The 49,657-nt window shown below is 55.9% G+C and carries 44 protein-coding genes (1 of these 44 only partly in view); 20 read left to right on the top strand and 24 right to left on the bottom strand.

Annotated features, from left to right (window positions below):
- The 3 genes from BFG58_RS24395 to BFG58_RS22670 all read left to right on the top strand — a co-directional run.
- Positions 1-851: the 3' portion of a YadA-like family protein gene (locus BFG58_RS24395; RefSeq protein ID WP_254665216.1), read on the top strand. Its footprint begins 265 nt before the window's first position; 851 of the gene's 1,116 nt are visible here — the last part of the coding sequence; its start codon lies off the left edge, out of view; the stop codon is at positions 849-851.
- Between the two features lie 603 nt (positions 852-1,454).
- On the top strand, positions 1,455-1,808 hold the full coding sequence (locus tag BFG58_RS22665) for a hypothetical protein (RefSeq protein WP_069720628.1): 354 nt from the start codon (positions 1,455-1,457) through the stop codon (positions 1,806-1,808).
- Between the two features lie 231 nt (positions 1,809-2,039).
- Positions 2,040-2,291 carry a hypothetical protein gene (locus BFG58_RS22670; protein WP_139125341.1) on the top strand — a complete coding sequence of 84 codons (252 nt, stop codon included), beginning with the start codon at positions 2,040-2,042 and terminating at the stop codon, positions 2,289-2,291.
- Between the two features lie 74 nt (positions 2,292-2,365).
- Here BFG58_RS22670 and BFG58_RS22675 read toward each other — a convergent pair whose 3' ends face one another.
- Together BFG58_RS22675 and BFG58_RS22680 are read right to left on the bottom strand one after the other, a co-directional pair.
- Entirely contained in the window at positions 2,366-3,799 is a 1,434-nt protein-coding gene (locus tag BFG58_RS22675) for a glycoside hydrolase family 32 protein (RefSeq protein WP_069720630.1), read from the bottom strand.
- 15 nt (positions 3,800-3,814) lie between these two features.
- On the bottom strand, positions 3,815-5,056 hold the full coding sequence (locus tag BFG58_RS22680) for an MFS transporter (protein ID WP_069720631.1): 1,242 nt from the start codon (positions 5,054-5,056) through the stop codon (positions 3,815-3,817).
- A 238-nt stretch (positions 5,057-5,294) separates the two neighbouring features.
- Between BFG58_RS22680 and BFG58_RS22685 the strand changes: the two genes are divergently transcribed.
- The 3 genes from BFG58_RS22685 (at position 5,295) to BFG58_RS22695 (ending at position 9,497) form a co-directional block, all read left to right on the top strand.
- Positions 5,295-6,302, top strand: a complete 1,008-nt coding sequence (locus tag BFG58_RS22685; RefSeq protein ID WP_069720632.1) for a LacI family DNA-binding transcriptional regulator — start codon at positions 5,295-5,297, stop codon at positions 6,300-6,302.
- Positions 6,303-6,635: 333 nt separating this feature from the next.
- Positions 6,636-8,012: a diaminobutyrate--2-oxoglutarate transaminase gene (locus tag BFG58_RS22690; RefSeq protein WP_014884533.1), complete on the top strand. Its 1,377-nt coding sequence runs from the start codon at positions 6,636-6,638 to the stop codon at positions 8,010-8,012.
- An 18-nt stretch (positions 8,013-8,030) separates the two neighbouring features.
- On the top strand, positions 8,031-9,497 hold the full coding sequence (locus tag BFG58_RS22695) for an aspartate aminotransferase family protein (protein WP_069720633.1): 1,467 nt from the start codon (positions 8,031-8,033) through the stop codon (positions 9,495-9,497).
- Positions 9,498-9,533: 36 nt separating this feature from the next.
- Here the strand turns inward: BFG58_RS22695 and BFG58_RS22700 are convergent, their stop codons facing one another.
- The 3 genes from BFG58_RS22700 to BFG58_RS22710 all read right to left on the bottom strand — a co-directional run bounded on the left by BFG58_RS22700 (position 9,534) and on the right by BFG58_RS22710 (position 13,581).
- Positions 9,534-10,049: a protein disulfide oxidoreductase gene (locus tag BFG58_RS22700; protein WP_069720634.1), complete on the bottom strand. Its 516-nt coding sequence runs from the start codon at positions 10,047-10,049 to the stop codon at positions 9,534-9,536.
- A 76-nt stretch (positions 10,050-10,125) separates the two neighbouring features.
- Entirely contained in the window at positions 10,126-12,306 is a 2,181-nt protein-coding gene (locus tag BFG58_RS22705; protein WP_069720635.1) for a polysaccharide biosynthesis tyrosine autokinase, read from the bottom strand.
- A 135-nt stretch (positions 12,307-12,441) separates the two neighbouring features.
- Positions 12,442-13,581: a polysaccharide export protein gene (locus BFG58_RS22710; protein ID WP_069720636.1), complete on the bottom strand. Its 1,140-nt coding sequence runs from the start codon at positions 13,579-13,581 to the stop codon at positions 12,442-12,444.
- Positions 13,582-14,069: 488 nt separating this feature from the next.
- Here BFG58_RS22710 and BFG58_RS22715 point away from each other — a divergent pair, with 488 nt between their 5' ends.
- Positions 14,070-14,402 carry an RcnB family protein gene (locus BFG58_RS22715; protein WP_008500887.1) on the top strand — a complete coding sequence of 111 codons (333 nt, stop codon included), beginning with the start codon at positions 14,070-14,072 and terminating at the stop codon, positions 14,400-14,402.
- Positions 14,353-14,832: a GNAT family N-acetyltransferase gene (locus tag BFG58_RS22720; RefSeq protein ID WP_045908655.1), complete on the top strand. Its 480-nt coding sequence runs from the start codon at positions 14,353-14,355 to the stop codon at positions 14,830-14,832. The genes BFG58_RS22715 and BFG58_RS22720 overlap by 50 nt, the downstream gene beginning before the upstream one ends.
- Before the next feature lie 95 nt (positions 14,833-14,927).
- Here the strand turns inward: BFG58_RS22720 and apbC are convergent, their stop codons facing one another.
- On the bottom strand, positions 14,928-16,037 hold the full coding sequence (apbC, locus tag BFG58_RS22725) for an iron-sulfur cluster carrier protein ApbC (RefSeq protein WP_045908656.1): 1,110 nt from the start codon (positions 16,035-16,037) through the stop codon (positions 14,928-14,930).
- A gap of 137 nt (positions 16,038-16,174) precedes the next feature.
- Here apbC and metG point away from each other — a divergent pair, with 137 nt between their 5' ends.
- Positions 16,175-18,208, top strand: coding sequence for a methionine--tRNA ligase (gene metG / locus BFG58_RS22730; RefSeq protein WP_069720637.1), 2,034 nt, complete (start codon positions 16,175-16,177; stop codon positions 18,206-18,208).
- A 110-nt stretch (positions 18,209-18,318) separates the two neighbouring features.
- Here the strand turns inward: metG and BFG58_RS22735 are convergent, their stop codons facing one another.
- From BFG58_RS22735 to BFG58_RS22745, 3 genes are read right to left on the bottom strand one after another with little or no spacing between them, the layout of a single operon-like run.
- The gene (locus BFG58_RS22735; RefSeq protein WP_008500891.1) at positions 18,319-18,789 is read right to left on the bottom strand and encodes a DUF1456 family protein; all 471 of its coding nucleotides are present in this window, start codon (positions 18,787-18,789) and stop codon (positions 18,319-18,321) included.
- A 46-nt stretch (positions 18,790-18,835) separates the two neighbouring features.
- Positions 18,836-19,555: a two-component system response regulator BtsR gene (gene btsR, locus BFG58_RS22740; RefSeq protein WP_024908144.1), complete on the bottom strand. Its 720-nt coding sequence runs from the start codon at positions 19,553-19,555 to the stop codon at positions 18,836-18,838.
- Positions 19,549-21,234 carry a sensor histidine kinase gene (locus tag BFG58_RS22745; RefSeq protein ID WP_069720638.1) on the bottom strand — a complete coding sequence of 562 codons (1,686 nt, stop codon included), beginning with the start codon at positions 21,232-21,234 and terminating at the stop codon, positions 19,549-19,551. Before BFG58_RS22745 ends, btsR begins: the two co-directional genes overlap by 7 nt.
- A 217-nt stretch (positions 21,235-21,451) precedes the next feature.
- On the opposite strand from BFG58_RS22745, the gene mlrA reads away from it, so the two are divergent.
- Entirely contained in the window at positions 21,452-22,192 is a 741-nt protein-coding gene (mlrA, locus tag BFG58_RS22750; RefSeq protein WP_048224086.1) for an HTH-type transcriptional regulator MlrA, read from the top strand.
- Positions 22,193-22,261: 69 nt separating this feature from the next.
- Positions 22,262-22,375: a protein YohO gene (locus tag BFG58_RS23655; protein WP_008500895.1), complete on the top strand. Its 114-nt coding sequence runs from the start codon at positions 22,262-22,264 to the stop codon at positions 22,373-22,375.
- Here BFG58_RS23655 and BFG58_RS22755 read toward each other — a convergent pair.
- The 5 genes from BFG58_RS22755 to bglX form a co-directional block, all read right to left on the bottom strand.
- Positions 22,350-23,087 carry an ABC transporter permease gene (locus tag BFG58_RS22755; RefSeq protein ID WP_048028250.1) on the bottom strand — a complete coding sequence of 246 codons (738 nt, stop codon included), beginning with the start codon at positions 23,085-23,087 and terminating at the stop codon, positions 22,350-22,352. The genes BFG58_RS23655 and BFG58_RS22755 overlap by 26 nt on opposite strands.
- The gene (locus BFG58_RS22760; protein WP_069720639.1) at positions 23,071-24,021 is read right to left on the bottom strand and encodes an ABC transporter ATP-binding protein; all 951 of its coding nucleotides are present in this window, start codon (positions 24,019-24,021) and stop codon (positions 23,071-23,073) included. The genes BFG58_RS22755 and BFG58_RS22760 overlap by 17 nt, the downstream gene beginning before the upstream one ends.
- Positions 24,014-25,171 carry an ABC transporter permease gene (locus BFG58_RS22765; RefSeq protein ID WP_069720640.1) on the bottom strand — a complete coding sequence of 386 codons (1,158 nt, stop codon included), beginning with the start codon at positions 25,169-25,171 and terminating at the stop codon, positions 24,014-24,016. The genes BFG58_RS22760 and BFG58_RS22765 overlap by 8 nt, the downstream gene beginning before the upstream one ends.
- Before the next feature lie 12 nt (positions 25,172-25,183).
- Positions 25,184-26,101: an ABC transporter substrate-binding protein gene (locus BFG58_RS22770; RefSeq protein ID WP_021241490.1), complete on the bottom strand. Its 918-nt coding sequence runs from the start codon at positions 26,099-26,101 to the stop codon at positions 25,184-25,186.
- A gap of 147 nt (positions 26,102-26,248) precedes the next feature.
- Positions 26,249-28,546, bottom strand: coding sequence for a beta-glucosidase BglX (bglX, locus tag BFG58_RS22775; RefSeq protein WP_048028242.1), 2,298 nt, complete (start codon positions 28,544-28,546; stop codon positions 26,249-26,251).
- A 189-nt stretch (positions 28,547-28,735) separates the two neighbouring features.
- On the opposite strand from bglX, the gene dld reads away from it, so the two are divergent.
- Both dld and BFG58_RS22785 read left to right on the top strand, forming a co-directional pair.
- Entirely contained in the window at positions 28,736-30,484 is a 1,749-nt protein-coding gene (gene dld, locus BFG58_RS22780) for a D-lactate dehydrogenase (RefSeq protein WP_045908665.1), read from the top strand.
- Positions 30,485-30,596: 112 nt separating this feature from the next.
- Complete coding sequence (locus BFG58_RS22785; protein ID WP_045908666.1) at positions 30,597-31,151, top strand: GNAT family N-acetyltransferase; 555 nt, start codon at positions 30,597-30,599, stop codon at positions 31,149-31,151.
- Between the two features lie 96 nt (positions 31,152-31,247).
- On the opposite strand, the gene pbpG is transcribed toward BFG58_RS22785, so the two are convergent.
- Together pbpG and BFG58_RS22795 are read right to left on the bottom strand one after the other, a co-directional pair.
- Positions 31,248-32,171, bottom strand: a complete 924-nt coding sequence (pbpG, locus tag BFG58_RS22790; protein WP_045908667.1) for a D-alanyl-D-alanine endopeptidase — start codon at positions 32,169-32,171, stop codon at positions 31,248-31,250.
- Between the two features lie 167 nt (positions 32,172-32,338).
- Entirely contained in the window at positions 32,339-32,926 is a 588-nt protein-coding gene (locus BFG58_RS22795) for a Yip1 family protein (RefSeq protein WP_023312454.1), read from the bottom strand.
- A gap of 157 nt (positions 32,927-33,083) precedes the next feature.
- Here BFG58_RS22795 and BFG58_RS22800 point away from each other — a divergent pair, with 157 nt between their 5' ends.
- Positions 33,084-33,656: a DedA family protein gene (locus tag BFG58_RS22800; protein ID WP_008500905.1), complete on the top strand. Its 573-nt coding sequence runs from the start codon at positions 33,084-33,086 to the stop codon at positions 33,654-33,656.
- A 431-nt stretch (positions 33,657-34,087) separates the two neighbouring features.
- On the opposite strand, the gene BFG58_RS22805 is transcribed toward BFG58_RS22800, so the two are convergent.
- The 8 genes from BFG58_RS22805 to BFG58_RS22840 form a co-directional block, all read right to left on the bottom strand.
- Positions 34,088-34,852: an SDR family oxidoreductase gene (locus tag BFG58_RS22805; protein ID WP_023615867.1), complete on the bottom strand. Its 765-nt coding sequence runs from the start codon at positions 34,850-34,852 to the stop codon at positions 34,088-34,090.
- A 50-nt stretch (positions 34,853-34,902) separates the two neighbouring features.
- The gene (mdtQ, locus tag BFG58_RS22810) at positions 34,903-36,321 is read right to left on the bottom strand and encodes a multidrug resistance outer membrane protein MdtQ (protein WP_069720641.1); all 1,419 of its coding nucleotides are present in this window, start codon (positions 36,319-36,321) and stop codon (positions 34,903-34,905) included.
- 201 nt (positions 36,322-36,522) lie between these two features.
- The gene (locus BFG58_RS22815) at positions 36,523-37,917 is read right to left on the bottom strand and encodes a glycoside hydrolase family 1 protein (RefSeq protein WP_045908670.1); all 1,395 of its coding nucleotides are present in this window, start codon (positions 37,915-37,917) and stop codon (positions 36,523-36,525) included.
- Between the two features lie 12 nt (positions 37,918-37,929).
- On the bottom strand, positions 37,930-39,783 hold the full coding sequence (bglF, locus tag BFG58_RS22820) for a PTS beta-glucoside transporter subunit IIABC (RefSeq protein WP_069720642.1): 1,854 nt from the start codon (positions 39,781-39,783) through the stop codon (positions 37,930-37,932).
- 138 nt (positions 39,784-39,921) lie between these two features.
- Positions 39,922-40,755 carry a BglG family transcription antiterminator LicT gene (licT, locus tag BFG58_RS22825; protein ID WP_023616723.1) on the bottom strand — a complete coding sequence of 278 codons (834 nt, stop codon included), beginning with the start codon at positions 40,753-40,755 and terminating at the stop codon, positions 39,922-39,924.
- A gap of 166 nt (positions 40,756-40,921) precedes the next feature.
- On the bottom strand, positions 40,922-42,211 hold the full coding sequence (locus BFG58_RS22830; RefSeq protein ID WP_254665217.1) for a carbohydrate porin: 1,290 nt from the start codon (positions 42,209-42,211) through the stop codon (positions 40,922-40,924).
- A gap of 359 nt (positions 42,212-42,570) precedes the next feature.
- Positions 42,571-43,503, bottom strand: a complete 933-nt coding sequence (gene dusC, locus BFG58_RS22835) for a tRNA dihydrouridine(16) synthase DusC (RefSeq protein ID WP_069720644.1) — start codon at positions 43,501-43,503, stop codon at positions 42,571-42,573.
- A 41-nt stretch (positions 43,504-43,544) separates the two neighbouring features.
- A complete protein-coding gene (locus BFG58_RS22840) occupies positions 43,545-44,342 on the bottom strand; it encodes a helix-turn-helix domain-containing protein (RefSeq protein ID WP_069720645.1) in 798 nt (265 codons plus the stop codon).
- 59 nt (positions 44,343-44,401) lie between these two features.
- On the opposite strand from BFG58_RS22840, the gene BFG58_RS22845 reads away from it, so the two are divergent.
- The 6 genes from BFG58_RS22845 to BFG58_RS22870 form a co-directional block, all read left to right on the top strand.
- Positions 44,402-45,112 carry a type 1 glutamine amidotransferase gene (locus tag BFG58_RS22845; RefSeq protein WP_069720646.1) on the top strand — a complete coding sequence of 237 codons (711 nt, stop codon included), beginning with the start codon at positions 44,402-44,404 and terminating at the stop codon, positions 45,110-45,112.
- 184 nt (positions 45,113-45,296) lie between these two features.
- Entirely contained in the window at positions 45,297-45,692 is a 396-nt protein-coding gene (locus tag BFG58_RS22850; protein WP_014884558.1) for a CidA/LrgA family protein, read from the top strand.
- Positions 45,689-46,384: a CidB/LrgB family autolysis modulator gene (locus BFG58_RS22855; protein WP_069720647.1), complete on the top strand. Its 696-nt coding sequence runs from the start codon at positions 45,689-45,691 to the stop codon at positions 46,382-46,384. The genes BFG58_RS22850 and BFG58_RS22855 overlap by 4 nt, the downstream gene beginning before the upstream one ends.
- 129 nt (positions 46,385-46,513) lie before the next feature.
- Entirely contained in the window at positions 46,514-47,398 is an 885-nt protein-coding gene (gene cdd, locus BFG58_RS22860; RefSeq protein WP_046091540.1) for a cytidine deaminase, read from the top strand.
- Positions 47,399-47,525: 127 nt separating this feature from the next.
- Complete coding sequence (gene sanA, locus BFG58_RS22865; RefSeq protein ID WP_008500918.1) at positions 47,526-48,242, top strand: outer membrane permeability protein SanA; 717 nt, start codon at positions 47,526-47,528, stop codon at positions 48,240-48,242.
- Between the two features lie 124 nt (positions 48,243-48,366).
- The coding region (locus tag BFG58_RS22870) for a glutamine synthetase family protein (protein ID WP_069720650.1) at positions 48,367-49,657 on the top strand (1,291 nt) is incomplete at its 3' end.

Consider the following 49,657-nt stretch of genomic DNA (forward strand, 5'->3'; position numbering starts at 1 on the left):
CAGATATTCAGGATCTGACTAATAATACAATTTTAGCGCCTAATCCAATTCAGCCTAAGCCGTATGCTGTACCCTCTAAACCACAGGCTACACCAACAAAACAACCACAGGCGATCCCACAACCTCAACAGTTGATTCCTCAGCCGTTACCACAGCCAACTAAACAGCCTCAAGCTATACCACCTCAACATTTGGTTATGAATGTACCGTTGAAGCAGTTCCCACAGACAAATACGCCTGTCAACTCGCCATTGGTAGCGGTTCAAACGTTCCCTACTACAACGATTACTAATACCCCTGTAACCGCTCCTGCGGGTGTTGTAGTGATTAATGGTGTTGATGGTAAAGATGGTAAGAACGGGTCTAGCATTGCAGGTAAACGTGGCGCTATGGGTGCTACCGGGGCTGTAGGTGCTGCTGGTAAAAATGGTTTGAATGGGAGTAATGGCGCTAACGGTGTTACAACCATCATCACTAAGCATGAAGTAGATCAGATTACTAAAAATAACGTAGCGGCTAACCGTTCAGCAATCAATGCTAACCGCTCTGCTATCAATGCAATGAATCAGCAAATTAACAGCCAATTCAAGAGCCTCAAAAGTGAAGTTGACGACAACAAAAAACAGGCTAACGCTGGTATTAGTGGTGCAATGGCAATGGCTGGCTTGCCTCAAGTGCAAGTCAATAAGAAAGTTATGTTTAGCGCTGGCGCAGCCACGTATGAAGGAGAAAGCGCCCTTGCTGTAGGCGCAAGCGTGAATTTCAATGATAATGTCATCGCTAAAGTAAGCTTCTCAGATGATACCGCTAATAACATGGGTGCTTCTGTTGGCGTTGGGATCGGCTTTTAAGTAAACGATAAAGCTCTTCGAATGTACTCAATATACATCCCCCTTTAAAGGTGTTTCTACAAGCTGTTGCATTAAAGGATCTAACGGCGAATTGAAAACCGTTAACCTAACTAACTATGTGTTTGACAGTTTTAAATTTATCTCGTTTATTTATCAAATATGGGGCCAACCCAACAATAAAGGAGTATTAATATACACCATGATTCATTGATACTTTTGTATAGTGAAGGAGTTAAATTTCCTGAGAAAGAATTATCAGAATGGTTCCTTAGGATAAAATAGTGATGATAGCCATGATTAAAGTAATTATATGCTCTGCATTAGTATCGTTAGCTTTAGTAGCTACTGGCGTATTTATAGGTATTACTTACAACCGTACCATATTAAACATAGCTTATAGCTGTGATAATAGCTAAACAGTCATTAATATGGGTTATGCACGTTCCTGCCTACCGAGTGTTTATATAAAGCGGATTGTTCCTTCTAATGTTTTTCTTAAACAGGAGGCAGGGATAGGACTATTATTTTGGCGATGCATTGTTACTACAATGCTACTTATATCCTTATTGTTGCAGTGATATACGAAAGGCAGAATTTAGAATTATGAAAAAACTATTATTAGCTGTTCTGGTTATTGCATCTCTTCCTGCTCATGCTATTAATGCGCACTATCGGGAGCAATTAGAGCGCTCTGGATGTACTCAAGTAACTGATGGCCATGGTTGCGATATTCACAAAACCAAAGTACAAAACAAAAAAGCAATTACGAGCCAACAAGATCGGATAGATTTAGAAGCTGATGCTTATAGTGTGGTTGATAAACCTATCTCTGATGCTGCTGAAACCCTCCTTTCGAAAGGCTGGAAGCCTAATAACGGCGTATGGAAGAAACAAGGCTACACTCTCAAGCTGAAATTAAAAGGTGAGAGTGTTATTGATTTTGTTCTAACTCATTAAGGTTAAGATGCCCCCTTACGTTTGCCCTATTTTTGGTACAGTGCATTAATCTAAAACTAGCCCCTTTCATTAGGGGGCTATATAGCAGCCATTGAGAGATAGCTTGATGCAAGCCATATAGTTATACGGTTAACACAAAGTGTAAGTGAGACCCGTGTTGTAAGTCTTTAGTGTATTGCTAGAGCTGCCCTTAACAGATGGGCGTTTTTTTTAATCATTCTTGAGGATTATATGATGGATGATGCAAATGAAGCAGTAAAAGAAGGGTTCGCTAAAATAGTGGGTGCGGGTTCTCCTGTACTTGCTATCGCTTCTTTAGGTGCTGTAGAAGGTCTTAGCGCTGCGGGTATCACGTCGGGGCTTGCTGCATTAGGACTCGGCTTTGGGATGGTTGGCGGTGTTGTAGCCGTGGGTGTAATCGGCTATGGCGCATATCATGGGGCTAAGTGGGTAGCGGATCAGGTTGAAGACTTGATAAAATAAATCAGGCGACTGCGGTCGCCTTTTTTGTTTGCCGGATTCTCTCCATGCAAAAGTCAGGAATGCCATAAGCCCTTTTATTCTAACTGCCACGCCCCGCCATGAATAAGCGACGCTCCCCCCGCCCAGGCAAATAACGCCAGCTCGCGGCAGTCGGTATCCGGATAGATACGGCTGCTGAGGCACGCTTCACCCTCGTTAACAAACACCTCCACGGAAGAGCAGTCAAAGAACAGGCGCAGGCTGAGCGCGTCGTTCAGGTTAAGCGCAACGCTTCGGGTGCCGCACAGGCCATACTGTGGATAGTGTCGTTCCAGCACCAGGCGCTGCATCTGCGCATCAACATAGAGGCGTAGCCCGTCGCCGAGACGAATGCCGTATTGCTCCGCGCTGCTGTTCGCGCAATCCCATTGCAGAATGACCTCCATCGCATCGCAGTGTTCCACTAGCGTCATCTGCTGGTTATTAAGCGTACTTATCGGCCAGGGGAACCACGCCCCGCGCAGGGTTTCAACTTCTCTGGCCGGCCGCATTTGCAGATGGTTATCCGCACTCAGGGTCAGCTCGCGAGGTAAGGAGAGCATGCCCGCCCAGCCATCCTCCTGTTCCGGCAGCGGGGATTCCCACATGTCCAGCCAGCCGATGACGATGCGTCGGCCATCCGGCGTCAGGAAACTTTGCGGCGCATAGAAATCATGCCCGTAATCCATCTCCACAAATTCACCTTCACGCACAAAGGGCTGACCAGGCTGCCATTCACCTACCAGATAGCCGCTCTGGAAAAGATTGCGATGTTTAAAGCCGTCTGCGGTGAGTCCCTGAGGCGAAAACATCAGCACGCGTTTCCCACCGAGAGTGAAGAAGTCCGGGCATTCCCACATATAACCCATCTCTTTTTCAGCCACCGCGAGCACGCCCCTGTCCTGCCACTCGCGCAAATCGGCAGACCGGTACGCACGCACCTGGCCCGTATCACCCTCCCGCGCGCCAACGACCATGTACCACCACTCCCCTTCACGCCATACTTTCGGATCGCGGAAGTGATGCAGTCCAGGTGGTGTGTCAATGACGGTCCCGTGCCGTACAAAGTGGATGCCGTCACGGCTGGTTGCCAGGCACTGAACCTGGTAGAGATAAGCCTCATCGCCGGGATCGCCGTGGAACTTGTGGCCGGTGTAGATCAGCGCCAGCGTGTCGCCATCCACCACCGCTGAGCCGGAAAAACAGCCGTCCTTGTCGTCTGGTCCTTCCGGTGCCAGCGCAACCGGGAGGTGCTCCCAGTGAACTAAATCTTTGCTGCGCGCATGGCCCCAGTGCATCGGACCCCATTGGGTCGAATACGGATGGTGCTGATAAAAGGCGTGATACCAGCCGTCAAACCAGACCAGGCCATTCGGGTCGTTCATCCAGCCAGCACGCGCAGCGAGGTGGTAACGGGGATACCAGCGCAGGTTAAGCCCTTCGCGTCTGGACTGAATTTCCTGTTCTGCTTTCGTAATGGAATACGTCATTTCTCTACTCTTTGATCAGATGGTGGAAGGTTGCGGCATGAGCGGGTCAGAAGAGGACTTACCCGAGCGCAACAGGAAGATGGAGATAAACGTGGTGCTGAAGACCAGTAGCCCCATGATGAGATAGGACTGGGCAAAGCCGTATTTCTCATAGCTGTAACCTGCCAGCGGCGACAGCACCGAGGCAATCACTGAGCTTGTACAGGCAAAGCCCACCAGATAGAGGGTGGAAGAGAGTCGCTTATCAAAATGCAGGCTGTTGTATTTGAAGATGGAGACCAGCAAAACGGGCAGCTCAACCGCGTGCAATAGCTTGGTAATGGAGATCAATACCGGCCCCTCAACCAGACCCGATGCCACCATACGCATCGCCATCACCATTCCGGCGAAAATCAGGCCGTTTTTCGCACCGAGGCGATTCACCAGCCACGGGGCGCAAAACATGCCCGCCGCCTCCAGGAAAACCTGGAAGGAGTTGAGATAGCCATACATGGCGTTTCCTTCCTGCAGCGTCGGGAACTGTGAGGAGAAATAGACCGGGAACTGCTGGTCGTAGACGCCATAAATACAGGTGCCGATAACAAAAAATACCAGCGCCCAGAAGCGCGGCAGCGTCAGCAGGCGCAATGCATCCTCCAGTGTGACCTTACCGCCGGATACCGCCTCCTGCATGGCGTGTGGCGCGGAAGAGACCCGGAGGCGTGCCAGCAACACAAAAAACACCAGCCCGGCGCAGCTCGCCACCGCGAAGTTCAGCTTCGGATTAATGTTGAACAGGAGTCCTGCAAAAAAGGTTGCCACCGCCCAGCCCAGCGATCCCCACATCCTCGCCTTGCCAAACTCAAACTGGCTCTGGCGGGCCACGCGCTCGGTATAGGACTCCAGGACCCCTATTCCGCCGTTAAACGTCAGCCCGATATAAACCCCGCCGAAAATACTGCCGAGTAACACGTTAATTTGCAGCAGATAACCAAACAGCAGGAAGGCCGGACCGGAAAGAATGAGCAGGCTGGTCAGAAACCAGAGCAGGTTTTTTCGCAGGCCGAGCTTGTCCTGAATGAAGCCGTAGCAGATTTGCGCGCACAGCGCGGAGACGGACAGCACGGCATAGATGACGCCCGTATCCCCTGCCTTTAACCCCACCTCCTGATGGAGCCAGATAGAGAGCAACGAGCCGGAAGATGACCATGTGACAAAAAAGAAAAAGAGTAGTGCGCTTAATAAAGGGTAGCTGTGAGAGTGATGCGTTTTCATCATGACATTCTCATGTTGGAGTAATGACGCAATGGTAACGTTAACATTTATTCTTTCTCATGCTGTTTGGTAAAAATTTAAGATGTTAATCACGAAAGTTAACGTTAACATTAAGAGAGTGAGATCTCGATCAAATATTCATCACTGAGGTAAACCTGACCTGGCCTGTGCATCAGCCTTCCTTTTACATCAGCGACTTAGTTGTATACCCTTTCACACAGAGCATTAACGGAGTAAGAAAATGGCTTCCCTGAAGGACGTCGCAAAGCTGGCTAACGTATCGCTGATGACGGTCTCCCGTGCGCTGAACAGCCCGGAGCGCCTTAAGCCGGAAACGCTGGCACGCGTTCAGCTGGCTATCGAGCAAACCAGCTACGTGCCCGATCTTTCCGCCAAGAAAATTCGCGGCGCGCATGCCTCGCCTAAAACCATAGGCGTACTGGCGCTCGATACGGTGACGACGCCTTTCTCGGTGGAGATCACGCTGTCGATTGAAGAGACGGCCAGAATGCACGGCTGGAACAGCTTCGTGATGAATATGTTTACCGATGACAACCCGGATGCCATTGTCGACCTTCTCCTTTCTCATCGGCCTGACGGAATTATCTACACCACCATGGGGTTACGTCAGGTTCCTCTCCCGGCCAAATTACTCACCCTTCCCTGCGTGCTGGCCAACTGCGAAAGTGACGGCGAAAAGGTCGCCAGCTATATTCCCGATGATGAACAGGGGCAATATACCGCCGTGCGGGCGTTACTCGCGGAGGGTTATCGACGCCCTCTCTGCCTGCATTTGCCTGAGGGGCATCTGGCCACCACCCGACGTCGTCAGGGGCTGGAACGTGCATGCCGTGAAGCGGGGCTCGATCCGGACGGCCTGGCGCACAGCTATATGGCACTCGGCGATGAGCACTATCGTGACATTCCGTCAGTATTGCTGGCGCACATGCAGAATGGTATTCCCCGGTTCGACGCGGTTATCTGCGGCAACGATCGTATCGCGTTTATGGTCTATCAGACGCTACTGGCGCAAGGGCTTCGCATACCGGAAGATGTCGCCGTTATCGGCTATGACAATATGGTGGGCATTGGGGAGTTGTTCCTGCCGCCTCTCTCGACGGTTCAACTGCCGCACTATGAAATTGGTCGCCTGAGCGCCCTGCATATTATTAACGGTGAAGAACATCAGGAAACCACGCGCGTAGAAAGTCCTTTTTTACCGCGTGATTCCGTTGCGCATGCAACGTAACCGCCGTTTTTTGCCCAGGACGAAGAAACAGGAAGCGTCACCCTCCTTTTATGCCGTTCGATGGCACGATTTGTCACACTCTTTTCTGTGACTTTACACACCAAGTAAACGGCCTGTAACGCGCTGTTTTTATTTGGCATAAAATGCAATTTTCATTTTAAAAATGGGGATATTTCCTCGTTACAGCCCCGTGTCACAAAACAGTAAACAAATTAACCATTGAGCCCCGTGGCAAAAGGCTCTATATTGGCGGCGTTTTTTTCAGGCCCCCATCTGTTTTTTAACTTTTTATTCAATCGTGGCTCATAACGAAGCGGCGGTTGTAGGAGTGATATGATGACGGATAAAGTCCGTATTGACACCGTAGATGCCCACAAAAGCAACGAAACCTATCTGGCCCGTCAGGCCGAGTTTGAATCTAACGTCAGGAGTTATCCGCGCAAACTGCCTTTAGCCATCACTAAAGCAGAAGGCGTGTGGATCACCGATGCAGATAATAAAGAATACCTTGACTGTTTAGCAGGCGCTGGGACCCTTGCGCTTGGCCATAACCATCCTGATGTGCTGAAAAGCATCCAAAATGTCATTACCAGCGGCTTGCCGTTACATACTCTGGATCTGACGACGCCTCTGAAAGACGCGTTTTCCGAATACCTGCTCTCTCTGCTGCCTGGTCAGGGCAAAGAGTACTGCCTGCAGTTCACCGGTCCATCCGGCGCTGACGCCGTTGAAGCGGCGCTGAAGCTGGCGAAAAAAGTGACCGGCCGTAGCGGTATCATCAGCTTCTCTGGTGGTTACCACGGCATGACCCACGGCGCACTGTCCGTGACCGGCAACCTGTCTCCGAAAGAAGCGGTTGACGGTATGATGCCAGAAGTCCAGTTCATGCCTTACCCGCACGAATACCGCTGCCCGCTGGGTATCGGTGGTGAAGCGGGCGTGAAAGCGCTGACTTACTACTTCGATAACCTGATCAACGACGTTGAAAGCGGCGTGCGTAAGCCTGCTGCGGTGATCCTGGAAGCGGTTCAGGGCGAAGGCGGCGTGAACCCGGCTCCGGCTGAGTGGCTGCAGCGCATCCGTAAAGTGACTCAGGAACACGGCATTCTGCTGATCCTCGACGAAGTTCAGGCTGGCTTTGCCCGTACCGGTAAATTCTTCGCCTTCGAACACGCTGGCATTGAGCCAGACATCATCGTGATGTCTAAAGCAGTGGGTGGCGGTCTGCCGCTGGCCGTACTCGGTATCAAAAAGCAGTTCGATGCATGGGCACCAGGTCACCACACCGGTACCTTCCGCGGCAACCAGCTGGCGATGGCAACCGGTCTGACAACGCTGAAAATCCTGAAAGACCAGAACATCGCAGGCAAAGTGGCTGCACAGGGCGAATGGCTGAAAGGCCAGCTGAAAGAGATGGCGAAGCGCTACCCAGTGATTGGTCACGTTCGCGGTCTGGGCATGATGATCGGTATTGAGATCGTTAAGCCACACGAAGCGGCTGACCACATGGGCTGCTTCCCGGGCGACGGCGAGCTGTCTGCACTGATTCAGAAGAAGTGCTTCGAAGCCGGTCTGATTCTGGAGCGCGGTGGTCGTAACGGTATCGTTCTGCGTCTGCTGCCTTCACTGCTGATCAGCGATGAAGAGCTGAAGATCTTCCTGGATAAATTCGAGCAGGCACTGCTTGCTGCGGGCGTTCGCCCGGCGTAACCGGAGTTGTTGATTACGATGTCTGATTCAAACCCAATTTTGTTCTCCTCTGCGCAGAGCATTGAAGCTTACCAGCAGGCGATTGAACAAAGCACTCAGGCTGTGATGCAGTGGCTGAAACAGCCTGAGATGTACCAGGGCAAAACGGTCGCGGAACTGCGCGACCGTATTAAGCTGGATTTCAACCCGAAAGGGCTGGGCAACGAAGCGGCGATTGAACGCGCCGTCGAGTTCTTCCTGAAAGACAGCCTGTCCGTTCATCACCCGCAGTGTGTGGCGCACCTGCACTGCCCAAGCCTGGTTGTAAGCCAGGCGGCGGAAGTGCTGATCAACGCCACTAACCAGAGTATGGACTCCTGGGATCAAAGCCCGTCCGCAACCATCATTGAGATCAAACTGATCGAGTGGCTGCGTACCCGCGTGGGTTATCAGGCTGGCGACGCCGGTGTCTTCACCAGCGGCGGAACCCAGAGCAACCTGATGGGCCTGATGCTGGCGCGCGATGCGTTCTTTGCGCGTCAGGGTCACTCTGTTCAGCAGAACGGCCTGGTAGGCGATCTGCGTAAGATCCGCGTACTGTGCTCCGAAAACGCGCACTTCTCCGTGCAGAAAAACATGGCGCTGATGGGCCTGGGCTACCAGTCCGTGGTGCAGGTGAAAACGGACGAATTCTCCCGCATGGATCTGACCGATCTGGCGGCGAAAATTGAGCAGTGCAATGCGAACGGCGAGCAGATTCTGGCGATCGTCGCGACGGCAGGTACCACCGATGCCGGTGCTATCGACCCGCTGCGTGCGATTGCAGAGCTGGCGGCGAAGCAGAACATCTGGGTACATGTTGATGCAGCCTGGGGCGGCGCGCTGCTGATGTCTGAGCAGTATCGTCACTACCTGGACGGCATTGAGCTGGTGGATTCCGTGACACTGGACTTCCACAAGCAGTTCTTCCAGACCATCAGCTGCGGCGCGTTCCTGCTGAAAGAAGCGCGCCACTATGAGCTGATGCGCTATCAGGCGGCTTACCTGAACTCTGAGTTCGACGAAGAAGCCGGCGTGCCTAACCTGGTCTCCAAATCTCTGCAGACCACCCGTCGTTTCGACGCACTGAAGCTGTGGATGAGCCTGGAAGCGCTGGGTCAGGAGCAATACGCGGCGATCATCGATCACGGCGTGACCCTGGCACAGCAGGTTGCGGCCTACGTGAAATCGCAGCCTGCGCTGGAACTGGTTATGCAGCCGCAGCTGGCAAGCGTGCTGTTCCGCTTCCGCGGACAGGTGCAGACGGATGACGCAGGTATCGCCCTGCTGAACCAGAAAATTGGTGACGCACTGCTGGAATCCGGCCGTGCAAACGTCGGTGTGACCGAGCATAACGGCGTGACCTGCCTGAAGCTGACGCTGCTGAACCCAACCGTAACGCTGGAAGATATTAAAATCCTGCTGTCTCTGGTTGAGCGTACCGCGCAGGAAGTTCTGGCCAAGTAATACAAAACCCCTCTTCCGCCGGGAGAGGGGTTATTTTTATACGCCTGCCCACCACATCCTTAATTTTAATCCCCAGTAGCTCGTCCAGCCCGTTGTGGTACTGACCACGTTCCCCTTCGACACAACCACCAGCGTTGGCGTGACGCTCACCTGCCACTGCTGCGACAAAGCACCGTTTGCATCGTTAATGACCGGCATTTTCAGCTGTTTCTTATCAACCCAGCGCTCAAGCTTTGCGTTGTCACCGGAACGCATGGCGATACTCACCACGTTTCCGCCCTCTTCTGCCAGTTGATTAACCGCAGGCGTCGTGTAGCGGCAAATGCTGCACCAGGTCGCCCAGACGTAGATCAGCAGCGGACGATCCTGGCTGAGCGCCGCAATATCGTGAACGTTGCCGTCGATACTCGTCATCGGCGTTGCACTAAAACTGGCGGGGAGTGTCGGTTTTCGGTATTGATCCACACCCCACACCAAGGCCAGCGTCAGCAGAACGAGTATTATCCCTTCCCGCGCCCAGCGGCGCAGTCGATTGATTTTGCGGTTATCCATTGTGACCTCATGTTTTAATGGAGGTCATCTTAACGGGCAATACGCCATCACGCTGTAAAGAAGTGTCGCGCCAGGGTTACTCCGGGCTATAACCGTAGTCGTAATAGCTGTACCCCGAGTTGTAATAGAGCGCGGCAGATTTCACTATGTCATTGAGGATCGTGCCACTCACCTGCACGCCCATCCGTTCCATACGCTTAAGGCTGGTCTCGATCTCTTTAACGCTGGTTTTACCAAAGCGGGCGACCAGCAGCGTGGTGGCGGCTGCTCTGGCTATCAGCAAAGCATCCGTGACGGCAAGCACAGGCGGAGTGTCGATAATCACCATGTCATATCGCTTTTCAATCTGCGACATTATCCCCTGAAGGCATTCACTCATGAGCAGATCGACGGGATGGGCAGGTTGAGGTCCGCAGGTCAGTACATCAAAACCGCCTTTTTCGAAGCGTTGAACCGCCTCCTGCCACTCGACCGTTCCGTCGAGCACGCTGGACAACCCCCGCTGATTATTGAGCCTGAACACGTTGTGGACATAACCCTTGCGCATATCCGCATCAATAAACAGCACCCGCTGTCCGGCCTGCGCCAGAATCGACGCCAGCGAAGAACTGACCAGCGTCTTTCCGCAGTCCTGCGTGGGGCCAGACACCACGACAATCCGGTTTGTGGCATCCATCATGGTAAAATGCAAACTGGTGCGCAGCCCGCGTATCGCCTCGACAAACGAATCAGCCGGACGATCGATGGGCAGAAAAGGCACGTTGGCTATCTTGTGCTTCCAGTGGGAAGTAAACAGGTTTCTCCTGCGCAGGTGCGTTTTTTTCCATAACCATGCCGAGCGCGGAAGCGTTACCAGCAGCGGCATTCCGAGCTCATCCAGTTGTTCTGACGACGTAATGCCCCGCTTAAAGGCTGAACGCACTAAAACCGTTCCGGCAGAAAGTATCAACCCCATCAGCATACCAAACACGATAATGAGTGCTATGCGCGGTTCAACCGGAGTAGGCTGCGTCATGGCCGGGTCAATGATCCGCACGTTCCCGATCGCGCTGGAGCGCGAGATGCTCAGCTCTTGCTGACGCGTCAGCAACTGCATGTACACGGTACGCCCGGATTCAACGTCACGACTCAAACGTAATATTTCCTGCTGCGTGGAAGGCATGGATGACACGCGGCTATTCAGGCGTGCGCGCTCCCGTTCAAGGGTTTGTTTCTTCTCCCGTAAAGCACGGTAGGTCGGATGATCTTTTTTGAACAGCTGAGAGACTTCTGCTTCGCGAAATATAAGCTCGTTAAGCTGATTTTCCACGTTAACCACCTGATCAAGCACCGACTTTGCCTCAAGAGATAAATCGACCGAATCGCGCTGCTCTCGGTAAGCATTCAGTCGTGCCTCGGCTTCATTCAGTTCGAGACTGATTTTAGGTAACTGATCCTGTAAGAACGCGAGGCTGCGGGAATCTTTAGCCTCCTGGCGCGCAATGTTCTGGCTGAGAAAATGTTCAGCAATCGAATTAAGTATTGTGGCGGTCTTGTCGGGATCGTCGCCCGTTAGCGTTAAGGCGATCATACCGCTCTGTTTCGCCGACTCGGCAATCGTAAGTCTGCTCTGAAGGGCGTTGATCGCGTCAAGCCTGGTCACGGTGTTGAGGGTAAATTGCGTTCCCGGTACCGCACTGAGGGATGTCACCAGAAGCGATACGCCCTCTTTAACCAGCGCTTTTCCGACAACGCCCTCTGCTTCAAGTGTTTTCCCCTCAAGACGATATCGCCCCTGCTCCTGAACGGTGAGTAAAAGCGTTTGTGGCTCACCTTCCACAAGAGGAATATTCAGCGAGCCAATCGTGATTTCCGCCGGTTTGCGGCCCTGCACGTGCTGCCAAAGCGCCCCGATAACGGGGAACATGCGCTGGCTAACCTCGTAGGTCAACCCTAATTGATCAACGGTCTCGCCGAGGACCATCCGTGACTTGAGGAGTAAAAGTTCTGGGGCGACATCGGGTGAAAGATCGGGCCTGAACGACGTCAGGTTCTTGAGCAGCGCGTTGCCCTGCTTCGCTTCGACCTGCACCAGGGCATCAGCCTGATAAACTGGCGTGGCGCTGAATGCGTAGATCCCCGCACACACCGTAAACAGAAGTGTTACACACGCGATCGTTACCCGGTGATCGAACATCTCAGCAAGCAGCTGAATAAGATCCATTTCGTTATTCTGCGGCGTCGCAGCACGATATTTGTCTGATTGAGAAGACGACATTACGGCTTCATTCCTTGTTAACTTAAACGGCAGGCCCATTCCTGACGGGCTTTTCCTGATTGCCCGAAAATGACCGCTCACCAATCGGTGAGCTGCACATATTGCCGGTGCAGACCACTAAGATTGAAGGGAACATTACTGCGGCCACGCTCTGATGTTACGAACGGTTTCGGTCAGGTCATGTACGCCGCTGATGGTGGGTACCAGTTGGGAGATCACGCGATTCCAGCGTGATAGCGGTGCCGTGGTGACATAGACAATGTCATACGGCTCAAGCTGAAATTCCGTACCCAGCACCATGGCTGACGCATCTTCCGCATTCAGCTGATAGATATTGGCGATTTTGTCGGTGTCGCCTTTTTTCGATGCCTGCCGAATAACAAAAATGCCGGTTGCATCGGCCATATTTTGGTTAAGCCCCCCGGCATTCCCCAGGGCCTCGGCCAGCGTCATGCCGCTACGATCCATCTTAAGCGTGCTCTGTTTAATCACTTCCCCCATCACGAACACCTTCAGCGCGTCGTTCCGGGGCACAAACAGGATATCGCCAGGATAAAGCAGCTTATTTTGGGTCAAATCGCCATGCTGCATCAGAGCATAGAGGGAAAGGTGCGCGTCCTGTCCATTATGTGTGAGCACGACGTTCCGCCAGTCGGCATCCGCCGAGAGTCCACCCGCAGCGTTAACCGCGTCCATCACCGTCAACGGAATATTGGTTATCGGTTGTTGCCCTGATTTTTCTACCTCACCGGTGACGTAGGCTTTTTGTGAACGGAAGGCGGCAACGCTGACGTCCACCTGCGGGCTCTCAATAACGTTATCCAGTCGAGCCGTAATCTCGTCGCGTACCTGTGAAACCGTTTTTCCTGCTACCCGCAGTTTACCGACATAGGGATAAAAGAGCGTGCCGTCGGCGTTAACCCAGTTGCCGGCATCGCTCGCGCTACGATATTGTCCTGCCGGCGTCGTTAATTCAGGGTGATCCCAGACGGTGACCGTCAGGATGTCACCCGTACCAATACGGTATTCCCAGCGTTTGATCTGCTCATCCAGATTAGGATTTGCCTGAGATTTCGACACGGGCGGACGCAGTTTTTCAATCAATTCCGGCGTCAGGGGAAAAATTTCCACGCGCTTTTCGAGCTGATAATTTGCCTCTTCCGGCGAAATAACGTTCTTCCCGGACACAGTTAAGTCCTGGCCTGGTGAAAACATACACCCCGTTAACTGAGTCATACTCAGAAATAAGAGCGAAAATGCAGTTGTACTTTTCATTAATATAAATATTTCTTTTCAACGTTGCGTTTATCGTCAAGCCTGTAAAAAGACTTAAGCTAACATCATGAAATTTAATTGATTACTCTTTCTAGGGGTGAAATTACTGGCATTATAAAACGCACTTCACCCGCTTTCTAAAAAGCAGAGCCTTTGCCTGGTCTTGTTAAAAAAATGGCGGTAAGCACGCTGCACTCGAAGGCGATATTAAATGCTCTTCAGGCGGAAAGCATTCGCATCGTTTTCTAACTTTGATATGAAAAGTTATTTTCAGAATTAATAAATGAAATGATAAATATTAAAAATGTAAGACACTGGCAATATTCCCGACACTGATAAACATCACGCAATTGGGCTACACAAAACCGTCCACTTTTGTTACATTTTTTTTCAAACATACCCTGCGTTGATACTTAAAATGGACTGTCTGCTTCGCTTTGCACGACCCGCAGACGAAAAGTATCTGTAACGATATCACTGGAGAAAAAATGGCTAAGCGTAAACTGCTGCTTCTGGGTGTATTACTGTCTCTGGCGGGATCTGCATTCTCTGCCCCGCAAACGGCCGCTGCACCCTCCGGCATCAAGGCCTATGAAGAACAAGAGTTCATCGCTGACTTCACGAAATTCAAGATTGGCGACACGGCGCCGGCGCAGTATCAAACGCCGGAGTACACCATCAAACAGTACCAGCTGCGTAATCTGCCGGCGCCGGATGCCGGAACCCACTGGACCTACATGGGCGAGAATTACGTGTTGATTGGCGATGCGGATGGCAAAATCTACAAAGCCTATAATGGAGATATTTTCTATCACCGCTAATACCATCCTGATCCGCCCCTGGCAGGAAAGCGATCGCCCTTTCCTGCGCACGCTCTTCCTCCACGCCCGGCGTGAAGCCTGGCCATGGCTGGACAGTTCAGACTGGCAGCTTGAAGACTTTGACGCGGCCACCCGTGACGAAGTGATTTGGGTTGCCACGCAGAACGGCCATCGACTGGGTTTTGCTTCCGTCTGGACGAACGATAATTTTCTGCACAACCTCTTTGTTGACCCGCAGTATCAAAGCCACGGCGTCGGGAAAATGCTCCTGGAACAGGTGCAGAAGACGTTTACCAGTACGGGTTCGCTTAAGTGTCTGGTGAAGAATGCGCGGGCTGTCGCGTTTTACCAGCGGCACGGCTGGCACATTGAGGCGACGGGGGATTCTCCGGAGGGAGAGTATTATTTGATGCACTATCGGTTGGGTTAAAGTCGGGTGGCGGCTTCGCCTTACCCGACCTACGTGATAGTGCCAGTTGTAGGCCGGGTAAGCGAAGCGCCACCCGGCAATTCAACGCGAAGGCGTTACACCGCGCGGAACGCGATTTCGCCCGGGATCACTTCGCCCTGCCAGTAAAGCTGCGCCGCAACGCGACCCGCCAGCTGACGATACATCTCTGCAAATTCGCTGTCCGGACGGCTGACCACCGTCGGCTTACCGCTATCCAGATCTTCGCGCAGGGTAATGTGCAGCGGCATCTGTCCCAGCAGTTGGGTGTGATACTTCGCGGCCAGTTTTTCTGCGCCACCCGTACCAAAGATAGGTTCGTGATGACCGCAGTTGCTGCAGATGTGCATGCTCATGTTCTCCACGATACCGAGCACCGGCACTTCCACCTTCTCGAACATCACGATGCCTTTTTTGGCGTCGATCAGCGCGATATCCTGCGGCGTGGTCACCACAACGGCTCCCGTCACCGGAATGTTTTGCGCCAGCGTGAGCTGAATATCACCGGTGCCCGGCGGCATGTCCAGAACCAGATAATCCAGATCCGGCCACATCGTCTCCTGCAGCATCTGCAGCAGCGCTTTGCTGGCCATCGGGCCGCGCCAGACCATGGCGTTATCGTCAGTCACCAGGTAACCGATGGAGTTGGTCGCCAGACCGTGCGCCATGATTGGCGCCATGTGGGTGCCGTCCGGTGAGGTTGGACGCTGGTTTTCCGCGCCCAGCATATTTGGAATAGACGGACCGTAGATGTCGGCATCCAGAATACCGACCTTTGCCCCTTCCGCTGCCAGCGCCAGCGCCAGGTTTACGGCGGTAGAGGATTTTCCCACCCCGCCTTTGCCCGAGCTCACGGCAATGATGTTTTTCACGCCGTTCACGCCAGGCTGGTTTTTCACGCGTTTCAGCGTGGCAATGCTGTGGCTCAGCTTCCAGTCGATCGCCTTCGCGCCGGTCATGCGCAGCAGCTCAGAGCTGGTCTGCTCTTTCAGCGCGTCAAAGGCGCTGGTCCAGACGAACGGCATCTGCAGCTCAATGTGCAGCGTATCATCCAGCCAGGCAACGTGGTGTAACGCTTTCAGCGTAGTGAGATTATGCTTCAGGGTTGGATGCTGAAAGTTAGCCAGCGTCCCGGCGACCATTGCTCGTAAGGCTTCCGGTGATTTGGCCTGGGATTGAGAACTCATCCCGACTCCTTTGTTCTTGTGAATAAGACCTTAGATGAACAAGTTTACCTGAAAGGCCGTGGTTTGTGCTTACTTAATAATGCCCCTTTTGGTAATATCAAAAACCCTTTTCACAGTTAAAAGAAGTAATGCCTACTATGACTCAAGTCGCGAAGAAAATTCTGGTAACGTGCGCACTGCCGTACGCCAACGGCTCAATCCACCTCGGCCACATGCTGGAGCATATCCAGGCTGATGTCTGGGTCCGTTACCAGCGAATGCGCGGCCACGAGGTTAACTTCATCTGTGCGGACGATGCCCACGGCACGCCGATCATGCTGAAAGCGCAGCAGCTGGGGATCTCCCCGGAGCAGATGATTGCCGAAATGAGTCAGGAGCATCAGACCGATTTTGCTGGCTTTGACATCAGCTATGACAACTATCACTCCACGCACAGCGACGAAAACCGCGAGCTGTCGGAGCTGATCTACACCCGTCTGAAAGAGAACGGTTTTATTAAAAACCGCACCATCTCTCAGCTGTACGATCCGGAAAAAGGCATGTTCCTGCCGGACCGCTTCGTCAAAGGCACCTGTCCGAAATGTAAATCCCCGGATCAGTACGGCGATAACTGCGAAGTGTGCGGCGCAACCTACAGCCCGACCGAGCTTATCGAGCCGAAATCCGTGGTTTCCGGCGCCACGCCTGTGATGCGTGACTCCGAGCACTTCTTCTTCGACCTGCCGTCCTTCAGCGAAATGCTGCAGGCGTGGACCCGCAGCGGCGCGCTGCAGGAGCAGGTGGCGAACAAGATGCAGGAGTGGTTCGAATCCGGCCTGCAGCAGTGGGATATCTCCCGCGATGCGCCGTACTTCGGCTTCGAAATCCCGAACGCACCGGGTAAATACTTCTACGTCTGGCTGGACGCGCCAATCGGCTACATGGGCTCCTTCAAAAACCTGTGCGACAAGCGTGGCGATACCGTGAGCTTCGACGAATACTGGAAGAAAGATTCCACGGCAGAGCTGTACCACTTCATCGGTAAAGACATCGTTTACTTCCACAGCCTGTTCTGGCCGGCCATGCTGGAAGGCAGCAACTTCCGCAAGCCAACCAACCTGTTTGTTCACGGCTACGTGACGGTGAACGGCGCCAAGATGTCCAAGTCCCGCGGGACGTTCATCAAGGCCAGCACCTGGCTGAACCACTTCGACGCGGACAGCCTGCGCTACTACTACACCGCGAAGCTCTCTTCCCGCATCGACGATATCGACCTGAACCTGGAAGATTTCGTGCAGCGCGTGAATGCGGACATCGTCAACAAGGTGGTGAACCTGGCGTCACGTAACGCGGGCTTCATCGCCAAGCGTTTTGATGGCGTGCTTTCTGCCGAACTGGCCGATCCTGAGCTGTATAAAACCTTCACTGATGCCGCCGCTGCGGTTGGCGAAGCCTGGGAAAGCCGTGAATTCGGTAAAGCGATTCGCGAAGTCATGGCGCTGGCCGATGTTGCCAACCGCTATGTGGACGAGCAGGCCCCGTGGGTGGTCGCGAAACAGGAAGGCCGTGACGCCGACCTGCAGGCGATCTGCACCATGGGTCTGAACATGTTCCGCGTGCTGATGACCTGGCTGAAGCCGGTTCTGCCACAGCTGGCAGCCCGTGCTGAAGCGTTCCTGAACACGGAACTGACCTGGGATGCTATCCAGCAGCCGCTGCTCGGCCACAAGGTCAACACCTTCAAAGCGCTGTACAACCGCATCGAGATGAAGCAGGTTGAAGCCCTGGTGGAAGCCTCTAAAGAAGAGGTGAAGGCAGCAGCGGCACCGGTCACCGGCCCGCTGGCAGACGACCCGATTCAGGAAACCATTACCTTCGATGATTTCGCCAAAGTCGACCTGCGCGTGGCGCTGATCGAAAACGCGGAGTTCGTGGAAGGCTCTGACAAGCTGCTGCGCCTGACGCTGGATCTGGGCGGCGAGAAGCGCAACGTCTTCTCCGGGATCCGCTCTGCTTACCCGGATCCGCAGGTGCTGATCGGCCGTCAGACCGTGATGGTCGCCAACCTGGCGCCGCGTAAAATGCGCTTCGGCATCTCTGAGGGGATGGTGATGGCTGCAGGCCCTGGCGGGAAAGATATCTTCCTGTTAAGCCCTGACGAAGGCGCGAAGCCGGGTCAGCAGGTGAAATAACAAAAAAGCCGGAGATTATCTCCGGCTTTTTTTTGCCCGGCGGCGCTACGCTTGCACGGGCCTACGGGTTTTGTAGGCCGGGTAAGGCGAAGCCGCCACCCGGCTAAACATCACGCCTTCGGGTGATGCACCCGGTGGGTCAGCCCGCGCAGGAAATTACGCAGGAACTGGTCACCGCACTCGCGGTAGTTTTTATGATCCGGCGCGCGCATCATGGCGGTCACTTCCGGCACGGATACGCGAAATTTTTGCTCGGTCATGATCGCCACGATATCGTCCGTTTTCAGCGAGAACGCGATACGCAGCTTTTTCAGCACCGTGTTGTTGTTCACCCGACGCTCCAGCGCCAGCTCTGGTGCGGCCGGATCTTTGCCACGCTTATCGTAAATCAGGCCGTTCAGGAAACCCGACAGAATGATGTCAGGGCAGCGGACAAAGCCCTCTTCGTCTTCTTTGGTCATCCACGTGTCAAAACTCGCAGACGTGGATTCCATATCAGACAGCGCAAGAATGCGCACCATGTCGTTATTGTTCGCTTTCAGGGTGTAGCGCAGGCTACGAAGAATATCGTTACTTAGCATAGAGCCTTCGAATGTCGATGATGCAATGGCGCGCAGTGTACCAGCTTTACAGCCCAATCGCCTCTTTCAAACTCTTCAGGTAGCGACGGCTGACGGGTACCGTTTGTCCGGCACGCAGCACCAGCTCGGCCTGGCCGTTATCTTCCAGGCGGATCTCCTTCAGATGCGCCATATTCACCAGGTACTGACGGTGACAGCGAATCAGCGGCGTGCGGCTCTCCAGCGTGCGCAGGGTCAGCTCGGTAAACCCTTCGTTCCCTTCCGCGCTGGTGACAAACACCCCGCTCAGACGGCTGCTGACAAAGGCCACATCATCCATCTGCAGAAGATAAATCCGGCTGTGCCCGGTGCAGGGGATAAACTTCAGCGGCTGCTGGTTTTCCGGCAGCAGCGTGACGTCCTGGACCGTGCGCTCCTGGCGTAAACGGGTGAGCGTTTTTTCAAGGCGCTTCTCTTCAATCGGCTTGAGCAGATAGTCAAACGCGTGCTCCTCAAAGGCCTTAACGGCATATTCATCAAACGCCGTCAGAAAGACGATGTAGGGACGATGTTCCGGATCGAGCATGCCGACCATCTCCAGCCCGCTGATGCGGGGCATCTGAATATCGAGGAACAACACGTCCGGACGCAGTTTGTGCACCGCGCCGATGGCCTCAATGGCGTTCGCGCACTCTCCCACAATCTCAATATCCGGCTGCTCCTGCAGCAGAACGCGCAGGTTTTCCCGTGCCAGCGGCTCGTCATCCACAATCAGCACTCTTAACATGCGTTTTCCTCCAGCGGCAGTCGTACGGTAATACGGGTAAATCGGTCGGGCTCGCAGGCGACGGTAATGCCACAGTCATCGCCAAAATGGGCGCGCAGGCGTTTATCCACCAGGCTCATCCCTAAACCGCCGGAGGCGGAAGGCTGATAAAGCCCGGCATTATCTTCAATATCCAGCACCAGGTGATGGTTGAAACTGCTGGCGGCAATGGTTATCTCCCCCGTTCCCAGCAGCTGTGATGTACCGTGCTTAATGGCGTTTTCCACAATCGGCTGCAGGGTAAAGGCCGGAAGATGCTGATACGCCAGCTCATCCGGTACGGAGAGCGACACCTGCAGACGAGACTGGAAACGCGCCTGTTCAATCTGCAGATAGGCATTTACGTGCTCAATCTCATCGGCGAGGGTGACGATCTCAGACGGACGTTTCAGATTTTTACGGAAAAAGGTCGACAGAAACTGCACCAGTTGGGCGGCCTGATCGCTGTCGCGGCGGATCACCGCTTTAAGCGTATTGAGGGCGTTGAACAGGAAATGCGGATTGACCTGGGCATGCAGCAGTTTGATCTCAGACTGCGTCAGCAGGGCTTTCTGCCGCTCATACTGTCCGGCGAGGATTTGCGCGGACAGCAGCTGGGCGATCCCCTCCCCCAGCGTGCGGTTGATCGAGCTGAACAGACGGTTTTTCGCCTCATACAGTTTGATGGTGCCCATCACCCGCTGATTCTCGCCGCGCAGCGGAATCACCAGCGTGGAGCCCAGCTTGCACTGCGGATGCAGCGAACAGCGGTAAGGCACTTCGTTACCGTCGGCATACACCACCTCGCCGGTTTCAATGGCGCGCAGCGTGTAGGCTGAAGAGATCGGTTTACCCGGCAGATGGTGATCGTCGCCGGTGCCGGTAAAGGCCAGCAGCCGCTCGCGGTCGGTGATGGCTACCGCGCCGATATCCAGCTCCTTGTAGAGCACCTGCGCCACCTTCATGCTGTTCTCTTCGTTAAACCCCTGGCGCAGGATCCCTTCGGTCGAGGCGGCAACCTTCAGCGCCGTGGCGGAAAAGGCCGAGGTGTACTTCTCAAACATGGCGCGCTTGTCGAGCAGAATGCGCATAAACAGCGCCGCGCCCACGGTATTGGTCACCATCATCGGAGCAGCAATGCTGCTGACCAGGTGCAGCGCATCCTCAAACGGACGAGCAATCAGCAGGATGATCGCCATCTGCGCCATTTCGGCCACAAAGGTGATGGCTCCGGCGGTGAGCGGGCTGAAGACTTTATCCGGGCGGCCGCGTTTAATCATGTAGCTGTGAACCAGGCCGCCAAGCAGACCTTCCACAATCGTGGAGATCATACAGCTCAGGGCCGTCATCCCGCCCATGGAATAGCGATGCAGCCCCCCGGTTAAACCGACAAGGCCACCGACGACGGGACCGCCCAGCAGCCCCCCCATCACCGCGCCAATCGCGCGCGTGTTGGCAATAGAGTCTTCGATATGGAGACCAAAATAAGTCCCCATGATGCAGAAAATAGAGAAGGTGACGTAGCAGAGCAGCTTATGCGGCAGACGTACGGTGACCTGCATCAGCGGAATAAACAGGCGCGTTTTACTCATCAGCCAGGCAATGACAAGAAACACGCACATCTGCTGAAGCAACAGCAGCACCAGATTAAACTCGTACATACTCAAAACCGCACACGCTAAAAACGCGTAACATACACGGATGCGGCTTAACTTTCTTTGAAGCATCCCATAAAAGCGCAAAATCGTGTCCGTTATCACACCTTTTTCTGAATATCGCGCATGCTTCGCATTGTTTGTTCAAAAATCAATCAATCCTTCCTGGTTCGGAAAAGTGGGTCTACAGTTAAGCTGGGGACGCGTAAGCCAGGGGGCGAATATGGCGCTTTACACGATAGGTGAAGTGGCACTCCTTTGTGATATCAATCCCGTTACCCTACGGGCGTGGCAGCGACGGTATGGATTACTCAAACCGCAGAGAACGGACGGTGGTCATCGCCTTTTCAATGAGGCCGATATCGACCGCATCCGCGAGATTAAGAGCTGGATCGACAACGGCGTGCAGGTCGGCAAAGTGAAGTCCCTTCTGAGCCACGACGACCCGGATACGCAGCATCTCTGGCGCGAACAACAGGAAACCCTGCTGCGGCTCCTGCAGGCGGGGAACCTGCAGCGCCTGCGCGCATGGATAAAAGAGCAGGGCCGCGATTACCCGGCACAGACGCTGATCTCCCATCTTTTCATTCCGCTTCGTCGACGCCTGCAATGCCAACAGTCTACCCTGCAGGCGCTGCTCAGCATGCTCGACGGGGTGCTGATCAACTACATTGCCGTCTGCCTTGCCTCGGCGAAGAACAAAGCCGGCAAAGATGCGCTGGTGGTGGGCTGGAACGTGCACGATACCACCCGCCTGTGGCTGGAAGCGTGGATAGCCACCCAGAAGGGCTGGCGCGTGGATGTCCTGGCGCACTCGCTGGCGCAGCTCAGACCTGAGTTTTTCGACGGCCAGACCCTGCTGGTCTGGTGTGGCGAAGTGCCGTCCGCCACGCAGCAACAGCTGCTGACGGAATGGCGTGAGAATGGTTACCCGGTTTATTCCCTTGGCCCGGATGAGCCATAACGGCATTTAATGGTTCATTAACAGCTGCGCTTCACCGTATAATTGTTCCGTTAACAACAGGAGCACATGATGAAGGCAACCAAACTGGCCATTATTACCCTTTTTGTACTGATGGCCGTAAGCGGCATCGGCGGCGTAATGCTGGCAGGGTACTCGTTTATTGTTCGCGGCGGTGTCGGCTGAGGTACAGCGCCAGCCGCTCAAAAGCGCGATCGACGACGATTGCCGCCAGCGCGACCAGCACCGCTCCCTGCACAATATAAGCCGTATTAAACCCGCTTAAGCCGATAATGATCGGCGTTCCCAGCGTATTAGCACCGACCGTCGACGCAATGGTCGCCGTCCCGATGTTAATGATGACCGACGTGCGGATCCCGGCAATGATAACCGGTGCCGCAAGCGGCAGTTCAACCTTACGCAGCCGCTGGCCGCGACTCATCCCCACCCCTTCCGCCACGCTCAGCACGGACGCAGGTACCGCCGCGATGCCCGCCAGCGTGCCCTGCAGAACCGGCAATACGCCGTATAATATCAGCGCAATGATGGCAGGCTGTTGGCCAAAGCCCATCACCGGAACCGCTATCGCCAGCACCGCCACGGGCGGAAACGTCTGTCCGATGGCCGCAATCGTCTCCACCAGCGGGCGAAACTCCCGGCCCGCAGGCCGCGTGACCGCGATGCCCGCCCCCACGCCCAGCACAACCGCGATGGCGCTTGAGAGCGCCACCAGCCAGAGATGCGCCAGGGCGAGATTAATGAAGCTCTCCTGCTGATACACCGGCCGCGGCAGTCCGGGAAAGAGGCTGTTAAAAAGCGCCGCGCTGTGGGGCATCAGAAACAGTAAAGCGACAAAGAGCGCTACCAGCCAGAGGAGCGGATCACGCAGTGCCTTCACGCGTCACCTCCCCGGCCAGCAGATCGCGAAAGTGTAAGGTTCCGCACGGCGCGCCCCGGGCATCCGAAACGGGCAATACCTCGCACTGGCGTGCGACAAACGCGGAGAGCGCATCCCGCAGGCTCATCTGCGCCTGCAGCGGTTCGCCGCTCACCGGCACCGCCTCCCGACGCATATAGTCGCTGACCGTTCGCAGGGAGAGCAGCCTGACGCCCAGTTCGCTGCGGCCAAAAAACTCGCGCACAAAGTCGTTCTTCGGCCAGGTTAATAGCTCTAGCGGCGAGCCCTGCTGCACCACTTCGCCATGATCCATCAGCACCAGATGGTCAGCCAGGCGCAGGGCTTCATCAATATCGTGCGTCACAAGTACGATCGTGCGTCCGAGAATGCGGTGAATGCGGGTCATCTCCGCCTGCAGCGCCCCGCGCGTAACCGGATCCAGCGCGCCAAAGGGTTCGTCCATCAGCAACACCTGCGGGTTGGCCGCCAGCGCGCGCGCCACGCCCACGCGCTGCTGCTGCCCGCCGGAAAGCTGGTGCGGATAGCGATCGCGCAGCGCGGGCTCGAGCCCCAGCAGAGACATCAGCTCATCAACACGATCGGCGATTTTCGCCCGCGACCATTTTTCCAGCTGCAGCACGGTGGCGATGTTCTGCGCCACCGTCCAGTGCGGAAACAGGCCGATAGACTGAATGGCATAGCCCATCCGACGGCGCAGCTCCAGCACCGGCAGGCTGTGGATCTCTTCCCCGGCAAAGCGAATCAGCCCGCTGTCATGCTCAACCAGCCGGTTGATCATCTTCAGCGTGGTGGACTTGCCCGACCCCGAGGTGCCTATCAGCACGGAAAACGCTCCCTCGGCAAAGTTCAGGTTCAGGTGGCTCGCCGCCGGGCGACCGGCAAAGGTTTTACTGACATCATGAAATTCAATCATTGGCTCTTCTCCCGAGTAGCGCGAGCCATAAGGCAAACAGTGCGTCGACGACCACCGCCAGCGCAACCGTGGGCAACACGCCCAATAACACCAGATCCAGAGCACTGCTCAGCAGCCCCTGGAACACCAGTGCGCCAAAACCCCCCGCGCCAATCAGCGCCGCAATCACCGCCATGCCGACGGTCTGGACCGCCACCACCCGCAGGCTACGCAGCAGCAGGGGCAGCGCCAGCGGGAGCTGAATTTTCCAGAAACACTGCCGCGCGCTCATTCCCATCGCATGGGCGCTTTCCAGCACGTCAGGTGCGACCTGGCCTAAACCTGCGACCACGCCGCGCACCAGCGGCAGCAGGGCATACAGCACCAGCGCGATAAGGGCGGGCGTTAGCCCCGTCCCGGCAACACCGAGCGTTCCGAGCACCGGGAATGACTTCACCAGCCCGGCCAGTGGCGCAATCAGCAGGCCAAACAGCGCAACGGAAGGAATGGTCTGGATAACGTTGAGCACGGCAAAAATCCCGCCCTGGCGTGAAGGATGGCGATAGCACCACATGCCAAGAGGGATCCCAATCAGGAGCGCCGGAACGAGCGTACCGAAGAGGATCGTCAGGTGCTGCGCGAGGGCATCATCAAACACCTCCTGACGGTTGGCGTACTCTTTTAACAGCGAGAGGTTGTTCAGTTCCCCGCTGAACAGCAGGAGTAAAGGAATACACCATATCTGCGCATTGAGCACCCAGCGCCAGACGGCACTGGCGATGAGTCGACGAATGGCATCGCTGCAGGCCAGCAGGCAGAGCGCCAGCCACAGCCACAGGCCGCTGCCGATAGTGGTTCTCGCCAGCGGACTTTCCGCCGAGGCCATATGCGTCGCCGCCAGCCCGGCGCTCCAGAACAGGAGGATAAACAACCCTTCAGAGAGGAACAGCGTAAGCCACTGCGCCGGGCGTCCCTGCCAGAGCGACAGGATCACCCACGCGCCCAGCGACGCCACAAGCCACCCCGGCGTAAACGACCAGACCTGCCAGAGCGCTTTGCCCTCCCCCGACATCAGGCGGTTTGGGGCAACGTTGACAAACGGTAACGCGACCGCCGCGATGGCCACGCAGGCCAGCAGCAGCAGGACGCGGTTATGACATTTTATTGGCACAGCCTTTTCCCGTTACTTCACAAGCCCTTGTTGCTTCAGGAAGTCGGCGGCCACTTTTTTGGCGTCCAGTCCCTCAACGGCGATGCTGGCATTCAGCTGCTGCAGCGTTTTTTCATCCAGCTTTTCGAAAACCGGTTTGAGCCATTCTGCAATGTCCGGGTACGCTTTTAGCACCGCCTCGCGTACCACGGGGGTCGGCGCGTAAATCGGCTGTACGCCTTTTGGATCGGTCAGGGTTTGCAGGCCAAGCGCCGCCACCGGGCCGTCGGTGCCGTAGGCCATTGCCGCGTTAACGCCGGAGGTTTGCTGTGCCGCCGCTTTGATGGTCACCGCGGTATCTCCGCCCGCCAGCGAGAGCAGCTGAGCCTGGTCGAGCTTGAAGTCGTAGGCTTTTTCGAACGCCGGGAGCGCATCAGGACGCTCGATAAACTCCGCGGACGCCGCCAGCTTAAAGTCGCCCTTCTCTTTCAGGTAGCGGCTGAGATCCGCCAGGGTGGTCAGCTTCCCTTTCTCCGCCACGTCCTTGCGCACGGCGATAGTCCAGGTATTGTTGGCTGGCGCCGGGGTCAGCCAGACCAGTTTGTTCTGTTCCGCGTCGAGTTTTTTGACTTTCTCATACCCGGCTTTGGCGTTTTTCCATGCCGGATCGTTTTCATCTTTGAAGAAGAATGCGCCGTTGCCGGTGTATTCCGGGTAGATATCCAGCTCGCCGGAGGTAATTGCGCCGCGCACAACAGGCGTAGTGCCGAGCTGGACTTTATTGACCGTTTTCACGCCGTGACTTTCCAGCACCTGCAAAATAATATTGCCGAGCAGCGCGCCTTCGGTATCGATCTTTGAGCCCACCTTTACCGGCTCCGCCGCCTGTAACGGCAGGCTCAGCGCCGCCAGTAACACCGCAGATCCCAACATCCCCTTTGCAATCGTCATTCCGCTATCCTCATTTTTTTGCTGCCTTTTTCAGAGGCTTGAGAGAAAAGCGTAGCTTAAAACGGCGGAATTAACCGTCAAAATGCCTTTTTAGCATAAGGTAAGACGCCTCCCCCGCAGGACGGGGGGAGGCAAAGGAGGGAAAGGTTACAGCAGCTCGAACTCGCCTTTATTCACGCGGGCGGAGTCCACGCCGATAAAGACGTTAAATTTGCCCGGTTCCGCATCATATTTCATCTGCTGGTTCCAGAACTTCAGCGCATCCACGTCGATCGGGAAGCTGATGGTTTTGGTTTCCCCCGGCTTCAGGTTGACCTTCTCAAAACCGCGCAGCTGTTTCACCGGACGGCTCATCGACGCGGTGACATCCTGAACGTACATCTGAATCACCGTTGCCCCTTCGCGCTTGCCGGTGTTGGTTACCTCAACGCTGGCGGTGACGTTGCCGTCACGCTTCAGGCTCGGTGACGACATTTTGACGTCAGAAACCTTGAAGGTGGTGTAGCTCAGGCCGTAACCAAACGGATACAGCGGGCCGTTAGCTTCGTCGAAGTAACGAGACGTGTATTTGTTCGGCTTGTCGGCGTTGTACGGGCGACCGGTATTCAGGTGGCTGTAGTAGACCGGGATCTGCCCGACGGAGCGCGGGAAGGACATCGGCAGCTTGCCTGACGGGTTGTAATCGCCAAACAGCACGTCGGCGATGGCGTTACCGCCTTCGGTACCGGCGAACCAGGTTTCCAGGATGGCGTCAGCCTGCTGGTCTTCTTTCACCAGCGCCAGCGGACGACCGTTCATCAGCACCAGCACCAACGGCTTGCCGGTGGCTTTCAGGGCGGCGATCAGATCGCGCTGGCTCTGTGGAATGGTGATATCGGTCCGGCTGGAGGCTTCGTGCGCCATACCCTGCGCTTCCCCCACGACCGCGACAACGACGTCAGACTGCTTCGCGGCGTTCACCGCCTCGTCAATCATCTCCTTCGGCGTGCGCGGATCGACCTTCACCGCTTCTTCATACTGGTTAAGGAAGGTCACGATGTCTTTATCGTTGGTGACGTTCGCCCCTTTGGCGTAAACCACTTTGGCGTTTTCACCGACGGCACTCTTGATACCGGTCAGCACGGTCACGGACTGGTCAGCCACGCCCGCGGCAGACCAGCTGCCCATCACGTCGCGCTTGCTGTCGGCCAGCGGCCCCACCACGGCAATGGTGCCGGATTTTTTCAGCGGCAGCGTGTCGAGGCGGTTTTTCAGCAGCACCAGGCTTTCGCGCGCCACGTCACGCGCTTCTTTGCGGTGCAGGCGGCTTTCAGCATTGGTATCTGCCGGGTCAGACTCTTTCGGACCCAGGTGGCTGTACGGATCGTTAAACAGCCCCATGTCGTATTTCACGTTCAGCACGTGACGGGTGGCATCGTCCAGCTCCGCCATCGTCACCTTGCCGCTCTTCACCAGCCCCGGCAGGTATTTGCTGTAATACTCGTCGCTCATGCTCATGTTGATGCCGGACTTGAGCGCGACGCGCACCGCGTCTTCCGGGTCGGAAGCGGTACCGTGTTTGATCAGCTCTTTAATCGCGCCGTGGTCGGAAACGGTGATGCCCTTAAAGCCCCACTGGTCGCGCAGCACGTCTTTCAGCAGCCAGGAATCAGAGGTCGCAGGCGTGCCGTTCAGCGAGTTCAGCGCCACCATCACCGCGCCGCTGCCCGCATCCAGACCGGCCTTGTACGGCGGCATGTAGTCGTTGAACAGGCGCTGCGGGCTCATGTCGACGGTATTGTACTCTTTACCGCCCTCCACCGCGCCGTAGGCCGCGAAGTGTTTGACGCTGGTCATCACCGAGTAGCGGTCCGCCGGGCTTTTGCCCTGCATCGCTTCCACCATGGTTTTACCCATAGTGGAGGTTAAATACGTATCTTCACCAAAGCCTTCCGAGCCGCGGCCCCAACGCGGATCGCGCGAGACGTCCACCATAGGCGCCCAGGTCATGTTCAGGCCGTCGTCCGCCGCTTCATAAGCCGACACGCGCCCGACGGTTTTCACCGCGTCGAGGTTAAAGGAGGAGGCTAAGCCGAGGCTGATGGGGAAGACGGTACGCTGGCCGTGCACCACGTCATAGGCAAAAAACAGCGGAATTTTCAGGCGGCTGAGATCCATCACCTGGTCCTGCATCTTGCGGATATCCTGGCGGGTGACGGTATTAAAGATGGCCCCTACCTGCCCGTCTTTGATCATCTCGCGGATGGCCTCTTTCGGGTTATCCGGGCCGACGCTGATCAGACGCAGCTGGCCGATTTTCTCATCGACCGTCATTTTCTTGAGCAATTCCGTGACAAACGCATCCCGCGCTTCAGGCGTGAGCGGGTGATTGCCAAACAAATCCTCTGCCAGCGCAGGTTGCAGCGCCAGGCTGACGGCGACACCTACAGAACATAGCCATTTCATGTCGTTTTACTCTCTCATCAATAACCGCCGGACGATCTCGGCCATACCGTGCGAAAAGCGCAGTGTGCCACAAACCCTCCGATCGTTGCAGGGTTATTCTCTGATTTTTCTCGTGAATACTCGACCGCTTAACAGTTAATCGCGCTATGCTTTACAGCGAGAAATTTGCCCCACCACAAGGAGTGGAAGATGTCTTCTGTTCGAACTGACGATAACAAAACATTTATTAACGAACTGTCGCGCCTGGTTGGCTCCTCTCACCTGCTTACCGACCCGGCTAAAACCGCCCGCTACCGCAAGGGCTTCCGCTCCGGCCAGGGCGAGGCGCTGGCGGTGGTTTTCCCCGGCACGCTGCTGGAGCTGTGGCGCGTGCTGAGCGCCTGCGTCGCCGCCGACAAGATTATTTTAATGCAGGCGGCCAACACCGGCCTGACCGAAGGCTCTACGCCGAACGGCAATGATTACGATCGTGACATCGTGATTATCAGCACCCTGCGACTCGACAAGCTGCATCTGCTGGATAAAGGCGAGCAGGTGCTCGCGTTCCCCGGCACCACGCTCTACTCCCTCGAAAAAGCGCTTAAGCCGCTGGGCCGCGAACCGCACTCGGTGATCGGTTCCTCCTGCATTGGCGCCTCGGTGGTCGGTGGGATCTGCAATAACTCCGGCGGCTCGCTGGTACAGCGTGGCCCCGCCTACACCGAGATGTCGCTGTTTGCCCGTATTGACGAAAACGGCAAGCTGACGCTGGTGAACCATCTGGGAATCGATCTTGGCGTGACGCCGGAACAGATCCTCAGCAAGCTCGACGACGATCGCGTGAAGGACGAAGACGTTCAGCACGACGGCCGCCATGCGCACGACCATGACTATGTGACCCGGGTGCGCGATATCAATGCTGACACTCCTGCGCGCTATAACGCCGACCCGGATCGCCTGTTTGAATCCTCCGGCTGCGCGGGCAAGCTGGCCGTTTTTGCGGTGCGTCTCGACACGTTCCCGGCAGAGAAAAAGCAGCAGGTATTTTACATCGGCACCAACCAGCCTGAGGTTCTGACGGAGATCCGCCGTCATATTCTGGGCGAATTCACCCATCTGCCGGTGGCGGGCGAGTACATGCACCGGGACATTTACGACATCGCCGAGCGCTATGGCAAAGACACGTTCCTGATGATCGACAAGCTCGGCACCGACAAAATGCCGTTCTTCTTCACCATGAAGGGCCGTACCGACGCGATGCTGGAGAAAGTGTCGCTGTTCAAACCCCACTTCACCGACCGCTTTATGCAGAAGCTGGGCAACGTTTTCCCGGCGCATTTACCGGAGAGAATGAAAACCTGGCGCGACAAGTACGAACATCACCTGCTGCTGAAAATGGCCGGAGACGGGATCGCCGAAGCGCAGGCCTGGCTGACCGAGTTCTTCAAAACCGCCGAAGGGGATTTCTTTGCCTGTACGCCTGAAGAGGGCAGCAAAGCGTTCCTGCACCGCTTTGCCGCCGCTGGTGCCGCCATCCGATATCAGGCGGTGCATTCCGAAGAGGTGGAAGACATTCTGGCGCTGGATATCGCCCTGCGGCGTAACGACACCGAGTGGTTTGAACACCTGCCGCCGGAAATCGACAGCAAGCTGGTGCATAAGCTCTATTACGGCCACTTTATGTGCTATGTCTTCCATCAGGATTACATCGTCAAAAAAGGGGTCGATGCACACGAACTGAAGGAGCAGATGCTCGCCCTTTTGCGTGAACGTGGCGCACAATATCCTGCGGAACACAACGTCGGACATCTTTATAAAGCCCCGGACGCACTTAAGCAGTTTTATCGCGAGAATGACCCTACAAACAGCATGAATCCCGGCATCGGTAAAACAACGCGGAAGAAATACTGGAAAGAGAGCGAAGACGCGGAGCAGCGCATAACGCAAGCGTCTGATTAATTCCTACAGCCAAATTTGAGAGATTGTTAAGCGCTCCTTAATCGTAATAGAGTAACTGCTCATCGCCGGAGAAACGTTTCTCCGGCATTCGATAACGAGGAGCAGGCACATCATGTCGGCTATTGATGTTTTATCCGAGACCGAGCTGGAAGTGCGCGACGCCCTTCCCGATGATGTGCATGCCATTGCCGCGATCTATGCCTGGCATGTACTTCACGGGCGTGCGTCATTTGAAGAAGTCCCCCCAACCATTGACGAAATGCGCCAACGTATGAAAAGCGTGACTGAGAACGGTTTACCGTGGCTTATCGCGCTGTACCGCGGCATTGTGGTGGGCTACTGCTATGCCACCCCTTACCGACCACGACACGCCTACCGCTATACCCTGGAAGAGTCGATTTACGTGGATGCCAGCATCACCGGGCGCGGTTTTGGCACGGCACTGATGGATGCGCTGATTGAACGCTGCGAGCAAGGGCCGTGGCGGCAGATGATTGCCGTAGTGGGAGATGGCAATAACAACGCCGGTTCGTTACGCCTGCATAAAAAACATGGTTTCGTGATTGTCGGTCAGCTGCGCAGCGTAGGCTATAAGAAAGGAGACTGGCGGGATACGGTGATTATGCAGCGCCCGCTCAACGACGGTGACTGGACGCTGCCGGAATAAACGCAGTGCGGTCTGGTGCCCTCACCCCGGCCCTCTCCCACGGGGAGAGGGAGAAAACATAAAAAACGGTAACATGCGTTACCGTTTTGCTTTTACCTAATCGTTCTGTGCCGTCGCCATCTGCTCGGCTTTCTGCTTTTTATACGTCAATGCCGCGGCCGGGACAGGCTGCACTTTTCCTGTTTCAATCCAGGTACGCAGGCGGCTCGCATCCGCGAAGTGCGTGTATTTGCCGAAGGCATCCATCACCACCAGCGCCACCGGCTTACCGTTAAACACGGTGCGCATCACCAGACAGTGTCCAGCCGCGTTGGTAAAGCCGGTTTTGGTTAGCTGAATATTCCAGTTATCCCGGTAAACCAGATGGTTAGTATTGCGGAACGGCAGCGTATAGGCTGGGTTCGCAAAGGTCGCCATCTCTTCACGGGTGGTACTGAGCTGGCCAATCAGCGGATACTGTTTGCTGGCAATCAGCAGTTTCGTTAGATCGCGCGCCGTGGAGACGTTGTTGATCGACAGACCCGTCGGTTCCACATAGTGCGTATTGTTCATCCCCAGCGCTTTGGCTTTGGCGTTCATCGCGCGGATAAAGGCGTCGTAGCCGCCAGGATAGTGGTGCGCCAGGCTCGCCGCCGCGCGGTTTTCAGACGACATCAGCGCCAGCAGCAGCATATTCTTACGGCTGATCTCACTGTTCAGGCGCACGCGGGAGTAGATCCCCTTCATCTCCGGCGTGTGGCTGATATCCACTTTCAGTTTTTCATCCAGCGGCAGATGGGCATCAAGCACCACCATCGCGGTCATTAATTTGGTAATTGAGGCGATCGGTCGCACCAGATCCGGATGGCTGGCGTAAATCACCTTATTGGTGTTGAGATCGACAATCATCGCGCTGCCGGAAGCAATTTGCGGCTGAGCGGCGGTAGCAGTCACAGCAGGCGTTTTGGCGACGGCCGGCACGGCAGCGGACGCACCCAGCAACAGCGCCAGGCTAAGTAAAGAGACTCGGAATTTCAGCATGGTGAGACTTCTGATAATTATTCACGCACGTCATAACGTACACCGCCTGGGTCGACGGATAAACTCAGGCTGGCTTCGGCATCATAGCCGTCAGCGGGCGTTGTCGCCAGAGGATAATCGTGAACAGATGCTGCATTGCTGGCATTTACGCCAGCAATGCAGTGCGTTTAGAAGAGACGGTATCCATAACCCCAAAGAATTACCGTCAGCGCCAGTAGCGCCTCCAGCACCAGCACCCCGATGGCAAGCGTTGAACTGGAGAAGCTCAGGCCCTCTTCTTTATTGATATTCAGGAAGGTTGGAACCCCCAGATACAGCAGATAACCGGTGTAAAAGAGGGCAATAGTACCGATCAGCGCGCACAGCCAGACCAGTGGATAAAGCGCAACAATACCGCTTAAGAACAGCGGGGTTGCGACATACCCGGCAAAGACCATACAGTGCGCCAGCGATGGACGTTGCGGATAGTTACGCGCCATCCAGTGAATGACCCGCCCCATGACCGCCACACCCGCCAGCATCAGGCCATAAAAGACGATGGCCAGATAGAGTCCGGTAAACCAGGAAAGCTGAACCACGGTGCCGTCACCGAAGTTCCAGCCGATTTGTGTCGTTCCGATAAAAGCGCATATTACCGGCACCGCAGCCATCAGCAGCACGTGGTGCGTGTAATGATGCGAGACCGTTTCGTTCTCACTTTTAATGACATGCATTTCACGATCGGGATGGGAGAAAAGTCCCCAGACATGGTTCATAGCGCCCCCTTGTTGTCGGCCCGTCAGCGATACCTTAAGTATAATGCAGGCTTTAGATTATTTTATGTACAGTGGGAAATTTCCGTTGATTTCCCCGCTGTTGATTCATGGGGTATATGATTAAACGAGGCACGCAGAGGGAGATAACAGTTACGTAATGGATATTAACGCACTCATTGAGCAATATGGATATGCCGCGCTGGTGATCGGTAGCGTGGCAGAAGGTGAAACCATCACGCTGTTAGGGGGCGTCGCCGCGCATCAGGGGTTACTGAAATTCCCGCTGGTCGTCGCCGCGGTCGCGCTGGGCGGGATGATAGGCGATCAGCTGCTCTACTTTCTGGGGCTGCGCTTTGGGCCAACGCTGCTTAAGCGTTTCGCAAAGCATCAGAAGAAAATCCGCCGCGCTCAGCGGCTCATTCAACGTCATCCCTATCTGTTCGTCATTGGCACGCGCTTTATGTATGGCTTTCGCATTATCGGGCCGATACTGATTGGCGCCAGCCATCTGCCGCCCAAAATTTTTCTGCCGCTCAATATTGTGGGCGCGATTGCCTGGGCGCTGATCTTTACGACGCTCGGTTACGTGGGGGGCGAAGTGATTGCGCCCTGGCTGCATAATCTCGACCAGCACCTGAAGCACTGGGCGTGGTTGATTCTGGTGGTTGTGGCGGTGATTGCGGTTCGACTGTGGCTGAAGCATCGGGAAAAGACGCGGGATGAGGAGTGAGTGCAGCCTGATGCCCTCACCCTAAGCCACAGGGCTGAGGAATCCCCAGTAATTTTTTAACCGGAAGCTATAAATGTGGTATCAGGAAAATGAATAACTTACAGCGATGCCCTGGTCCGGCTGTAAATCGCCGAAGCGTTTCCGTAAGGCCGGGGCGAGGCGCAGGGATGCGCCGAGAGGGCGTGGCCTGCAGGGATGCAGGCTCATGCCCGACCCGATAGCCTGAAGGAATAAGCTGAGGGTACCGCGAAGCGGCGATTTACCGCCGGGAGCCCGGGTCGCCAGGGCGGCGGCGATTGAGCCGCCCTGGCACGTTCACAGGTCATGCAGCTACAGAGTAGCAAAGAACATGAAGTGAACGGAATGACCACTACAGCCGTATGTTCCCCCTCACCCCAGCCCTCTCCCTCAAGGGAGAGGGCGAAAAGAAACTACCCCTCCGGCTTAAACTGCGGGTTCGCCAGCATAAAGCCCCCGTCGACGATAAACGATTGCCCTGTTGTATAGCTGGCGTCACTGTCACACAGCCACGCCACCAGGCTGGCAATCTCTTTCGTGTGGCCCGGCCTTGCCAGCGGGATTTCCGGCATTGAGCCTTCCTTCACTTCGCTGTCGTCCATGTCATTCATCGGCGTGGCAATGGCACCCGGCGCGACGGCGTTCACCAGAATGTTGTGCTTAACCAGCTCCATCGCCATGGATTTGGTTAACCCGCCGAGCGCGTGTTTCGCCGCCGTGTAGGCGCTGGCCTCCGGCAGGGGCGTGTGTTCATGTACCGAGGTGATGTTCACAATCCGCCCCCCTTCCCCCTGCTTCACCATCTGCCTTGCGGCTATCTGTGAACAGAGAAACGCCCCGTCCACGTCGACGGTGAAAATGTTCCGCCAGTCGTCGAACGGCATCTCGAGGAACGGCGCTTTGGTCATCGCCCCTGCATTATTAACCAGCACGTCCAGCCGACCAAAACGCGCAATCAGCGTTTCAATGGCCTCAGCGCCTTCCGGCAGCGTGCTTAAATCAAGATGGATAGCCTCCGCACGCTGCCCCTGCGCTTCGACTTCGCGGCAGGTTTCCAGCGCCCCTTTCTCATCCGAGTGCCAGGTGACGCCAATATCAAACCCGCGCTCAGCCAGCATCAGGGCCGTGGTTTTCCCAATCCCGGAATCCGATGCGGTCACAATCGCTACTCTGGTCATACTCACCTCCTGAAAAACTGCAAAGAGGTAAGTATAGATAATGGCCTTTTTTAGCCATGATGATAGCCGCCGCCCAGCGCCGAGGTCAGCTGCAGGGTAGCGTCGACATATTGCCCCTTCAGCAGCACGCCTTCGAGGTGCTCTTTGAGGGCCGGTATTCTGGCTTCACTGACCCGGGAGCCCGCAATAATCCCCGCGCTGAAACGCGCCTGAGCCAGCGCCACGACCCGTGCCGCATCTTTTTCAACCTGCTGCTGATGGCTGTTCTTCGCCATTAGCGTTTCGACTTCGCTGGCCGTGCGTGCCACCTGATTGACGGCCTCCACTACCGCTTTGTTGTAGTTGGCAACCGAGAGATTGTTCTGCGCCTGGGCGATATCCAGGCTGGCGTTCAGCCTGCCGCTGTCAAAAATTGGCAGCGTCAACCCGGCGGTCACGCCCATCTGCTGCGCGGATGAACGGAACAGATCGCTCAGGTGGAGGGCATCCTGCTGTAAGAACGCCATCAGGTTCACGTCAGGATAGAACGCTGCTCTGGCGGCCTCCACCTCGCTCATGGAGGCGTCGATATACCAGTGCGCCTCCTGAAGATCCGGGCGGCGTGCCAGCAGTTCATAGCCGAGCGTCGACGGTAACGAGGCTTCCACCGTCGGCAAGGCGTGCCGCGTCAGCTTCACGGAGGGGGCGTTGGTCAGCGCGACCAGGCGCGCCTCTATGGCTTTCATCTTCCCGTTGACCCCGGCCAGCTGCTCTTCGGTTTTGCTGGCGTTGATGTCCGTTTCGACGCCCTCCACGGAGGAGGTGATGCCGTGTTGATACAGCTCGCGGTCGGCGCCGATAATATTGTCCTGCTCATGTTTGATCTGCGCGAGGACCTCCCCCACGGCGGCCTGCGTTTGCCATTCCCAGTAAAGCCGCGCCACGCTGCTGGCCAGCAGCTGACGGGTCTGCTCCAGCTCCGCTTTTTGCGCATTCACTTTGCCTATCCGGGCTTCGACCTGCGCGCGATTTTTTCCCCAGAGATCGAGATCCCAGCCAGCAGTCAGGCCAAAGGTGCCGTTGGTGTACCACGGCCCGGTTGTCCCTGCCGCCGGGTCGGTAATGGCAAAGGGCCCCATCAGCCCTTCGGCGGACATTTTCTGGCGTTCAGCATCCGCTGAAAAATCGATCTGCGGACCGTCGGCAGCCATAGCCGCTTTGGCCTGGGCTTCAGCGAGCGTAATGCGCTGACGGGCAATCTGCATATCCGGCGCATCGCTTAATGCTTTCGCAATCAGCGAATTAAGTTCAGGATCGTTATATGCTTTCCACCACTCATTTTTCGGCCAGTCCTGATGAGCCAGAACCGTATTTACCGACGCCGCGGTGGTTTGCGTTTTAATGGGAGATACCGTGGCATGTTCAGGCGCGCAGGCAGCCAGAATAAATGCAAAGGGAACACTCAGAGATAAAATAAAAGAACGTTTCATTACGCCATATACTCAAAAAATAAAGGCGCAAATTACGCTTGATTCTGTTTGTTTTTTTAGTAATGCGTGGCAAAGCGTAAATTGTCATAGATTTAAATATACGGAAAAGTATTCACCGAAATTATTATTTAAATTTAATTATACAAATAAAAAATAATCAACCCGACAGCGTGAACGTCCCCTGTCAGGTTGATCGCGTTATTAAACTTTCAGCGAAGCGCCTTTCGTCGCAATGACCTCTTTATACCAGTAGAAGCTTTTCTTGCGGCTGCGCGCCAGCGTACCTTTTCCACTGTCATCGCGATCGACGTAAATAAAGCCGTAACGCTTAGAGAGTTCAGCTTTTGATGCGCTCACCAGGTCGATTGGCCCCCAGCTGGTATAGCCCATCACCTCAACGCCGTCTTCGATCGCTTCACGCACCTGCACCAGATGGTCGTTAAGGTAGCTGATGCGGTAGTCATCCTGCACCGTGCCGTCCGCGTCCGGTTTATCCTTTGCTCCCAGACCATTTTCCACGATAAACAGCGGCTTCTGATAGCGATCCCAGAGCACGTTTAGCAGGGTACGCAGGCCGATGGGGTCAATCTGCCAGCCCCATTCGGAACTGGCCAGATGCGGGTTTGGCACCATGCTCAGGATGTTGCCGCGCGCCTGCTGGTTGAGGGCGTCGTCCGCGGTGACGCAACCCGTCATGTAGTAGCTGAAGGAGATAAAATCGACGGTCGATTTCAGCGCCTCGCGGTCGGCGTCCGTGACCTCAAGCTGAATACCGTTGTCGCGGAAGAAGCGCTGCATATACCCCGGGTAGGCACCGCGACACTGTACGTCACCAAAGAATTGCCAGGCGCGGTTTTCCTGCAGTGTTTCCAGAACATCTTCCGGCTTGCAGGTCAGCGGATACATCAGACCGCCCAGCAGCATATTGCCAATTCTGCCATCAGGAACGATCTCATGGCAGGCCTTCACCGCCAGCGCGCTGGCCACCAGCTGATGATGGATCGCCTGATACACTTCGCCTTTGCTGCTGGTTTCCGGCAGGCCCACGCCGGTCATCGGCGCGTGCAGAGACATATTGATCTCGTTGAAGGTCAGCCAGAGCTTGACCTTTTCTTTGTAGCGCGCAAACACGGTACGGGCGTAGCGCTCGAAGAACCCAATAGTCTGGCGGCTGCCCCATCCGCCGTACTGCTTCACCAGCCCCCACGGCATTTCGTAATGCGACAGCGTCACCAGCGGGGTAATGTTGTGCGCGGCCAGCTCGTCAAACAGCCGGTCGTAAAACGCCAGCCCCGCCTCGTTCGGCTGCTGCTCGTCGCCGTTCGGAAAAATGCGGGTCCAGGCAATGGAGACGCGCAGGCAGCTAAAACCCATCTCCGCGAACAGTTTGATGTCTTCCGGATAGCGATGATAGAAGTCGATGGCAACATCCTTGATGCCGCTGTCGCCCGCCACGCGCTCAACCACCGGGCCGAAGACCCCCTGCGGCTGAACGTCAGAGGTGGACAGCCCTTTCCCCTCCTCCAGATACGCGCCCTCTACCTGATTCGCGGCAACCGCGCCGCCCCATAAAAAATCGTCCGGGAAAGTTTTCATCACGTTCTCCTGTTATTGATGGCTTACGCTGAGTAACGGCGCACCAGCATTGACGGACGTTGCCGCCACGGTCACCACGTCGCGATACTCATCGCTGTTACTGATAATAATCGGGGTCGCCAGATCGTATCCGGCATCGATAATCGCCTGTCGGTCAAACTCCAGCAGCAGATCGCCGGGTTGCACCGTGTCACCGACCTTCACATGGGCGGTAAACGGCTTGCCGTCGAGCTTCACGGTGTCGATACCCACATGGATCAACACTTCGATTCCACTGTTACTGAGCAGGCCGATGGCGTGTTTGGTCTGGAACAGCGAGGCCACCACGCCAGCAAACGGGGCAACCACTTTGTTATCGGAGGGAATAATCGCGGCGCCGCTGCCCAGCAGGCCGCTGGCAAAGGTGGTATCCGGCACCTGGTCGAGCGCAAGAACGGTACCGGTCATCGGTGATAGCACATCGTTTTCGCCCGCGGTGACCACCCCTTCTGTCGCGGTGTTTCCTGGCATACCGGCGACCAGCGTCAGGCCGCAGCTCAGCACCAGCGCCACCACCGTACCGATAATGCCGCCCCACAGCGTGGCGTCCACGCCGCCCGGCGGGATCATCTGGGCGACAGTAAAGATATTGGCGAAGCCGAAAGAGTAAACGTGGGTGTCACTAAAGCCGACAATCGCTCCGCCGATAGCGCCTGCCACGCAGCCAAAAATAAACGGACGGCGCAGCGGCAGGTTTACGCCATACACTGCGGGTTCGGTGATACCGAAAAACCCTGCCGTCACGGATGAACCGGCCAGCATTTTCTGACGCGCATCGCGGGTACGCAGGAAAATACCCAGTGCCGCCCCCACCTGGCCGAACACCGCAGGCAAGAGCATCGGCAGCATGGAGTCATGCCCCAGCACCGCCAGGTTGTTGATCATCAGCGGCACCAGCCCCCAGTGCAGGCCAAAAATGACGCAGACCTGCCACAGCGCGCCCATCGCCGCGCCCGCCAGCCACGGTGCCAGAACGTAAATACTCTGATAGCCGTTCGCCAGCATCTGGCTCAGCCAGGTCGCCAGCGGCCCGATAACGAGGAAAGTCAGCGGCACGGTCACGGCAAGACAGATCAGCGGCGCGAAGAAGTTTTTCATCGAGGAAGGCAGCAGCCTGGTGCTCTGCTTTTCCAGCCAGCAGCTCACCCACGCGGCGAGAATAATCGGGATCACCGACGAGCTGTAGTTGAACCAGGTGACGGGAATGCCCAAAAAGGCTTCCGACACCGCGCCCGGCTGCTGGCTGGCGTTGAACGCCGCAATCATCACTGGATGGGTGAGCGCCCCGCCGATCACCATGGTAATGAATGGGTTTCCGCCGAACTTTTTCCCGGCGGTATAGCCCAGCACCAGCGGGAAGAAGAAGAACAGCGCGTCGCTGGCAGCAAACCAGATTTTATACGTGCCGCTCCCGGTCGTGAGCCAGCCGCACACCACGGCCAGCGCCAGCAGCCCTTTCAGAATACCGGACGCCGCCAGAATGCCGATAAACGGGGTAAAGATGCCGGAGACGATATCAATCAGACGGCCCAACAGGTTACCCTTTTCACCCTTCTCTTCCACGACAGGGGCGTCATCGGTAAGACCTGCTTCATTGCGCACCGCCTGCCAGACGTCATGCACGTGGTTGCCAATCACCACCTGAAACTGGCCGCCGCTTTCGACCACCATGATCACGCCCGGATTTTTCTTGAGCCCTTCCGCATCCGCCCGTTGATTGTCTTTCAGTTTGAAGCGAAGCCGGGTTGCACAGTGCACAAGACTGACGATGTTCTCTTTTCCGCCAACGTGGCCGAGAATATCCTTCGCTAAAGCCTGGTATTCCATCTCGATTTCCTTACATCCCGATGCCCGCAGGCACCTGTTGACTGAGTACAAAAAATAAAAAAACCCGAGAACGGCCTTCTGACGAAGGCCGCGCTCAGGTTTTGCCTGCGTAGTGCAGTAACAATCCTGTTCTGAGGCTTAACGCCCCTCTTTTCTCACCCGCTCGATATGAATGGCGAGGAACATAATTTCTTCGGTTGTCAGCTCACGCTGATAGCTTTTGTTCAGGTGCTGTGCGATTTTCTCGGCGCATTTCCACGCCTTCGCGTAGTTGTCTTTGACTGCCGTATGCAGCGAGACATCGTCATCTTCCACCACGGTGCGGGTGAGCATCCTCTGGGCAAAAAACTTCAGGTGGGTGACAAAACGCTGATAGCTGAGCGACTCTTCGTCATACTCAAGCTGCAGCTGATACTTCACCAGCTGCAGGATCTCCTGCATCACCCGCGTCACGTGCATCACCTCCGGCATTTCGCTGTTCAGCTGCGCGGTGACCAGATGCAGGGCGATAAAACCGGCCTCATCCTCCTCCAGTTCGACGTTCAGGCGTCTGGCGATAATGGCCCGCGCCTCCTGCCCTAACTCGAACTCCTTCGGATACAGCCGTTTAATATCCCACAGCAGCACGTTTTTGATGGCCAACCCGTTCTTCTGCCGCTCAATCGCAAAGTAGCAGTGATCGGTGAGAGTGATATACAAGCTCTCCTGCAGCTTGCCCAGCCGCTGCGCCGCCAGCCCGATGATGCGGTCGCAGGTGGTCATCACCTCCAGCGGAATTTGACTCAGCAGTTCTCCAAGCCGACGCACCAGTTCATCGCTTTGTAACGCAAACACCTTTTCAACCAACGCGGTATCCAGCGCTTCACCGACGCGCTTCTGAAAGGCCAGCCCACGGCCCATCACCACCTGTTCGCGCCCGCGCTCATCCTGAACAACCACCACGTTATTATTGAGTATCTTGGCGATTTTCATCTGAACCCCAGAAACAAAAAAACCTGACCTCCGGCAGATGCCAGAAAATCAGGTTTTGCCTGCCTAAGCAGTAACAATCCAGTTCTGGCACTCTAACAGTTTCATTCGTAGCCTCAATGCGTCACGCGTCAGAAACGTGACGCGGATCGAACTTGCTACGGTGATATCAGAAGGTCACCACCGTTTTCAGCTCGGTGACCCAGGCATCCTGGGTGCGGCTGACCCCGCCGGGATGGTGCCAGTACTGCATGCCCGGCTGCAGTTCAAGCCATGACACCGGACGAAAACGGTAGTAAAACTCGCCGTTCAGGGAATGGCCCGGCACCGGGTGATATGCCGGATTGTCATAATCGCTTACGCCGCTCAGGCTGTTCAGGTAACGCTGGTTGCGGGCGTACTGGCTGCTCATATCAATCCAGGTTAAGCCAAAGCCAATCCAGTCTTCCGGTCGCGCATCAAACAGCCCGCGGTAGCGCAGCGAGGCGGCGTAAACCTGGTGCATGTAGTTACTGCTCTGATCCGCAAGGCTCATGCTGAACGAGGTACTCAACCCGCGATTCGGATCACCCTGATGCTGCGTTAGCTGCTGGTTCAGTCCGGCGTACATAAACCAGGTCCGGCTGTGCGTATCGAATCCGTCCGGGTCCGTCGCCCCCGCCCCACCCGATTTGCCGCGATAAAGATCGGATTGCGGCGCGTTGGTAAACACCACGCCCAGGTTGTAAGCGCCCGGCAGGCCGTTAATCAGTGGACGCGCTTCGATTTCAACCGGCAGTAAGATCCCTTTGCTGCCCTTCGTCGACCAGCTCCACGCATGGTTGCGGCTGGCGGCCTGCGGATTCTGCTCCATCACGCCGCCCTTCAGGGTTAGCGTCGGCGTGAGTTTATACGCAAGCGTGGTGCCCCAGGTGTGCACGTTCCAGTTGTTCCAGGTCAGCGAGTTGGCTGACTTCCCGCCGCACTGGGACAGCAGCTGGAAATCACAGGGGATAATTTGATCGAAGGTTTGCACCTTGTTCATCATCCCGATGCGCCAGGTCAGACGCCGGTCGTCAAAGCTGCGGGCAAAGGTCAGCCAGCCCAGACGGGTAATCGACTGCCCGCCCCAGCTCTCCTGGGTCAGATCGTTGAAGTTGACGCGCGGGTCCTGCACGCGTTTGGTGGTGAGATCGTCATTGTGGTTGCGGTTGACGATGTTCCCCTCGATACGCGCGTCCGGGATACCGGTCCAGCGCTCCAGATCCTGGTTGAAGGTCAGCGCGAACTGGTCAATATAGGCCACGTGGGAGTCGTGGTTATATCCACCACCGCCGTTCCAGCCAATTTCATTCAGGTATCCGAGGTTGTAGGTAAAACCGTTATCGTTAAGGATTTTACGTATGCCGAGCATTTCGCCGAGAACAGGCTCCGGCGGAGCTTCAAACCCTAATACCGTTCCGTTCCAGCCTTGCGCCATCGACAGCGGGGATATCGCCAATAAGGCGAGCGCATAGAGTTTATTTTTATATGCCATAATAACAACCTGTGATTGAGTATTGAGTGCGTAACCGGCCGCAGGAAATTTTTCTATTTCCTGTCGAGAATTCATTTTTTAAAAAATCAGTAAAAGCGCTAAGCCAAATAACTCTCCTGCGTAAACGACAGGCAAAAAAAAACCTAAGCGCTCCACAGCGAAAATGCTGTGAAACGCTTAGGTTTTGCCTGCTAACCAGTAACAATCCTGCGTTGAAAACAGTGGCACCTTAACACCGTCGCGCCACGTTGAAAACCGGAACTGTTTTCTGTTTTAAAAAAGTGTGAGCAATTTAACGCTTATTATTTGGACTGAATCACCCGGGCAATATCAGCCGACGTCTGTAAAGTACGAATCTCCTGAAATAACCCCAGCGCTTCATCGTACTCTTTGCGTAAATAACTCAGCCACTGCTTAATTCGCGCGACGTGATACAAACCGGTGTCGCCCTGCTTTTCCAGACGGCTGTATTTTTGCAGCAGCGTGACGACGTCTGCCCACGGCATCCGCGGTTCGTTATATTTCACCACCCGGCTGAGGTTAGGGACGTTCAGCGCGCCGCGGCCGATCATTACCGCATCGCAGCCGGTGGCCTGCAGACAGGCCTGCGCGCTCTCGTAGTCCCAGATTTCGCCGTTGGCGATCACCGGAATGGTGAGGCGTTTGCGGATCTCACCGATCGCCTGCCAGTTAATGCGATCGGCTTTGTAGCCATCTTCTTTGGTACGGCCATGCACCACCAGCTCGGTGGCGCCGGCCTGCTGTACCGCATCGGCGATTTCAAACTGCCGCGCATCGCTGTCCCATCCCAGGCGAACCTTAACCGTCACCGGCAAATGCGCGGGTACCGCCTCGCGCATGGCTTTCGCGCCGCGGTAAATCAGTTCAGGATCTTTCAGCAACGTCGCTCCGCCGCCGCTGCCGTTCACCAGCTTAGATGGACAGCCGCAGTTGAGATCTACCCCGTAAGAGCCCAGCTCAACCGCGCGGGCGGCGTTTTCCGCCAGCCATTCCGGATACTGGCCGAGGAGCTGAATACGCACCAGCGTGCCGGAAGAGGTCCGGCTCTGGTTGTCCAGCTCGGGGCAAAGCCGGAAGAAGGATTTTACCGGCAACAGCATATCGACCACGCGCAGGAACTCCGTCACGCAGAGATCGTAGTCGTTCACCTCGGTCAGAAGCTCGCGCACGAGGGAGTCGAGCACGCCTTCCATTGGGGCCAGTAAAACACGCATAGCAGTACCTGTGAAAAAAGACGCGCTATAGTAGCCGCTCTCTATATCGCTGGGAAGCGCTTCTGTTCAGGCAGAAAGTCACCCGGCGTTGCCCCAACAATGGCGCGAAACGCCGCCGCAAATGCCGCCTGGCCGGAAAAGCCCAGCATCCAGGCCACCTGCTTAACCGGGTATCCGTTTGCGAGCAGATCCAGCGAGGCACAAATCCTGGCACGCTGTCGCCAGGCCCGGAAGCTAAAGCCGGTATCGTTGATAAACGCGCGTGAAAACGTGCGTTCAGACATCGCGGCCCGTTCCGCCAGCCTTTCCAGAGAAAGATCCCAGAGATTGTTGGCAATGATGTCACAGGCAATGCGATGTAAGCGCTCATCCACGGGCATCGGTAATTCGGCCGAGATTTGCTGAGCTTCACTGAGGATATCGAGCAGCAAAACGGCCATGCTGCGCTGACTGGCTGGCCGGTATTCCGCGCTGAACAGCCCGGCAATCAGCTCTTTGAACAACGCTGTTGCCATAATCACGTGAACCTCGTCTTTCCGCTTAAAAGGCTCGCATTGCGCTATCAGCCCCGGGCTAAACCAGACCGCGCGCAGCTCCGTTGTGGATAACACGCTGTAGGTATGCTCCTGAAAGGGAGGGATCCACAGCGCGCGCTGTGGCGGTATGACCCAGCGTTTGCTGCCGGTTTCGACCAGCATGACCCCTTTGATGGCAAACAAAAGTTGTCCCTGCGAATGGTGGTGAGGCGGATCGACTTCGCCGCGCGTATAGCGAATTGCCCCTCTTGACCATCCGATAGCATCGTCGTGAATTGGCGTTTTATCGATAACGGTTGGCATTTCACATTCCCCCCTTCCTCTTATGATGCTGCTTGTACACGTAACCAGAGAGAGACGCAATGCACATCCATTTTATTATTCATGAACATTTCGAGGCGCCAGGCGCCTATGAAATCTGGGGGAAAAGTCGCGGCTGCAGTCTGAGCTACACCAGAGTTTATCAGGGCGATTCGTTACCTGAGGAACTGGAGAACATAGACCTGCTTATCATCATGGGAGGCCCGCAGTCCCCCGCCACCACGCGTGAGGAATGCCCCTGGTTTGATGCGCAGGCGGAAAAAGCACTTATCAGCCGTGCGATAGAGGCAGGTAAAATGGTGATAGGCGTTTGTCTGGGCTCGCAGCTTATCGGTGAAGCGCTGGGCGCAGCGTTTTGTCATGGCCCGGAAAAAGAGATCGGCAAATTTCCCGTCAGGCTCACAGATGCAGGTAAGGCGAACCCGCTGTTTGAGGACTTTGGCAGCGTGCTGAACGTCGGTCACTGGCATAACGATATGCCTGGGTTGACGCCGCAGGCTAAGGTTCTGGCGTACAGCGAGGGCTGTCCCCGCCAGATCGTGCAATACAGCGAACGGGTATACGGTTTCCAGTGCCATATGGAGCTGACGCCGGAGGTGGTAGAGTTGCTGATTGAGCATTCGCAGAGTGACCTACGCCGCGCGGGTGAATTCCGTTTTGTCGAAACGGCGGAAAAACTCCGCTCGCATGATTATCGCGAAATGAACCTGGTGCTGTTTTCTTTTCTCGATAAACTGACAGCCTGTCGCTGATGCCTTCTCTGGCACGCCTTTTCGCCAGCGCAATCCCTTTCCTCTAAACTGTAGCCTGCACCGTTAAGGTGATACCGGACGTTCCATTCCGGAATGTCTGGTATGCTCAAAATTCATGATGTGATCCGTGGCACATTTTTAGGTTTAATTGTATGATGAATGCGTTTCAGCAAGGACTATCACCATGAGCAAATCATTGAACATTATCTGGCAATATCTGCGCGCATTCGTCCTGATTTACGCCTGCCTGTATGCCGGGATTTTCATCGCGTCGCTGCTGCCCATCACCATCCCTGGCAGCATTATCGGCATGCTGATCCTCTTCGTTTTGCTGGCGCTGCAAATCCTGCCCGCAAAGTGGGTCAACCCCGGCTGCTTCGTCCTCATTCGCTATATGGCGCTGCTTTTCGTGCCTATCGGCGTGGGCGTCATGCAGTATTTTGATTTGCTCAAAGCCCAGTTCGGCCCGATTGTGGTCTCCTGCGCGGTCAGTACGCTGGTGGTTTTCCTGGTGGTGAGCTGGAGTTCACATCTGGTGCATGGCGAACGTAACGTGATTGGGGAGAAAACAAAAAAATGATGGACAATATCTGGTGGTCCCTGCCGCTCACCCTGGCAGTCTTTTTCGCCGCACGTAAGCTTGCCGCGCGTTTCAAAATGCCCTTGCTGAACCCCCTGCTGGTGGCGATGGTGGTGATTATCCCGTTCCTGCTGCTTACCGGCATTCCTTACGAACGCTACTTTGCCGGCAGCAAAATCTTAAACGACCTGCTGCAGCCCGCCGTTGTGGCGCTCGCCTTTCCTTTATACGAGCAGTTGCACCAGATCCGCGCCCGCTGGAAATCCATCATTTCCATCTGTTTTGTGGGTAGCCTGGTGGCGATGATCACCGGTACGTCGGTGGCGCTGTTGATGGGAGCCTCGCCGCAAATTGCCGCCTCTATTTTGCCTAAATCGGTGACCACGCCTATCGCGATGGCGGTTGGGGGCAGCCTCGGCGGCATTCCGGCCATCAGCGCGATGTGCGTCATTTTCGTCGGTATTCTCGGCGCGGTGTTTGGCCACACACTGCTGAACGCGATGCGTATTCATACTAAGGCGGCACGGGGGCTCTCGATGGGCACCGCCTCGCACGCGCTGGGCACTGCCCGCTGCGCGGAGCTGGATTATCAGGAAGGGGCGTTTAGCTCCCTGGCGCTGGTGATCTGCGGGATTATCACCTCCCTGCTGGCCCCGTTCATTTTCCCGCTGATTCTGGCGGTGATGGGCTAAAATTTGCGATGCGTCGCGCAAATTTCATTTTGATTTCATAAGTTGCATACATAATGAGAAGTGGATCACATATAAAGCCCTGACGGCTCCGTAAACTACCGATCCATTAACCTTTATGAGGCAAACGCCATGCACCCACGTTTTCAAGCTGCTTTCGCCCAGCTTGCAGAGAATTTGCAGTCAGCCCTTGCTCCCGTTCTGGCAGATGCGCACTTCCCCGCCCTGCTGACCGCGGAGCAGGTCACGATGCTGAAACAGGCAACGGGACTGGACGAAGACGCGCTGGCTTTCGCACTGCTTCCTCTGGCTGCCGCCTGCGCGCGGGCCGATCTCTCCCACTTCAACGTCGGGGCCATTGCGCGCGGCGTCAGCGGCACCTGGTACTTCGGCGGCAACATGGAGTTCCTGGGCGCAACCATGCAGCAAACCGTGCACGCCGAGCAGAGCGCCATCAGTCACGCGTGGCTGCGCGGTGAAAAAGCGCTGAGCGCCATTACCGTTAACTACACTCCGTGCGGCCACTGCCGTCAGTTTATGAACGAGCTGAACAGCGGGCTGCAGCTGCGCATCAATCTGCCAGGCCGCGCGCCGCACACGCTGGCGGATTACCTGCCTGACGCGTTTGGCCCGAAAGATCTGGAGATCAAAACCCTGCTGATGGACGAGCAGAACCACGGTTTCGCCCTGTCCGGCGATGACCTGAGCCAGGCGGCGATTGCCGCCGCCAACAAGAGCCACACGCCGTACAGCAAGTCCCCGAGCGGCGTGGCGCTGCAGTGCCGCGATGGCCGAATCTTCACCGGCAGCTATGCGGAAAACGCCGCGTTTAACCCAACGCTGCCGCCGCTGCAGGGCGCACTCAACCTGCTGAGCCTGAACGGCTATGATTATCCTGACATTCAGCGAGCGATTCTGGCTGAAATTGCCGATGCGCCGCTGATTCAGTGGGATGCCACTGCCGCAACGCTTAAAGCGCTGGGCTGTACGACGATTGACCGCGTACTGCTGGCGTAATCCTTCCGGCGGGCAGAAATGCCCGCCAGTTTGCTGAAAAACCCCTCAGTTGAGTCGCTGTTTCTTGCGCTAACCAGGCGGGTAAAGTAGCCTGAGTTAAATTTCACCTTCGGTACGAGCCATCTGCATGTTAAAGCGCGTTTTTTACAGCCTGTCTGTCCTGGTCGGCATACTGCTGTTGATCGTGCTCGGTCTCGACCGCTGGATGAGCTGGAAAACCGCCCCCTACATCTTTGATGACCTGCAGGACCTGCCCTATCGTCAGGTTGGCGTGGTGCTCGGCACCGCCAAGTACTACCGCACCGGCGTCATTAACCAGTATTACCGTTACCGCATTCAGGGCGCGCTGAACGCCTACAACAGCGGCAAGGTGAACTACCTGCTGCTGAGCGGCGATAACGCCCTGCAAAGCTATAACGAACCGGTGACAATGCGTAAGGACCTGATTGCCGCGGGCGTGGATCCAGCCGATATCGTGCTCGACTACGCCGGGTTCCGCACCCTGGACTCCATCGTGCGCACGCGCAAGGTCTTCGACACCAACGACTTCATCATCATTACCCAGCGCTTCCACTGCGAGCGTGCGCTGTTTATTGCCCTGCATATGGGTATTCAGGCGCAGTGTTACGCGGTGCCGTCGCCAAAAGATATGCTGAGCGTGCGCGTCCGCGAGTTCGGCGCCCGCTTTGGTGCCCTGGCCGATCTGTATATCTTTAAGCGCGAACCGCGCTTTTTAGGCCCGCTGGTGCCGATTCCGGCGATGCACGAAGTGCCGGAAGACGCGCAAGGTTACCCGGCCGTCACGCCTGAGCAGCTGCTCGATATGCAGAAAAAAGAGAAATAGCGGAACCGCCTTTATACTTTCTTTACGCCGGGCCTGACGCTTTTTATCTCCCCTTTACGTCGGCTCTTTTAAGCTGAGTTCATTGCCGCTACGGCTTCATTGAAGAATGACTATGAACTCGATAATGAATGCGTTTTTCCTCAAAAGTCTCCGTCCGTACTTTAACTTTCCCGGCTTATCACTCCCTGGCGCACTCCATTCTGGTCTCTGGCTGGATGAAAAAATTGACGCCCTGCAGCACAACGTTGCCGTGGAAGTGGCCGATTATCTGGAACGTTACCCGCAAACGAAACATGTTGACGTTTACCTGAACGATATCAACGGCACGATGCGCGGCAAGCGCCTCTCGGTGGAGAGCATGCTGAGTCTGGAAAAAGGCTTTTATTTTCCGCTTTCCGTCTACTCAATGGATCAGAAGGGAAACATCGCCGCCCCGCTTTATGATGAACCCGATCGGCTGTGCGTCCCGGTCGCCGGCTCTTTGCGCCCCTGTCCGCAGGATCCAGAGCACACCGCGCAGATCCTGCTGACGATGAAAGACAGCGACGGTAACCCTTGCCCGCTTGAGCCGCGCGCGATACTGCAGAACGTCGTGGCCCGCTTCCACCAGCACGGCCTTTTCCCGGTCATTGCCCCGGAAATTGAGTTTTACCTGACGGGACAGGGCGAACGCGATCCGCAAAATCAGGGCTGTTTTCATATGGATACCTCGTCGGCGCATGCGGCGCTGTTTGACGAGCTGGAACAGCTGGCGCACCTGCAGCGCATCCCGCTGTCAGGGGTCGTAGCGGAAGCCGAGTCCGGACAGTACGAATTAAACCTGAAGCACAGCCAGCGCGTCGTTGAGGTCTGTGATAACGTGCTGGCCCTGCGCCGCCTGACCCGCTATGTCGCTGAAAAGCACGGTCTTCAGGCCAACTTTATGGCTAAGCCTTTCAGCCAGCTGTCCGGCAGCGGTTTGCACATCCATTTCAGCCTGAACGATAGCCGTGGCGAAAACGTTTTTGCCTCGCCGGTGAACGCGCTGAGCAGCATGATGCGTTTGTGCATCGCGGGCCAGCTGGCGCTGATGCCCGCCTCCGTCGCCATTCTTGCGCCGGGGGTCAACGCGTTTCGTCGCCTGCGTAAAAACCTGACGGAACCCGTCTTTAACTCCTGGGGCTATAACACCCGCTCCGCCGCCTTGCGTATTCCCTGCTCGGATGACGGCAATCGTCGCATTGAGTACCGGCTGGCCGGGGCCGATGCGAATCCGTATCTGGTGGCGGCCACTATTCTGACTGGCATGCTGTACGGGCTGGAACATATCGACGAGGGGGATCTCCCTGAGCCGCAGCACGACCAACCCGAACTGCCGCTGTTCCAGCAGGAGGCGATTGAGGCCTTTGCCCGCTGTCAGTATCTCACCGACAGCC

Origin of the sequence: Enterobacter sp. ku-bf2, from assembly GCF_001742765.1 — a bacterium.
GTDB lineage: Bacteria > Pseudomonadota > Gammaproteobacteria > Enterobacterales > Enterobacteriaceae > Enterobacter > Enterobacter quasiroggenkampii.

Coding starts and splice junctions, on each gene's coding strand:
- licT (WP_023616723.1), bottom strand. CDS start 40,755: ATGAAAATCGCCAAGATACTCAATAATAACGTGGTGGTTGTTCAGGAT.
- BFG58_RS22710 (WP_069720636.1), bottom strand. CDS start 13,581: ATGAAAAGTACAACTGCATTTTCGCTCTTATTTCTGAGTATGACTCAG.
- BFG58_RS22665 (WP_069720628.1), top strand. CDS start 1,455: ATGAAAAAACTATTATTAGCTGTTCTGGTTATTGCATCTCTTCCTGCT.
- BFG58_RS22850 (WP_014884558.1), top strand. CDS start 45,297: ATGAGCAAATCATTGAACATTATCTGGCAATATCTGCGCGCATTCGTC.
- BFG58_RS23655 (WP_008500895.1), top strand. CDS start 22,262: ATGAAGGCAACCAAACTGGCCATTATTACCCTTTTTGTACTGATGGCC.
- metG (WP_069720637.1), top strand. CDS start 16,175: ATGACTCAAGTCGCGAAGAAAATTCTGGTAACGTGCGCACTGCCGTAC.
- BFG58_RS22735 (WP_008500891.1), bottom strand. CDS start 18,789: ATGCTAAGTAACGATATTCTTCGTAGCCTGCGCTACACCCTGAAAGCG.
- mlrA (WP_048224086.1), top strand. CDS start 21,452: ATGGCGCTTTACACGATAGGTGAAGTGGCACTCCTTTGTGATATCAAT.
- BFG58_RS22680 (WP_069720631.1), bottom strand. CDS start 5,056: ATGATGAAAACGCATCACTCTCACAGCTACCCTTTATTAAGCGCACTA.
- mdtQ (WP_069720641.1), bottom strand. CDS start 36,321: ATGAAACGTTCTTTTATTTTATCTCTGAGTGTTCCCTTTGCATTTATT.
- pbpG (WP_045908667.1), bottom strand. CDS start 32,171: ATGCTGAAATTCCGAGTCTCTTTACTTAGCCTGGCGCTGTTGCTGGGT.
- BFG58_RS22805 (WP_023615867.1), bottom strand. CDS start 34,852: ATGACCAGAGTAGCGATTGTGACCGCATCGGATTCCGGGATTGGGAAA.
- BFG58_RS22840 (WP_069720645.1), bottom strand. CDS start 44,342: ATGCCAACCGTTATCGATAAAACGCCAATTCACGACGATGCTATCGGA.
- BFG58_RS22690 (WP_014884533.1), top strand. CDS start 6,636: ATGATGACGGATAAAGTCCGTATTGACACCGTAGATGCCCACAAAAGC.
- BFG58_RS22705 (WP_069720635.1), bottom strand. CDS start 12,306: ATGTCGTCTTCTCAATCAGACAAATATCGTGCTGCGACGCCGCAGAAT.
- BFG58_RS22785 (WP_045908666.1), top strand. CDS start 30,597: ATGTCGGCTATTGATGTTTTATCCGAGACCGAGCTGGAAGTGCGCGAC.
- sanA (WP_008500918.1), top strand. CDS start 47,526: ATGTTAAAGCGCGTTTTTTACAGCCTGTCTGTCCTGGTCGGCATACTG.
- BFG58_RS22675 (WP_069720630.1), bottom strand. CDS start 3,799: ATGACGTATTCCATTACGAAAGCAGAACAGGAAATTCAGTCCAGACGC.
- BFG58_RS22715 (WP_008500887.1), top strand. CDS start 14,070: ATGGCTAAGCGTAAACTGCTGCTTCTGGGTGTATTACTGTCTCTGGCG.
- BFG58_RS22830 (WP_254665217.1), bottom strand. CDS start 42,211: ATGGCGCAAGGCTGGAACGGAACGGTATTAGGGTTTGAAGCTCCGCCG.
- btsR (WP_024908144.1), bottom strand. CDS start 19,555: ATGTTAAGAGTGCTGATTGTGGATGACGAGCCGCTGGCACGGGAAAAC.
- BFG58_RS22800 (WP_008500905.1), top strand. CDS start 33,084: ATGGATATTAACGCACTCATTGAGCAATATGGATATGCCGCGCTGGTG.
- BFG58_RS22760 (WP_069720639.1), bottom strand. CDS start 24,021: ATGATTGAATTTCATGATGTCAGTAAAACCTTTGCCGGTCGCCCGGCG.
- BFG58_RS22700 (WP_069720634.1), bottom strand. CDS start 10,049: ATGGATAACCGCAAAATCAATCGACTGCGCCGCTGGGCGCGGGAAGGG.
- BFG58_RS22745 (WP_069720638.1), bottom strand. CDS start 21,234: ATGTACGAGTTTAATCTGGTGCTGCTGTTGCTTCAGCAGATGTGCGTG.
- bglX (WP_048028242.1), bottom strand. CDS start 28,546: ATGAAATGGCTATGTTCTGTAGGTGTCGCCGTCAGCCTGGCGCTGCAA.
- BFG58_RS22670 (WP_139125341.1), top strand. CDS start 2,040: ATGATGGATGATGCAAATGAAGCAGTAAAAGAAGGGTTCGCTAAAATA.
- BFG58_RS22795 (WP_023312454.1), bottom strand. CDS start 32,926: ATGAACCATGTCTGGGGACTTTTCTCCCATCCCGATCGTGAAATGCAT.
- apbC (WP_045908656.1), bottom strand. CDS start 16,037: ATGAGTTCTCAATCCCAGGCCAAATCACCGGAAGCCTTACGAGCAATG.
- bglF (WP_069720642.1), bottom strand. CDS start 39,783: ATGGAATACCAGGCTTTAGCGAAGGATATTCTCGGCCACGTTGGCGGA.
- BFG58_RS22720 (WP_045908655.1), top strand. CDS start 14,353: ATGGCAAAATCTACAAAGCCTATAATGGAGATATTTTCTATCACCGCT.
- dld (WP_045908665.1), top strand. CDS start 28,736: ATGTCTTCTGTTCGAACTGACGATAACAAAACATTTATTAACGAACTG.
- BFG58_RS22845 (WP_069720646.1), top strand. CDS start 44,402: ATGCACATCCATTTTATTATTCATGAACATTTCGAGGCGCCAGGCGCC.
- dusC (WP_069720644.1), bottom strand. CDS start 43,503: ATGCGTGTTTTACTGGCCCCAATGGAAGGCGTGCTCGACTCCCTCGTG.
- BFG58_RS22855 (WP_069720647.1), top strand. CDS start 45,689: ATGATGGACAATATCTGGTGGTCCCTGCCGCTCACCCTGGCAGTCTTT.
- BFG58_RS22695 (WP_069720633.1), top strand. CDS start 8,031: ATGTCTGATTCAAACCCAATTTTGTTCTCCTCTGCGCAGAGCATTGAA.
- BFG58_RS22770 (WP_021241490.1), bottom strand. CDS start 26,101: ATGACGATTGCAAAGGGGATGTTGGGATCTGCGGTGTTACTGGCGGCG.
- BFG58_RS22815 (WP_045908670.1), bottom strand. CDS start 37,917: ATGAAAACTTTCCCGGACGATTTTTTATGGGGCGGCGCGGTTGCCGCG.
- cdd (WP_046091540.1), top strand. CDS start 46,514: ATGCACCCACGTTTTCAAGCTGCTTTCGCCCAGCTTGCAGAGAATTTG.
- BFG58_RS22685 (WP_069720632.1), top strand. CDS start 5,295: ATGGCTTCCCTGAAGGACGTCGCAAAGCTGGCTAACGTATCGCTGATG.